The sequence below is a fragment of the Phycicoccus elongatus Lp2 genome, assembly GCF_000367525.1.
GTDB lineage: Bacteria > Actinomycetota > Actinomycetes > Actinomycetales > Dermatophilaceae > Phycicoccus_A > Phycicoccus_A elongatus.
In genome coordinates, this window is the sequence record NZ_HF570956.1 from 724,854 (window position 1) to 782,524 (window position 57,671).

General features: G+C 69.9%; 48 protein-coding genes, 1 tRNA gene and 1 pseudogene (1 of these 50 only partly in view). 41 read left to right on the forward strand and 9 right to left on the reverse strand.

Annotated elements, in window-relative coordinates; genetic code table 11:
- The 9 genes from BN10_RS03480 to BN10_RS03520 all read left to right on the forward strand — a co-directional run.
- Positions 1-735, forward strand: a 735-nt coding sequence (locus BN10_RS03480; RefSeq protein ID WP_040750893.1) for a molybdopterin-dependent oxidoreductase, incomplete at its 5' end; no start/stop codon positions are given.
- Positions 732-2,120, forward strand: coding sequence for an NADH-quinone oxidoreductase subunit NuoH (nuoH, locus tag BN10_RS03485; protein WP_010849777.1), 1,389 nt, complete (start codon positions 732-734; stop codon positions 2,118-2,120). The genes BN10_RS03480 and nuoH, both read left to right, overlap by 4 nt.
- Complete coding sequence (gene nuoI / locus BN10_RS03490) at positions 2,113-2,808, forward strand: NADH-quinone oxidoreductase subunit NuoI (RefSeq protein WP_010849778.1); 696 nt, start codon at positions 2,113-2,115, stop codon at positions 2,806-2,808. The genes nuoH and nuoI overlap by 8 nt, the downstream gene beginning before the upstream one ends.
- Entirely contained in the window at positions 2,805-3,584 is a 780-nt protein-coding gene (locus BN10_RS03495; protein ID WP_010849779.1) for an NADH-quinone oxidoreductase subunit J, read from the forward strand. The genes nuoI and BN10_RS03495 overlap by 4 nt, the downstream gene beginning before the upstream one ends.
- A complete protein-coding gene (nuoK, locus tag BN10_RS03500; RefSeq protein WP_010849780.1) occupies positions 3,581-3,880 on the forward strand; it encodes an NADH-quinone oxidoreductase subunit NuoK in 300 nt (99 codons plus the stop codon). Before BN10_RS03495 ends, nuoK (BN10_RS03500) begins: the two co-directional genes overlap by 4 nt.
- Before the next feature lie 11 nt (positions 3,881-3,891).
- Positions 3,892-5,820, forward strand: a complete 1,929-nt coding sequence (gene nuoL, locus BN10_RS03505; RefSeq protein ID WP_010849781.1) for an NADH-quinone oxidoreductase subunit L — start codon at positions 3,892-3,894, stop codon at positions 5,818-5,820.
- On the forward strand, positions 5,820-7,361 hold the full coding sequence (locus BN10_RS03510; RefSeq protein WP_010849782.1) for an NADH-quinone oxidoreductase subunit M: 1,542 nt from the start codon (positions 5,820-5,822) through the stop codon (positions 7,359-7,361). The genes nuoL and BN10_RS03510 overlap by 1 nt, the downstream gene beginning before the upstream one ends.
- Positions 7,361-8,926, forward strand: a complete 1,566-nt coding sequence (gene nuoN / locus BN10_RS03515; RefSeq protein ID WP_010849783.1) for an NADH-quinone oxidoreductase subunit NuoN — start codon at positions 7,361-7,363, stop codon at positions 8,924-8,926. Before BN10_RS03510 ends, nuoN begins: the two co-directional genes overlap by 1 nt.
- Complete coding sequence (locus BN10_RS03520; protein WP_010849784.1) at positions 8,923-9,966, forward strand: polyprenyl synthetase family protein; 1,044 nt, start codon at positions 8,923-8,925, stop codon at positions 9,964-9,966. The genes nuoN and BN10_RS03520 overlap by 4 nt, the downstream gene beginning before the upstream one ends.
- A gap of 18 nt (positions 9,967-9,984) precedes the next feature.
- Here the strand turns inward: BN10_RS03520 and BN10_RS03525 are convergent, their stop codons facing one another.
- The 6 genes from BN10_RS03525 to BN10_RS03555 form a co-directional block, all read right to left on the reverse strand.
- Entirely contained in the window at positions 9,985-10,332 is a 348-nt protein-coding gene (locus BN10_RS03525) for a type II toxin-antitoxin system PemK/MazF family toxin (RefSeq protein ID WP_010849785.1), read from the reverse strand.
- Positions 10,333-10,483: 151 nt separating this feature from the next.
- Positions 10,484-11,770, reverse strand: coding sequence for an MFS transporter (locus BN10_RS03535; RefSeq protein ID WP_010849787.1), 1,287 nt, complete (start codon positions 11,768-11,770; stop codon positions 10,484-10,486).
- Positions 11,771-11,868: 98 nt separating this feature from the next.
- Positions 11,869-12,426 (reverse strand): hemerythrin domain-containing protein, encoded by a 558-nt coding sequence (locus tag BN10_RS03540; protein ID WP_198013998.1) that lies wholly within the window; start codon positions 12,424-12,426, stop codon positions 11,869-11,871.
- 175 nt (positions 12,427-12,601) lie between these two features.
- Entirely contained in the window at positions 12,602-13,558 is a 957-nt protein-coding gene (gene rarD / locus BN10_RS03545; RefSeq protein WP_010849789.1) for an EamA family transporter RarD, read from the reverse strand.
- Positions 13,559-13,700: 142 nt separating this feature from the next.
- On the reverse strand, positions 13,701-14,795 hold the full coding sequence (locus BN10_RS03550; protein ID WP_010849790.1) for a 2-oxoacid:ferredoxin oxidoreductase subunit beta: 1,095 nt from the start codon (positions 14,793-14,795) through the stop codon (positions 13,701-13,703).
- Positions 14,792-16,654, reverse strand: coding sequence for a 2-oxoacid:acceptor oxidoreductase subunit alpha (locus tag BN10_RS03555; RefSeq protein ID WP_010849791.1), 1,863 nt, complete (start codon positions 16,652-16,654; stop codon positions 14,792-14,794). The genes BN10_RS03550 and BN10_RS03555 overlap by 4 nt, the downstream gene beginning before the upstream one ends.
- A gap of 123 nt (positions 16,655-16,777) precedes the next feature.
- Here BN10_RS03555 and BN10_RS03560 point away from each other — a divergent pair, with 123 nt between their 5' ends.
- From BN10_RS03560 to pepN, 15 genes are all read left to right on the forward strand, one after another.
- A complete protein-coding gene (locus BN10_RS03560; RefSeq protein WP_010849792.1) occupies positions 16,778-17,146 on the forward strand; it encodes an NADH-quinone oxidoreductase subunit A in 369 nt (122 codons plus the stop codon).
- Between the two features lie 240 nt (positions 17,147-17,386).
- Positions 17,387-21,292 carry a Pls/PosA family non-ribosomal peptide synthetase gene (locus BN10_RS03570; protein WP_040752422.1) on the forward strand — a complete coding sequence of 1,302 codons (3,906 nt, stop codon included), beginning with the start codon at positions 17,387-17,389 and terminating at the stop codon, positions 21,290-21,292.
- A complete protein-coding gene (locus BN10_RS03575; protein ID WP_010849794.1) occupies positions 21,282-22,595 on the forward strand; it encodes a M1 family metallopeptidase in 1,314 nt (437 codons plus the stop codon). Before BN10_RS03570 ends, BN10_RS03575 begins: the two co-directional genes overlap by 11 nt.
- Positions 22,596-22,821: 226 nt before the next feature.
- The gene (locus BN10_RS03580; RefSeq protein WP_051369792.1) at positions 22,822-23,412 is read left to right on the forward strand and encodes an NADH-quinone oxidoreductase subunit B; all 591 of its coding nucleotides are present in this window, start codon (positions 22,822-22,824) and stop codon (positions 23,410-23,412) included.
- Positions 23,409-23,846, forward strand: a complete 438-nt coding sequence (locus tag BN10_RS15525; RefSeq protein WP_010849796.1) for a DUF2568 domain-containing protein — start codon at positions 23,409-23,411, stop codon at positions 23,844-23,846. The genes BN10_RS03580 and BN10_RS15525 overlap by 4 nt, the downstream gene beginning before the upstream one ends.
- A complete protein-coding gene (locus BN10_RS03590) occupies positions 23,843-24,379 on the forward strand; it encodes an NADH-quinone oxidoreductase subunit C (protein WP_010849797.1) in 537 nt (178 codons plus the stop codon). Before BN10_RS15525 ends, BN10_RS03590 begins: the two co-directional genes overlap by 4 nt.
- Positions 24,376-25,332 (forward strand): complex I subunit 1/NuoH family protein, encoded by a 957-nt coding sequence (locus tag BN10_RS03595; RefSeq protein ID WP_010849798.1) that lies wholly within the window; start codon positions 24,376-24,378, stop codon positions 25,330-25,332. Before BN10_RS03590 ends, BN10_RS03595 begins: the two co-directional genes overlap by 4 nt.
- On the forward strand, positions 25,329-25,868 hold the full coding sequence (locus BN10_RS03600; RefSeq protein ID WP_010849799.1) for a NuoI/complex I 23 kDa subunit family protein: 540 nt from the start codon (positions 25,329-25,331) through the stop codon (positions 25,866-25,868). The genes BN10_RS03595 and BN10_RS03600 overlap by 4 nt, the downstream gene beginning before the upstream one ends.
- The gene (locus BN10_RS03605; protein WP_010849800.1) at positions 25,865-26,392 is read left to right on the forward strand and encodes an NADH-quinone oxidoreductase subunit J family protein; all 528 of its coding nucleotides are present in this window, start codon (positions 25,865-25,867) and stop codon (positions 26,390-26,392) included. The genes BN10_RS03600 and BN10_RS03605 overlap by 4 nt, the downstream gene beginning before the upstream one ends.
- Positions 26,389-26,691, forward strand: coding sequence for an NADH-quinone oxidoreductase subunit NuoK (nuoK, locus tag BN10_RS03610; protein WP_010849801.1), 303 nt, complete (start codon positions 26,389-26,391; stop codon positions 26,689-26,691). The genes BN10_RS03605 and nuoK (BN10_RS03610) overlap by 4 nt, the downstream gene beginning before the upstream one ends.
- A complete protein-coding gene (locus BN10_RS03615; RefSeq protein WP_010849802.1) occupies positions 26,688-28,640 on the forward strand; it encodes an NADH-quinone oxidoreductase subunit 5 family protein in 1,953 nt (650 codons plus the stop codon). The genes nuoK (BN10_RS03610) and BN10_RS03615 overlap by 4 nt, the downstream gene beginning before the upstream one ends.
- Positions 28,631-30,196 carry a complex I subunit 4 family protein gene (locus BN10_RS03620; protein WP_156917122.1) on the forward strand — a complete coding sequence of 522 codons (1,566 nt, stop codon included), beginning with the start codon at positions 28,631-28,633 and terminating at the stop codon, positions 30,194-30,196. Before BN10_RS03615 ends, BN10_RS03620 begins: the two co-directional genes overlap by 10 nt.
- Positions 30,193-31,749, forward strand: a complete 1,557-nt coding sequence (locus tag BN10_RS03625) for an NADH-quinone oxidoreductase subunit N (RefSeq protein ID WP_010849804.1) — start codon at positions 30,193-30,195, stop codon at positions 31,747-31,749. Before BN10_RS03620 ends, BN10_RS03625 begins: the two co-directional genes overlap by 4 nt.
- A gap of 55 nt (positions 31,750-31,804) precedes the next feature.
- A complete protein-coding gene (gene htpX, locus BN10_RS03630; RefSeq protein WP_010849805.1) occupies positions 31,805-32,698 on the forward strand; it encodes a zinc metalloprotease HtpX in 894 nt (297 codons plus the stop codon).
- Positions 32,699-32,724: 26 nt separating this feature from the next.
- Positions 32,725-35,190, forward strand: coding sequence for an aminopeptidase N (gene pepN / locus BN10_RS03635; RefSeq protein WP_010849806.1), 2,466 nt, complete (start codon positions 32,725-32,727; stop codon positions 35,188-35,190).
- A 150-nt stretch (positions 35,191-35,340) separates the two neighbouring features.
- Here pepN and BN10_RS03640 read toward each other — a convergent pair.
- Positions 35,341-35,556, reverse strand: a pseudogene (locus BN10_RS03640) (DUF520 family protein); the annotation flags it as partial.
- Here BN10_RS03640 and BN10_RS16665 point away from each other — a divergent pair.
- The 3 genes from BN10_RS16665 to BN10_RS17200 all read left to right on the forward strand — a co-directional run bounded on the left by BN10_RS16665 (position 35,541) and on the right by BN10_RS17200 (position 36,943).
- On the forward strand, positions 35,541-35,888 hold the full coding sequence (locus BN10_RS16665; protein WP_198013999.1) for a hypothetical protein: 348 nt from the start codon (positions 35,541-35,543) through the stop codon (positions 35,886-35,888). The pseudogene BN10_RS03640 and the gene BN10_RS16665 sit on opposite strands and share 16 nt — an antisense overlap.
- A complete protein-coding gene (locus BN10_RS03650) occupies positions 35,881-36,597 on the forward strand; it encodes an AMP-binding protein (RefSeq protein WP_010849809.1) in 717 nt (238 codons plus the stop codon). The genes BN10_RS16665 and BN10_RS03650 overlap by 8 nt, the downstream gene beginning before the upstream one ends.
- A gap of 61 nt (positions 36,598-36,658) precedes the next feature.
- The gene (locus BN10_RS17200; protein ID WP_267878881.1) at positions 36,659-36,943 is read left to right on the forward strand and encodes an AMP-binding enzyme; all 285 of its coding nucleotides are present in this window, start codon (positions 36,659-36,661) and stop codon (positions 36,941-36,943) included.
- On the opposite strand, the gene BN10_RS03655 is transcribed toward BN10_RS17200, so the two are convergent.
- Positions 36,924-39,299, reverse strand: a complete 2,376-nt coding sequence (locus BN10_RS03655; RefSeq protein WP_010849811.1) for a sensor histidine kinase — start codon at positions 39,297-39,299, stop codon at positions 36,924-36,926. The genes BN10_RS17200 and BN10_RS03655 overlap by 20 nt on opposite strands.
- Before the next feature lie 35 nt (positions 39,300-39,334).
- Here BN10_RS03655 and BN10_RS03660 point away from each other — a divergent pair, with 35 nt between their 5' ends.
- From BN10_RS03660 to BN10_RS03670, 3 genes are all read left to right on the forward strand, one after another.
- A complete protein-coding gene (locus tag BN10_RS03660; RefSeq protein ID WP_010849812.1) occupies positions 39,335-40,030 on the forward strand; it encodes a response regulator in 696 nt (231 codons plus the stop codon).
- Between the two features lie 166 nt (positions 40,031-40,196).
- The gene (locus BN10_RS03665; RefSeq protein WP_010849813.1) at positions 40,197-41,012 is read left to right on the forward strand and encodes an ABC transporter ATP-binding protein; all 816 of its coding nucleotides are present in this window, start codon (positions 40,197-40,199) and stop codon (positions 41,010-41,012) included.
- Positions 41,009-42,409, forward strand: a complete 1,401-nt coding sequence (locus tag BN10_RS03670) for an FtsX-like permease family protein (RefSeq protein WP_010849814.1) — start codon at positions 41,009-41,011, stop codon at positions 42,407-42,409. Before BN10_RS03665 ends, BN10_RS03670 begins: the two co-directional genes overlap by 4 nt.
- A 72-nt stretch (positions 42,410-42,481) precedes the next feature.
- Here the strand turns inward: BN10_RS03670 and BN10_RS03675 are convergent, their stop codons facing one another.
- Positions 42,482-42,979, reverse strand: coding sequence for a YajQ family cyclic di-GMP-binding protein (locus tag BN10_RS03675; protein ID WP_010849815.1), 498 nt, complete (start codon positions 42,977-42,979; stop codon positions 42,482-42,484).
- Positions 42,980-43,044: 65 nt separating this feature from the next.
- On the opposite strand from BN10_RS03675, the gene BN10_RS03680 reads away from it, so the two are divergent.
- The 11 genes from BN10_RS03680 to BN10_RS03730 all read left to right on the forward strand — a co-directional run.
- Positions 43,045-43,125 (forward strand) — tRNA-Tyr (locus BN10_RS03680).
- Between the two features lie 162 nt (positions 43,126-43,287).
- Positions 43,288-43,848, forward strand: a complete 561-nt coding sequence (locus BN10_RS03685; RefSeq protein ID WP_010849816.1) for a nucleoside/nucleotide kinase family protein — start codon at positions 43,288-43,290, stop codon at positions 43,846-43,848.
- 32 nt (positions 43,849-43,880) lie between these two features.
- Positions 43,881-44,540, forward strand: coding sequence for a DUF2461 domain-containing protein (locus BN10_RS03690; protein WP_040752439.1), 660 nt, complete (start codon positions 43,881-43,883; stop codon positions 44,538-44,540).
- 79 nt (positions 44,541-44,619) lie between these two features.
- On the forward strand, positions 44,620-46,275 hold the full coding sequence (locus tag BN10_RS03695) for a fatty acid--CoA ligase (protein ID WP_010849818.1): 1,656 nt from the start codon (positions 44,620-44,622) through the stop codon (positions 46,273-46,275).
- Between the two features lie 46 nt (positions 46,276-46,321).
- The gene (locus BN10_RS03700; RefSeq protein ID WP_010849819.1) at positions 46,322-47,305 is read left to right on the forward strand and encodes a YihY/virulence factor BrkB family protein; all 984 of its coding nucleotides are present in this window, start codon (positions 46,322-46,324) and stop codon (positions 47,303-47,305) included.
- A gap of 52 nt (positions 47,306-47,357) precedes the next feature.
- A complete protein-coding gene (locus tag BN10_RS03705; protein WP_010849820.1) occupies positions 47,358-52,970 on the forward strand; it encodes an ATP-binding protein in 5,613 nt (1,870 codons plus the stop codon).
- Positions 52,967-53,572: an MOSC domain-containing protein gene (locus BN10_RS03710; protein WP_010849821.1), complete on the forward strand. Its 606-nt coding sequence runs from the start codon at positions 52,967-52,969 to the stop codon at positions 53,570-53,572. The genes BN10_RS03705 and BN10_RS03710 overlap by 4 nt, the downstream gene beginning before the upstream one ends.
- A 16-nt stretch (positions 53,573-53,588) precedes the next feature.
- Positions 53,589-54,971, forward strand: coding sequence for a nucleotidyltransferase family protein (locus BN10_RS17675; protein ID WP_010849822.1), 1,383 nt, complete (start codon positions 53,589-53,591; stop codon positions 54,969-54,971).
- A 4-nt stretch (positions 54,972-54,975) separates the two neighbouring features.
- The gene (locus BN10_RS03720) at positions 54,976-55,866 is read left to right on the forward strand and encodes an AAA family ATPase (protein ID WP_010849823.1); all 891 of its coding nucleotides are present in this window, start codon (positions 54,976-54,978) and stop codon (positions 55,864-55,866) included.
- On the forward strand, positions 55,863-56,975 hold the full coding sequence (locus tag BN10_RS03725) for a vWA domain-containing protein (protein WP_010849824.1): 1,113 nt from the start codon (positions 55,863-55,865) through the stop codon (positions 56,973-56,975). Before BN10_RS03720 ends, BN10_RS03725 begins: the two co-directional genes overlap by 4 nt.
- Positions 56,968-57,671, forward strand: partial view of an XdhC family protein gene (locus BN10_RS03730; RefSeq protein ID WP_010849825.1) — the 5' portion only. The gene runs 427 nt beyond the window's last position; only the first 704 of its 1,131 coding nucleotides appear in the window; it begins with the start codon at positions 56,968-56,970; the stop codon falls past the right edge of the window. The genes BN10_RS03725 and BN10_RS03730 overlap by 8 nt, the downstream gene beginning before the upstream one ends.

Consider the following 57,671-nt stretch of genomic DNA (forward strand, 5'->3'; position numbering starts at 1 on the left):
GCTGCCCGCGCCGGCGCGATCGACGCCCTCGTCGTCGGCGGGGTCGACCCGCTCGACCTCGGCGTGGCCGACGCCGGCGCGGCGCTCGCGACCCCCTTCGTGGTGAGTCTGGAGATCCGGCCCTCCGCCGTGACCGCGCACGCCGATGTCGTGCTGCCGGTGGCTCCGATCGCGGAGAAGGCGGGGACGTTCGCCAACTGGGAGGGCCGGACCCGGTCCTTCGAGACGGCGACACCGACCAACGCGGTCTCGGACTATCGCGCGCTGGACATGCTGGCCGACGCGATGGGCGAGTTCTTCGGCGCACGCACGGCCGCAGAGGTTCGCGCCGAGATGGAGTCCCTGGGTGCCTGGAGCGGCGAACGCCCCGCGGCGCCGGCCGTCGACGCCGAGCCGGTGCGCGATGTCGCCGCTGGTCAATTGGCGCTGGCGACCTGGCGACACCTGCTTGACCGTGGGTCCCTGCAGGACGGCGAGCCCTATCTCGCAGGCACCGCGCCCCGGGCCACCGCCCGGATCAGCACGACCACTGCCGAGGAACTCGGACTGGTCGACGGTGAGGAGGTCGTCGTCGGCCTCGCGGACGGCACCGAGGTCACCGTCCCGCTGTCCGTCACCGAGATGGCCGACCGGGTGATCTGGTTGCCGACCAACTCGCGCGGTTGCGACCTACGCGCCGCTCTGGCGGCGCCTGCCGGCGACCGAGTGACCGTCACGAAGGGAGGGGTGGCATGAGCGCCCTGCTGACCGTCGCCCACGGCATACCGGCCCTCTTGGCCGAGGGCAAGGACAACCCGAGCGCCGACTTCAGTGACACTCCACTGTGGATCACTGTCATCAAGGCGCTGTTCATCTTCGTCTACCTGCTGGTGTCGACCCTGATCGTCATCTGGTTCGAGCGGCGCGTCATCGGTCGCATGCAGCAGCGTCCGGGCCCGAACCGCAATGGTCCCTTCGGCCTCCTGCAGTCGCTCGCGGACGGTATGAAGTCGATGCTCAAGGAGGACGTGCGCCCCAAGGCGGCCGACGCCCTCGTCTTCACCATCGCCCCGCTCATCACTGCGACGATGTGCTTCATCGCCTTCGCGATCATGCCGATGGGCGGTGAGGTCAACCTCTTCGGTCACCGCACTCCGCTCCAACTCACGGACACCCCGGTCGCGGTGCTGCTGGTGCTCGCCATCGCGGGCGTGGGGATCTACGGCATCGTGCTCGCCGGCTGGTCCTCCGGCTCGACCTACCCGCTGCTCGGTGGCCTGCGTGCGAGCGCTCAGATGATCTCCTATGAGATCGCCATGGGGCTCTCCTTGGTCGCCGTCTTCCTCTACTCCGGCTCGATGTCGACCTCGCAGATCATCGGCGCGCAGAAGAACCTGTGGTTCATCGTCCCGGCGTTCTTCAGCTTCTTCGTCTACGTCATCACGATGACCGGCGAGACCAACCGCCTGCCCTTCGACCTCGCCGAGGGCGAGGGTGAGATCGTCGGTGGCTACTTCACCGAGTACTCCGGTATGCGGTTCGCGATGTTCTTCCTCGGCGAGTACATCAACATGTTCACCGTCGCCGCCCTGGCCACCACGATGTTCCTCGGTGGGCCGCTGGCGCCTCCTGGCATCGCTGCGATCAACGACGGCATGTTCAACGAGGGCTGGTGGGGCCTGCTCTGGTTCACCATCAAGCTCTGGCTGTTTATGTTCATGTTCGTCTGGCTGCGCGGCTCGCTGCCTCGTGTCCGCTACGACCAGTTCATGAAGTTCGGGTGGAAGTTCCTCATCCCGGCCACCCTCGTCTGGGTGGTCCTCGTCGCCTTCTTCCGCGGCGCCCAGAACGGCTGGCTCGGCGAGGGCGGGGTCAACTTCTTCGGCCGGACCTTCCCGGTCGCCTCGCTCGCCCTGGTCGGCGTGGTCGCGGTCGGTGCCCTCATCGTCGGCTGGTGGTGGGACAGCCGGGCAGCCGCCAAGGAGGCCGCTGCGGCCGACGCCCCGCAGTCATCCATCGATCCGTTCGCCGGTGGTCATCCCGTGCCGCCGCTGCCCGGCCAGACGCTGGCCGAGCCGACCCGGACAGCGGCCGCGATCCGTTCCGAGGCCGTCACCGACAAGGAGGCCATCCGTGGCTGACGCCAAGCCGACCCCCGCCACCGGGGAGGGCAAGTCCGGAAGTTTCCTGGGTGATCTCTTCGCCCCCATCGCTGGCTTCGGAGTCACCTTCTCGACGATGTTCCGCAAGGTCGCCACCGAGGAGTATCCCGAGGTCAAGCGCCCGACCGCGCCCCGTTTCCACGGACGGCACCAACTCAACCGCCACCCCGACGGCCTCGAGAAGTGCGTCGGGTGTGAGTTGTGCGCGTGGGCCTGCCCGGCCGATGCCATCCTCGTCGAGGGTGCCTCCAACAACGACGCGACGGGGGAGCGGTACAGCCCCGGTGAACGCTATGGGCGCGTCTACCAGATCAACTACTTGCGGTGCATCTTCTGCGGCTTGTGCATCGAGGCCTGCCCGACACGCGCCCTGACGATGACCAACGAGTACGAACTGGCCGACAGCAGCCGCGCCGAGTTGATCTTCACCAAGGACCAACTGCTCGCCCCCCTCCAGAAGGGCATGCTCCAGCCGCCCCACCCGATGGCCGACGGCATGGAGGAGCGCGACTACTTCCTGGGCAAGGTCACCCAGGCCACGCCCGCCCAGCAGGAGTGGGTCGAGACCTACGGCGTCGACGACCCGGCCGCGGCGGGCGCCCCGGCGGCCAAGCACCGCACCGCGCCCGGCGCCGGTGTCACGCGCGGAAAGGGAGTCGACCGATGAGCAATGCTCCCGGCACCGGTGAAGCCGTCCTCTTCTGGATCCTCGGCCCGCTCGCCGTCCTCGGGTCCCTGGGCCTGATCTTCGCGAAGAAGGCAGTCCACGCCGCCCTCGGCATGGCGCTGACGATGATCATCCTCGGCATCTTCTACATCGCGCAGGATGCGCACTTCCTCGGCGTCATCCAGGTCTTCGTCTACACCGGCGCCGTGATGATGCTCTTCCTCTTCGTGCTCATGCTCGTCGGTGTGGACTCCTCCGACGGTCTGCTCGAGACCCTCAAGGGTCAGCGTCTGGCGACCGCGGTCCTCGTCCTGGGTCTGGGGGGTCTGTTGACCGCGGCGCTCGGCTCGGTCACCTACCCGGAGCCGGCCGGGGTCAAGTCGATCAACGAGGAGACCGGCAACGTCTCGGCGATGGCCGAACTGATCTTCGGTCGTTACGTCTGGGTCTTCGAGGTCACCTCAGCCCTGCTGATCACGGCCGCCCTCGGCGCCATGGTCCTGGCCCATCGCGAGCGACTGGGCAAGGGCCGCAACCAGCGCGACTGGAGCAAGCGTCGGGTGCTGCGCGGCGAGTATGTCGCCGGCCTGCCGGCCCCCGGTGTCTATGCCCGGCACAACGCGGTCGACACCCCGGCCCTGCTCCCCGACGGCACGCCCACCCCGCTGTCGGTGTCCCGCGTCCTCACGGCTCGTGACCAGGTCACGACGCCGGAGCGCTACGTCGAAGCAGAGGACCGAATCGCCGGCCAGATCGAGGAGGACTCGTCACGATGAGCCTGGTCAACTACATCTACCTGGCCACGATCCTGTTCTGCATCGGGGGAGCCGCGGTGCTGACCCGCCGCAACGCGATCATCGTGTTCATGGGCGTCGAGTTGATGCTCAATGCCGCCAACCTCGCCTTCGTCACCTTCGCGCGGATGCACGGCAACATCGACGGGCAGACCATCGCGCTCTTCGTCATGGTCGTGGCCGCCGCCGAAGTCGTCGTCGGGCTGGCCATCATCATGGCGATCTTCCGCGCCCGCCGCTCGGCCTCGGTCGACGACGCGAACCTGCTGAAGCTGTGAGGAGCAACGGCGTGCACACACTCATCCAGTCGCTGGCGACCGAGGGCGCCGCAGCCACCGAAGGTGGCCACGCGGCATACGCCTGGTTGCTCATCGCCCTGCCGGCGCTCGGCGCGGCGATCCTCCTGCTCGGAGGGAAGCGCACCAACAAGTTCGGCCCCGCCCTCGCGACCGGCCTGTCCTGGGCCAGCTTCGCCGTCGGCGCGGTCATCTTCGTCACCATGCTCGGCCTGGGCGCCGAGGAGCGGGCTGCGCACGCAGAGCTGTGGAACTGGATCCCGGCCGGGCAGTTCCAGCTCAGCGCCGGCCTGCTCGTCGACCAGTTGTCGATGAGCTTCGTCCTGCTCATCACCTTTGTCGGGTCGCTGATCCACGTCTACTCGCTGGGCTACATGGAGCACGACCCGGACAAGCGCCGGTTCTTCGCCTACCTCAATCTCTTCGTCGCCTCGATGCTCGTGCTCGTCCTGGCCGACTCCTACCTCCTCCTCTTCGTCGGTTGGGAGGGTGTCGGTCTGGCGTCCTACCTGCTCATCGGCTTCTGGAACCACAACCCGGCGTATGCGACCGCGGCCAACAAGGCCTTCTTCGTCAACCGGGTCGGTGACCTCGGGCTCTCGATCGCGATCATGATGATGTTCGCGACCTTCGGGAAGGTCGACTTCGCGTCGGTCAACGCGGGCGTCGACGGCGCCTCCACCACCCAGCTCACCGCGATCGGCCTGCTGCTGCTCGTCGGTGCCTGCGGCAAGTCGGCCCAGTTCCCGTTGCAGTCCTGGCTCGGTGACGCGATGGCCGGCCCGACCCCGGTGTCCGCGCTCATCCACGCGGCGACCATGGTCACCGCCGGCGTCTACCTCGTCGTCCGCTCGCACGCGATCTTCGAGGGCGCCCCGAACGCCCAACTCGCCGTCGCGATCGTCGGTGCGATCACCTTGCTCTACGGCGCGATCGTCGGCTGCGCCAAGGACGACATCAAGAAGGCGCTCGCCGCCTCGACGATGTCGCAGATCGGCTACATGATGCTCGCCGCCGGCCTGGGCCCGATCGGCTACGCCTTCGCGATCTTCCACCTGCTCACCCACGGCTTCTTCAAGGCCGGGATGTTCCTGGGGGCCGGGTCGGTCATGCACGGCATGAACGACCAGGTCGACATGCGCCGCTTCGGTCGCCTCTCCGGCGCCATGAAGGTCACCTGGGTGACCTTCGGGCTGGGCTGGCTCGCGATCCTGGGCATCCCGCCCTTCGCCGGCTTCTGGTCCAAGGACAAGATCATCGAGTCCGCCTTTGCCGTCGGCGGCACGCGCGGCTGGATCCTCGGCCTGGCCACCCTCATCGGCGCCGGCATCACCGCTTTCTACATGTCCCGCCTCTTCTTCATGACCTTCCATGGCAAGGAGAAGCGCTGGACCGACGGGCAGCACCCGCACGAGTCGCCGGCGACGATGACCGTCCCGATGATCGTGCTCTCGATCGGGTCCGGTCTGCTCGGCATGATCCTCGCCTTCGCCGGCTTCGCCCAGTGGCTGCACCCGGTCTTTGGTGGCGAGGAGCACGAGGAACACACGAACTGGCCGCTCATGGCGATCACCCTGCTCGTCGTCGCTGCCGGCCTGCTGTTGGCCTACTGGCGCTACTGGCGCGAGGAGGTGCCCAAGCGGGCACCTGAGGGGAACCTGCTCACCCAGGCCGCACGCGCGGACCTCTACCAGGACGCCATCAACGAGGGCCTCTTCATGCGGCCCGGCATCCACCTGACGCGGGCTCTGGTCTTCACCGACACCAAGGGGGTCGACGCCACCGCCGGTGGCCTGGCCGCCACGATCGGTGGTTTCTCCTCCCGCCTGCGGCGCCTCCAGAACGGCTATGTCCGCTCCTATGCCCTGACGATGCTCACCGGTGTCGTCGCCGTCCTCGGTGTCCTGTGGGTGATGAACTGATGACCACGCTGCCCCTGCTCACCTTGATGATGGTGGTGCCGCTCGTCGGTGCCGTCGTCATTGCCGCCCTCCCGGCGGCGAGCGCCGCGTTGGCCAAGCCGATCGCCCTCGGGGCCTCGCTGGTCACTCTCGTGCTCGCGTGCGTCGGCTGGGCGCAGTGGGACGCGGCCGGCCCGCAGTTCCAGCTGACCGAGACCCACTCGTGGATCCCGCAATTCGGGGTGTCGTATGCCGTGGGCGTCGACGGCGTGGCACTGGCCCTCATCGTCATGGCCTGCGTGCTGGCACCGGTCTGCATCCTGGCTGCCTGGAACGACCTGGGTGAAGGTGCGGGGGAGGACCCGAAGCGGACGAAGACTTATTTCGCCCTGATGCTCTCGCTCCTGCCCTTCATGGTGGGTGTCTTCGCGGCGACGGACGTCTTCCTCTTCTACGTCTTCTTCGAGGCCATGCTCATCCCGGTGTACTTCCTCATCGGCCTGTTCGGCGGCCCGCGCCGCCAGTACGCCGCGATGAAGTTCATCCTCTTCAGCCTCGCCGGTGGCCTGGTCATGCTCGTCGGCGTCATCGCCCTCTACGTCCACGGCCCCGGTGGCGCCGACGGCTTCCTCGTCGAGAAGCTCATCGGCAATGTCGGCGGTTCCGTGGAGGCGCAGCGCTGGATGTTCCTCGCCTTCTTCATCGCCTTTGCCATCAAGGCCCCGATGTGGCCGGTCCACACCTGGCTGCCGGACGCCTCGACCGAGGCTCGACCCGCGACGGCCGTGCTGCTCGTCGGTGTCCTGGACAAGGTCGGCACCTACGGGATGATCCGCTTCTGCCTCTCGCTCTTCCCGGAGGCGAGCGCGTGGGCGACGCCGGTCATCACCGTGCTGGCGGTCATCTCCGTGCTCTACGGTGCCCTGCTCGCCATTGGCCAGACGGACATGATGCGCCTGATCGCCTACACCTCGATCAGCCACTTCGGCTTCATCGTGCTGGGCATCTTCGCGCTCACCTCGACCGCTGGTGCCGGTTCGGCGCTCTACATGGTCAACCACGGCTTCTCCACGGCCGGGCTCTTCCTGCTCGCGGGCTTCCTCATCGCCCGGCGCGGGTCGAAGCGGATTCCGGACTACGGCGGCTGGCAGCGCGTGACGCCCGTCCTGGCGGGCACCTTCCTGGTCGCCGGCCTGTCGTCGCTGGCACTGCCCGGCCTGTCCAGCTTCGTCTCGGAGTTCCTCGTGCTCGCCGGCACCTTCCAGGTCAACAAGCCGGCCGCCGTGATCGCGACCCTGGGCATCGTTCTCGCGGCGCTCTACATCCTGCTCATGTACCAGCGCATCTTCACCGGTCCCAAGCCGAACTTCACCGACAGGACGGCGCCACTGGACCTGTCCTGGCGGGAGAAGGCCGTCGTCATCCCGATCATCGCGAGTTTCCTCGTCCTCGGGTTCTACCCGAAGCCGGTCCTGGACCTCGTCAACCCCGCGGTCAAGCAGACGATGGACATCGTCGGCGCCTCTGACCCGGCCCCGACCAACGCTGGGAGTGCCAAGTGATGTCCGCCGCGGTTCCGGCCGTCTTCGAGGCCGTCAAGGTCGACTACGCCGCCATCGCCCCCATGCTGGTCGTCGTCGGTGGCGCACTGATCGGGGTGCTCGTGGAGGCGGTCGCTCCGCGCTCGACCCGTTACGGCGCCCAACTGGTTCTCACCCTCGCCACGATCGCCGCGGCCCTCGTGGCGCTGTTCGTCTGGGCCGTCCCGCACAAGGCCGTCACGCTCGGGCAGTCGCTCGCCATCGACGGTCCGGCGCTCTTCCTGCAGGCCACCCTGCTCGTCTTCGGCCTGCTCGGGGTGCTCGCCATGTCGGAGCGCTTCGGCGGCAAGTCCGCCGACGCGTTCACCCCGATGGGCGCGTCCTCGCCCGGGTCCCCGCAGGAAGCAGCCGCGACACGGGCGGGATTCGCGACATCCGAGGTGTTCCCGCTGGCGCTCTTCTCGCTCTTCGGGATGCTCATCTTCGTCGCCGCGAACGACCTCATCACGATGTTCGTGGCCCTCGAAGTTCTCTCACTGCCGCTCTACATCCTCACCGGCCTGGCTCGCCGTCGTCGCCTGTTGTCGCAGGAGGCGTCGCTGAAGTACTTCCTGCTCGGCGCCTTCAGCTCGGCCTTCTTCCTCTTCGGCGCCGCGCTGCTCTACGGCTTCTCCGGGTCCTCGGACCTCAAGCTGATCGCCCGAGCCATCACCACGAACTCCTCGCAGATGAACGGTCTGCTGCTCCCCGGCGCGATCCTCGTGCTCATCGGTCTGCTCTTCAAAGTCGGCGCCGTGCCCTTCCACTCGTGGACGCCGGACGCCTACCAGGGTGCGCCCACACCGATCACCGGCTTCATGGCGGCGGCGACGAAGGCGGCTGCCTTCGGCGCGATCCTGCGGATCGCCTACGTCGGCCTCGAGGTCTCGCGTTGGGACTGGCGGGTCGGGGTGGGCCTCATCGCGGCCGCCACGATGATCGTCGGCGCTGTGTTGTCGGTGACCCAGACCGATGTCAAGCGGTTGCTCGCCTACTCCTCGGTCGCCCACGCAGGCTTCATCCTCGTCGGCCTGCTGTCCTTCGACGGCAACGGCATCGCAGGCGTGATGTTCTACCTCGTCGCCTACGGTCTGGCCACTCTGGCCGCGTTCGCGATCGTGGCGATGATCCGCCAGGGCGGGTCCGAGGCAACCCACCTCTCGCAGTGGGCCGGCCTCGGTCGCAAGCACCCCGTCGTCGCCGGCATCTTCGGCCTGCTCCTGCTCGCCTTCGCCGGCATCCCGCTGACCTCGGGCTTCACGTCGAAGTTCGCGGTCTTCGCACCGGCGATTCACAGCGGCGGCACCATGGGTGTGCTTCTCGTCGTCATCGGTGTGCTCGCCAGCGCGGTCACGGCATACGTCTACTTCCGCATCATCGTCCTCATGTACTTCACGCAGGCACCCGAGGACGATGTCGTGGCATTGACCCCGTCGGTCGCCACGACGATCGTCGTCACGGTGGGCGTGCTCGCCACCCTCCTGCTCGGCATCGTCCCGGGCCTGCTGCTCCAGCTGGCCCAGGACGCCTCCACCTTCCTCCTGTGAGTGTGAGCCAGGTCGTGGCGCCCGGCTCGCCCGAGCGAGTGTCCGGCACACCGTCGGTGTTGGCGCTGCCCGGAGCCTCCGAGGAACTGAGGGTCACCCTCACGCAGGGTCTGGCCGCAGTCAATGCGTTGCTGGAGAGGCGGATCGACCACGCTGACCCCTTCATTGCGCAGGCCTCTGGTCATTTGGCGGCCGCCGGCGGTAAGCGCTTCCGGCCGCTGCTGACGATTCTGGCGTCCGAGCTCGGCTCGGGCGTGAACGACCAGGTGGTCGCGGCCGCCACCGGCGTCGAACTGACCCACCTCGCCTCGCTCTACCACGACGACGTCATGGACGAGGCGGACGTGCGCCGTGGAGCGCCGAGCGCCAACGCGGCATACGACAACTCCACGGCGATCCTCGTCGGTGACCTCCTCTTCGGGACGGCCTCCGACATCGTCGCGGACCTCGGCCCGGAGGCGGTCAAGATCCAGGCCCAGACCTTCATCCGGCTCTGCGCGGGCCAGATCCGCGACGACCGGCCGGCGCCGGCCGATGCCGACCCGCTCGAGTACTACCGAGGCGTGCTCGCCGACAAGACGGGTGTGCTCATCGCGACGGCCGCGCGGTACGGCGCGATGTTCGGCGGGTGCCCGCCCGAGGTCGTCGAGACGATGCGCGTCTACGGCGAGCACCTGGGCATGGCCTTCCAGCTCGCCGACGACCTCATCGACATCGCCAGCGACGCCGAGGAGACCGGCAAGACTCCGGGCACCGACTTGCGCGAGGGCAAGCGCACCCTGCCGGTGATTCACGCCCTGGCCTCCACGGATCCGGCCGATGATCGCCTCAAGGCGCTACTGGTCGGTGACCTCTCGAACGATGCCGACCTGGCCGAGGCGCTCACCCTCCTGCGGGCGCACCGCGCGATGGACCTGGCCCGCGAGGAAACCTATGCCGTGGCTCGGCACGCGCAGGAGATCCTCGACCCGCTCCCCGACTCCGACGCCAAGGCCGCCCTGCAGGCCCTTGCCCTCGGCGTCGTCGACCGCGTCGGCTGAGCGGGTCACGAGACCCGCTCAGAGCGCGAGGTGAAGCCTCAGCGCATCGTCCAGTGACGCCATGAGCGCACCGCTCAGCCTGCTGATCGGTGGCCCCAACCGGGAAGAGTCGAGGGCGCGCACCTGCTCGGCCTGTGCCTTGCTGTCGTGCGGAAGACCGGTGTCCCCGGACGGCAGGAGGACCTGGAACGGGTGGACCTTCAGGGTCTGGCTCGTCAGCGGGACGACGGTGACGACCCCGCGGCCAAGGGTGCGAACCGCGCCATTGAGTCCGTCGTTACTGACGATCACGACCGGCCGTCGTTGGTTGGCCTCGGATCCACGATGCGGTTCGAGGTCGGCATACCGGATCTCACCTCGCCTCACGCGTTGAGCCCGTCCCCCGAGGTCTTGTCCCACGCAGCGGCATCAGGCGACGCCTCCCACTCCTCGATGGCCTCGAGATAGGCCGCCTCGAGCTGGGAGCCGCGCAAGTGGGTGATGGCGCGTTGGATGGCTTGGCTCCGCCCCGGTTCGGTCAGGTGGCGACAGTCATGGGGCGCTTGCGGATCGAGAGGGCCAGGCCCACCGAGATGAAGCACAGTGCCGCGGCGAGCAGCCACGCCGAGTGATAGCTGCCCGACGCCGTGCGGATCCAGCCGGCGATGCTCGCGCCGATGCCGGCGCCGACCATGTGGGCGCAGAACACCCAGCCGAAGACCATGCCCGAGTCCTTGATGCCGAAGTGCTGGCGGCACAGGGCGACCGTCGGCGGCACGGTGGCGACCCAGTCCAGGCCATAGAAGACGATGAACACCCACATCCCCGGCTCGACGTGCGGCGCCAGGACGGCGTCGATGGCGAGCAGCGACAGCCCGCGGCCGCCGTAGTAGATGGCGAGCAGCACCCGCGAGTCCATCCGGTCGGTGAGCCAGCCCGAGGCCACGGTGCCGAGGACGTCGAAGATGCCGACCAGGGCGAGCAGGCCGGCGGCCGTCGTCTGGGCCATGCCGTGGTCGTGGGCGGCGGGGATGAAGTGCGTCTGGATCAGGCCGTTGGTCGACCAACCGCACACCCAGAAGGTCAGGACGAGCGCCCAGAAGGCCCACGACCGCGAGGACTGGCGCAGGACGCGGATCGCGGCCCGCGCGGGGGACTCGGTGGTCGCGGGCGGCGCCTCCACGGCATACCCCTCGGCCACCCCGTAAGGGAGCATGCCGCGGTCGGCGGGCTGGTCACCGAGAAAGAGCCAGATGAGGAGGGACATGAGCAGGGCGAGACCGACGGTGACGTATGCCGCGGAGCGCCATCCGTGGTGTTCGGCGGCCCAGGCGATCGCGGGCAGGAAGATCAGCTGGCCGGTGGCGTTGGCCGCCGAGAAGACGCCCATGACCAGGCCCCGGTGGGTGTGGAACCACCGGTTGGCGACGATGGCGCCGAAGACGAGGGCCATGGCGCCGGTGCCGATGCCGATGACGAAGCCCCAGAGCAGCCAGAGCTGCCACGGGGCGGTCATGAAGGTGGTCGCCAGGCTGGCCAGCCCCACGAGGAGCAGGGACAGCGTGACGACGCGCCGCGGACCGAAGCGCTCCATCACCGCGGCAGCGAAGGGCGCTGCCAGGCCGTAGAGCACCAGGTTGAGCGAGACCGCGCCGGAGGTCGTGGCGCGGGTCCACCCGAACTCGGACTCGATCGGCTCGATGAGCACCCCGGTCGAGGAGCGGAAGGCGGCCGCGGCGACGAGGGCGCCGAGGGTGACGGCGGCGACGGTCCACGCCGGGTGCCAGCGCTGGCCGGTGCGTGGAGTGCGGGTGTCGATCGCCATGCGCAGAATGATCGGTCATCCGTGGCGGTCGGGGCGAGCCGTGTCGACGTCGTGAGACCTCAAGAACCCCCCAACCTCAGGCACGGGGGGAGCGGGTGTCACTCCTCCTCTGACTCGCCCTCCGGGGGCAGTAGCCCCCCGCGTTCGGCGCGAGCCACGATGCGCCGCAGCGAGGCCTCGGCGCCGATGTGGTCGGCCAACCCCTTGGAGCGCGCCGCGCAGAAGACCTTGCCGAGGTCGGCGCGGGCCTCGACTCCCAGGTCCTGGTCGGCGTCGCGCAGGATGCTCTGCTCCTCCTCGGCGATGTGGTGGCTCATCGCCTTGGTGACCTCCTCCACGGCGTCGTCGAACTTCTGGGTGTCCAGGCCCTTGCACTCCCAGAGGGCGAGGATCGCGGCGTTGAGCTCGGCGTGCTCCTCCTCGCCGTGCTCTGCCTCGTGGGCCGTGATCGTCCGGCGGCGCTGCAGGCTGGTGTAGACGTGCTGCTCCTCGGCCTCGCCGTGCGCGAGGACGACGTCGGCGAAGCAGGCACGCAGGACCTCGCGGTTGGCGACGTCGAGGCGGAGCTCACGCAGGAGCGCCTCGAAGAGGCGGTGGTCGTCGAGGATGAGCTGGACGATGTCGCCGGTGACCGGCTCGGGGACGTGGGGGATCATGGCTCCCATTCAAGGGCACGCGTGGGGTCGCGCGGGGGGATCGCTGCCGACTTCCCTTGCGTCCGGCAAAAGGGTTGGTGTGTGCTCGCCGCGCCGGACGTTGCGCACGGCCTTCTCGTTGTGTCCGGCGTTGTGGTTGAAATGCCGTCCACTTGCCGGACGTTGCGAGTCGCCCTCAGGGCTCGGGGTCCTCGAGGTCGGTCCGGGCGACCTGGGCCCGACCAGCGCGAGCGGAGCGCAGTGAGTCGAGGGTGAGCAGCGCGAGCGCCACCCAGACGATGCCGAACCCGACCCACAGGGCAGGCGCGACATGTTCACCGAGGAGCAGCACGCCACAGAGGAGCTGCAGCACCGGCGTCATGAACTGCAGCAGGCCGATGGTCACCAGCGGCACCCGGCGGGCGGCGGCGGCGAAGAAGAGCAGCGGTATGGCGGTGACGATCCCGGCCGAGAGGACAAGCCCCGTGTGCACGCCGCCGTGCCGTCCCAGGGTCGGGGTGCTCGCGACCTCCAGCCACGCGAGGATGCCGACCGCGACCGGTGCCAGGACGATCGTCTCGGTGGCCAGTGATTGCATCGCCGCCAGTGAGGCGCCCACGCGCTTCTTGACCAGCCCATAGGTCGCGAAGGATGCCGCGAGCACGACCGGGATCCACGGCACCACGCCACCGGCGACGGTCAGGTAGATGGCGGCGAGGGCGCCAACGCCGACGGCGGCCCACTGCAGCCGGCGCAGTCGTTCGCCGAGGACGAGCACCCCGAGCCCGACCGTGACGATCGGATTGAGGAAGTAGCCGAGCGCCGCCTCATAGGTGCGTCCTGACACGACCGCGAGGATGTAGACGACCCAGTTGACCGCGATGACGAGGGCGGCGACCGTGAGGCCGCCCAGGAGTCGCGGGTTGCGCAGGGTGGTCCGCATCCACCCCCAGTCGCGCCGGATGGTCAGGATGAGCCCACAGAACGCCAAGGTCCAGACGATCCGGTGGGCGAGGATCTCCCACGGGCCGCTGGGCTTGAGGGCGTGGAAGTAGAGCGGGAAGGTCCCCCAGATGGCGTAGGCCGCGGCGCCGTAGAGCGTCCCCTTGCGCAGCTCCGCGTCGGCCGAGGCGGCGGCAGGCGGCTGGGTCACCGGCCGAGCGTACGCCTGAGGTGCGGCACACGCGCGAGGCGTCCGCGCGGCATACGGACCTGGGGTCACAAATGGGGCGGCAGGCGGCGGGAAGCGGCCGCATCCGACGTACCTGGTGTCACAAATGGGGCAGGGCGCAGCGTCAGGCGACGGTCCAGGAGTCGTTCCCGCGCAGCAGCGCGTCGAGGTCGGCATCGCCCGCCGGTCCGCCCGCGACATCCTGGGCCCCGTCGACCTGGGCCCGCACGAGGTCGTCGTAGGACGGTCGCTCGACCTGCCGGAAGATCCCCATCGGCACGTGCGTCATGTCGGCCGTGTCCAGCCGCGAGAGGGCGAAGGCCTGGCTCGGGTCGGCGGCGCCCGGCTCATGGATGACGTATGCCGCGGGGTCGGCTTCCGCTTCCGGCACGAAGACGAGGCCGCCGTCCGTGCCCCGGACCAGGACCTTGCGCTCCTCCTCGGTGCCGACCGTCACCGGCTCACCGGCACGCAGCCGCACGAGACGGGCCTCCTGCTGGGTGCGGTCCTTGATCAGGTCGAAGGCGCCATCATTGAAGATCGGGCAGTTCTGGTAGATCTCGACGAGCGCGGTGCCGCGGTGCTGGGCCGCCGCCTTGAGGATGGTCGTCAGCTCGGCGCGGTCGGACTCCATGGCGCGCGCGACGAAGGTCGCCTCCGCACCCAGGGCCAGCGACACCGGGTTGAAGGGTTGGTCCACCGACCCCATCGGCGTCGACTTGGTGACCTGCCCGACCTTGGAGGTGGGGGAGTACTGGCCCTTGGTCAGCCCGTAGATCTGGTTGTTGAAGAGCAGGATCGTCAGGTTGACGTTGCGCCGCATGGCGTGGATGAGGTGGTTGCCGCCGATCGAGAGGGCGTCGCCGTCACCGGTGACGACCCACACGGACAGGTCGGGGCGGGCGGTGACCAGGCCGGTCGCGATCGCCGGCGCGCGTCCGTGGATCGAGTGCATGCCATAGGTCTCGACGTAGTACGGGAACCGCGAGGAGCACCCGATGCCGGAGACGAAGACGACGTTCTCGCGCTTGAGCCCGAGCTCGGGCAGGAAGCCCTGGACGGTGGCGAGGATGACGTAGTCGCCGCAGCCCGGGCACCAGCGCACCTCCTGGTCGGAGGTGAAGTCCTTCTTGGTCTGCTTGGCGGCGTCGGCCGCCAGTGCCGGCACCCCGGCCAGGCCGTTGGCCAGCAGCTGGGGCATCCCGAGGTCGATGGTCATGCGAGCTCCTCGATCGCCGCGGTGATGACGTCGGCGAGTTCGGTTGTCGTGAAGGGGAGTCCGCGCACAGCGGTGTGCGACCGGACGTCCACGAGGTATTTCGCGCGCAGCAGCAGCGCGAGCTGGCCGAGGTTCATCTCCGGGACGATGACCCGGTCGTATGCCGCGAGCACCTCACCGAGGTTGGCCGGGAACGGGTTGAGGTGGCGCAGGTGGGTGCGGGCAACAGCGTGTCCGGCCTTGCGCGCGGCCCGGACGGCGGCCGCGATCGGGCCGTAGGTCGAGCCCCACCCGAGCATGAGCACCCGCGCGGACCCCGACGGGTCGTCGACCTCGAGGTCGGGCACGGTCACTCCGTCGACCTTGGCCTGGCGCAGCCGCGTCATCCGGTCGTGGTTGTCGGGGTCGTAGGAGATGTTGCCGGTGACGTCGGCCTTCTCGATGCCGCCGATCCGGTGCTCCAGCCCCGCCGTGCCGGGGACCGCCCACGGACGGGCCAGCGTCTCGGCGTCGCGCTGGTAGGGGTGGAAAACCCGGTTCCCCTGTGCGTCAACCCCATTGGGCTCGGTGGCGAACTCCACCTCGAGCGCGGGCAGCGAGGAGACCTCGGGCACCAGCCACGGCTCCGAGCCATTGGCGAGGTAGCCGTCGGAGAGCACGAAGACGGGCGTCCGATAAGTCGTCGCGATCCGCACCGCCTCCATCGCCGCGTCGAAGCAGTCGCTCGGGGTCTGCGGCGCGACGATCGGCACCGGCGACTCGCCGTTGCGCCCGAACATCGCCTGCAGCAGGTCGGCCTGCTCGGTCTTGGTGGGCAACCCGGTCGAGGGCCCGCCGCGCTGCACGTCGACGATGACGAGCGGCAGCTCCAAGGAGACTGCCAGCCCGATCGTCTCGGACTTGAGCGCGACACCGGGACCAGAAGTCGTCGTGACCCCAAGTGCCCCACCGAAACTCGCGCCCAGCGCCATGCCGATGCCGGCGATCTCGTCCTCGGCCTGCATCGTCGTCACGCCGTGGCGCTTGAGGGACGAGAGCGTGTGCAGGATGTCGGAGGCCGGGGTGATCGGATACGACCCGAGCACCAGCGGCAGGCCGGACCGGTGAGAGGCGGCGACCAGCCCGAGCGCCAGCGCGGCATTGCCGGTGATGTTGCGGTAGGTGCCCGCCGGCATCGGAGCCGGCCCCACGGCATACGCGGAAACGAACTCCTCGGTGGTCTCGCCGTAGGCCACGCCGGCGGCGAGCGCCTTGAGGTTGGCGGCGAGGATCTCCGGCTTGGAGCCGAACTTCTTGGCGAGGAAGTTCTCGGTCGCGTCGGTGGGGCGGGAGTACATCCAGGAGAGCAGACCGAGCGCGAACATGTTCTTCGCGCGCTCCTTCTCCTTACGGGTGAGGTCGAAGTCGGCCAACGCCTCGACGGTCATCGACGTCAGCGGCAGGCCGTGGACGTGCCACGACTCCAGCGACCCGTCCTCGAGGGGGTTGGCGGCATACCCGACCTTGGCAAGGTTGCGGGTCCCGAACTCGTCGGTGTTGGCGATGATCGTCGCCCCCCGGGGCACGTCGGCGAGGTTGGCCTTGAGCGCGGCAGGGTTCATCGCGACGAGCACGTCGGGGGCATCCCCGGGGGTGAGCACGTCGTGATCGGCGAAGTGCAGTTGGAAACTCGAGACGCCGGGGAGGGTGCCCTGGGGGGCGCGGATCTCGGCCGGGAAGTTGGGCAGGGTCGACAGGTCGTTGCCCATCGCGGCGGTGTCGCTGGTGAAGCGGTCGCCGGTCAACTGCATGCCGTCGCCGGAGTCCCCGGCGAAACGGATGACGACTCGGTCGATCGACTCGACGGTCTTGCTGCTCAACGGATCACCTGGACCTGCGGGGGGTGCTGCCCCCGGGGCCGGAGGCGTTCAATCCATCCTACGACCGCGCTTAGGCCACCCTTGGTAGGCGTTCCGAGGACTGACCATCGCTAGGCTTCGCCCATGACCGGCACCTCGGGCTATGTCGTCGTCACGGCGGTGATCCTCGCGGGGATCCTCCTCGTGACCGCGGGCATGACCGCGCGTCGGCTGATCGCCCCCCGGGCCGCGACCCCGGCCAAGCTCACCACCTACGAGTCCGGCGTCGACCCGGTCGGCGTGGGCTGGGCGCAGAGCCAGATCCGCTACGTCGGCTTCGCCTTTCTCTACGTCGTCTTCGCCGTCGACGCCGTCTACCTCTTCCCGTGGGCGCTCGTCGTCCGCCATCCGAACCTTGGCCTGCGCTCCCTTGTCGAGATCGGCGTCTTCATCGCGATCCTTGTTGTCGGCCTGGTCCACGCCGCTCGCCGCGGCCTGCTGCGCTGGGACTGAGCCCCGCGGCATACCGGCTGGGCACGGGGGTCGCCACCACACGGGTCGGGGCCGGACGTGTGGTGGCCACACCTGCCACGACCGCGTGTCGGACGCGCGGCCTGGGCGACCTCCCGACGACGTTCTCGAGGTGCCGGAGCGGGTCGCGCAGGAGATCGCCACGCACTTCGGCTGAGGTGGGCGAGCCGGTCGGTGCCGGGACGACACCTGCCGTTCACCCATCTGCGGGAGAATGCCCGCGTGCCGATCTCCCCGTTGCTCCTGCGCGCCGATGAGGCCCCCGAGCCGCGCACACTCGTCGACATCTTTCGGGCGACCGTTGCCGCCCATCCGGACACTCTGGCGCTCGACAACGGCCGCGAGACCCTCACGTATGCCGCGCTCGCCGACGCCGCCGATGACATCGCGGATGCCCTCGTCGCCGTCGGGGTCGAGCGTGGCGATCGGGTCGGCGTGCGGATCCCCAGCGGCACGACCGATCTCTACATCGCAATTCTCGGCATCCTGGCCGCCGGTTGCGCCTATGTGCCGGTCGACCACGACGACCCTGACGAGCGGGCCAGGGTCGTCTTCGGGGAGGCCGGCGTCGCCGCGGTCGTGACGGCGGACCTCGTCGTGCGGGCCACCGCCGGCACCATCCCGGATTCCGGAGTGCGGGAGGACCCCGACCTGACCGACGACGCCTGGATCATCTTCACCTCCGGCTCGACCGGCACGCCCAAGGGCGTGGCCGTCACGCACCGCAACGCCGCAGCCTTCGTCGACGCCGAGTCGCTGATGTTCCTCCAAGCGGCGCCGATCCGACCCGGCGACCGGGTCATGGCCGGCCTCTCGGTCGCCTTCGACGCCAGTTGCGAGGAGATGTGGCTCGCCTGGCGCTACGGCGCCTGCCTCGTGCCCGCCCCCCGCTCACTGGTGCGCTCCGGTGTCGACCTCGGTCCGTGGCTCATCGCCAACGGCATCACCATCGTGTCGACCGTGCCGACCCTCGTGCAGCTCTGGCCGCCCGATGCCCTCACCCGCGTGCGCCTGCTCATCCTCGGCGGCGAGGCCTGCCCGCCTGAGATCGGTGCCCGCCTGGCGACCCCCGAGCGCGAGGTCTGGAACACCTACGGACCCACGGAGGCCACCGTGGTCGCCTGCGGCGCCATGCTCACCGGCGAGCCGCCGGTGCGGATCGGCCTGCCCCTGGCCGGCTGGGACCTGGCCGTCGTGGACGAGTCCGGGGAGCCGGTGCCCGATGGTGAGGAAGGCGAGTTGATCATCGGAGGTGTCGGCCTCGCCCGCTACCTGGACCCCGACAAGGACGCCGTGGCGTATGCCGCGATGCCCACCCTGGGCTGGGACCGCGCCTATCGCTCGGGAGACCGGGTGCGCTTCGACGGGGTCGGGATCGTCTTCGCGGGCCGACGCGACGAGCAGGTCAAGGTCGGTGGCCGACGGATCGAGCTCGGCGAACTCGACTCCGCCCTCCTCGGCCTGCCCGGGGTCACCGGTGGGGGAGCCGCGGTCCGCCGCAGCGCCGCCGGCAACCCGCTGCTCATCGGTTATGTCACGGTCGACCCGAGCAGCTTCGATGCCAAGGCATCGGTCGAGTTGCTCCGCCGCGACCTGCCCGCGCCACTGGTCCCCAAACTGGCCGTCGTCGACGACATCCCCGTGCGGACGAGCGGCAAGATCGACCGCGACGCCCTGCCCTGGCCGCTGCCGAGCGGTGCCCTGGGGGCGGGCGCAGGCGGTGTCGCCGCGGCCTACGAAGGGACGGCGGGGTTCATCGCCGAACATTGGGAGGTGGTGCTGGGCACCGCGCCGACCTCGAGCGACGAGGACTTCTTCGACGTCGGCGGCGACAGCCTGGCCGCCGCCGAGATCATCTCGCGGCTGCGCGCGCGGTTCCCCGAAGTGACCGTCGCCGACATCTACGAGACGCCGACCCTGGCCACGCTCGCCCCGGTGCTCGATGCCATGTCCACCCCGCAGGGTCGCCTCAACCGCGATGTCGGCATCGTGCCCCGCAAGACCCAGCTCGCCCAGGTGGCCGCCACGATCGTCAACCGCTCGGTCGGTGCGCTGCGCTGGCTGGTGTGGATCGGGCTGGGCAACGCTCTCGCCCACGAGGTGATCGGTCTCCAGTGGCTGCCCCGGGCTCCGTGGTGGCTGCTCACCCTCGGGGTGCTCCTCCTGCTCACTCCACCCGGGCGGATGGCGCTGGCGGCGCTCAGCGCCCGCCTTCTCCTGCGCGGTGTCGAGCCCGGCGCGCACCCGCGCGGCGGCAAGGTCCACCTCAAGGTCTGGCTCGCCGAGCGGATCGCCGACGAGCTCGGCGCGACGAATCTCTCCGGCGCCGGCCTGATCAAGGCCTACGCCCGCGGACTCGGGGCGCGGATCGGCGCGGACGTGGACCTGCACTCGCTCCCGCCTGTGACCGGCATGCTCGATCTCGGGCCCGGCGCCTCGATCGAGCCGGAAGTCGACCTGCGTGGCCACTGGATCGACGGTGCCCACTTCATCCTCGGCCCGATCCGGGTGCGCGCCGGGGCCCGCGTCGGATCGCGCTCGACGCTCCTGCCGGGGGCCGACGTCGGCAAGCGTGCCGAGATCGCCCCCGGTTCAGCGGTTTTCGGCAATGTTCCTGCCGACGAGGCTTGGTCGGGAGCGCCGGCCGCCGCAAGTGGGACGGCCCGCGGGCCGTGGGCGGACGAGGCGCCACCGAGCCGTCCCGCCTGGGTGATCGGGTATGCCGTGACCGCCCTCGCGCTCGCCGGTCTCCCCCTTGTCGCGGCGCTCGCGGGCATCGCCTCCGTTGCGGGGCCGCTCGCCGACGCGCCATCCCTGGGTGTTCTCCTCGGCCGCGCCCTGCTCTGGCTGCCCGTCGCGGCGACAGTGGGTTTCCTCGTGCTCGCGGCCCTCGTGTTCCTCATCGTCCGACTCCTCGGACTCGGGCTGACCGAGGGCGCGCACCCCGTGCACTCGCGTCAGGCGTGGCAGGCCTGGACGACGTTGCGGGTCCTCGACGAGGCCCGCACGTGGCTCTTCCCGATCTACTCCTCGACGGTGACCCCGGTGTGGCTGCGTGCGCTGGGCGCGCGGATCGGCCCGGACGTCGAGGCCTCCACGGTGCTCCTCATCCCGCGGTTCACCGATGTCCGCGAGGGCGCCTTCCTGGCCGATGACACCCTCGTCGCGTCCTACGAGCTGGGCGGTGGGTGGCTGCGCGTCGCCGATGCCCGGGTCGGTCGGGGTGCCTTCGTCGGCAATTCGGGCATGGCCTCTCCGGGTCGCAAGGTGCCCAAGCAGGGCCTGGTCGCCGTGCTGTCCGCCGCTCCCAAGCGCACCAAGGCCAAGGCCGGCACGAGCTGGTTGGGATCGCCCCCGCAGCGTTTGCGTCGTGAGTCCGCGGACACCGACGCCACGCGCACGACCGCGCCCCCGGTGCGGCTGCGTGTGGCGCGCGCCCTCGTCGAGCTGGCGCGGGCAGTGCCGGTCTGGCTGCACCTGGCCCTCGTCGTCCTCGCCGCCGCGACCCTCGAGTGGCTCTGGCTGCGATCCGGCTGGCTTGCTGTGCTCCTCGGCGGGGTCGTGCTGGTGGCGGTCGGCGGGGTCGGGGCAGCCGTGGCGACGGTGGCCAAGTGGACCCTCATCGGCAAGGTGCGCCCGGGTAACCATCCGCTGTGGAGTTCCTTCATCTGGCGCAACGAGCTCGCCGACACCTTCACCGAGGTCATCGCCGCTCCGTGGTTCGCGCGATCCCTCACGGGCACGCATGTCCTCAATGCGTGGTTCCGCACCCTCGGAGCCAAGGTCGGGCACGGCGTCTGGTGCGACACCTACTGGCTGCCCGAGCCCGACCTCATCGACCTGCGGGACGGCGCCACCGTCAACGCCGGGTGCGTCGTGCAGACCCACCTCTTCCATGACCGCGTCCTGTCGATGGACACCGTGACGATCGCCGAGGGTGGCACCCTCGGACCGAACTCGGTCGTCCTGCCGGCAGCCCGGATCGGTCGGTCGGCCACCGTCGGCCCGGTCTCACTCGTCATGCGCGGCGAGTCCGTGCCCGATCGCACCCGCTGGATGGGAAACCCGGTCGGACCGTGGCTCGACGAGCCGGCCCCGCGGCATACCCTCGACCCTGATGCGGACTGAACCGAGCGCCGACCCCTACGTTCCGGGCCACGGCGACCTGCGCTACGCGGTCGAGGAGTACGACCTCGACCTCGACTACACGATCGCCGGCAACCACCTCGCCGGGCGCACCGTCGCGCACTGTCGCACCCTCGAGGCAACCGAGGAGATCGCCTTTGACCTGTCCTCGGCGCTGCGGGTCATGTCGGTCGAGGTCACTGGCGCCACCGTCAAACGGCACGCCCACCGGGGCTCACGGCTTGTCCTGCGGTTCGACCGCCCGGTGCCGGCCGGGCACCGGCTGACCGTGACCATCGCGACCAAGGGCCACCCGCGGCCGATGCGCGGCCCGGACGGCCTCGCCGGGTGGGAGGAACTCGCCGACGGCGTCATCGTCGCCAGCCAACCGCATGGCGCCCCGAGTTGGTTCGCCTGCAACGACCGGCCGAGCGACAAGGCGGCCTATCGGGTGACAATCGCCTGTGACGCGGCCTACACGGTCTGGGGCAACGGGCGCCTGGCTGCGCGGCGCAAGGCGGGCCGCAAGACCGCGTGGACGTGGGTCCAGTCCGAGCCGATGGCCCCCTACCTCGCCACCCTCCAGATCGGTCGGTATGCCGTGCGCGAGCTCCCCGACGCGCCGATCCCGGTGCACGTGGTCGGGCCGGCACGGTTGCGCGCCGCGATGGACAGTGCCTTCGCCGACCAGGTACGGATGATCGAGGCGATGCAGGAGTGGTTCGGGCCGTATCCCTTCGCGGCGGGCTACACCGCGGTCGTCACGGACGACGACCTCGAGATCCCCCTGGAGAGCCAGACCCTGTCGACCTTCGGCGCCAACCTGATGAATCGGACCTGGGAGGCCCAGCGCCTGATCGCCCATGAACTCGCCCACCAGTGGTGGGGCAACTCGATGACGGCGCGGCAGTGGCGTGACATCTGGCTGCACGAGGGCTTCGCCTGCTATGCGGAGTGGCTGTGGTCACCGGTGGCGGGGTCGGAGTCGACGGACGCGCGGGCCCGGCACAACTGGTCGCGGCTGGCTGCCCTGCCGCAGGACCTCGTGCTCGCGGCGCCGGGGCCCAAGGACATGTTCGACGATCGGGTCTACAAGCGGGGTGCGCTGACCTTGCACGCCCTGCGGGGCGAGGTGGGTGATGACACCTTCTTCGCGATCCTCAAGGGCTTCGCTGGGCGCCATCAGCACGGCTCGGTGACGACGGCGGACTTCGAGGGCCTGGCGGCGCGGGTGACCGGACGGCGGCTGACCGACCTCTTCGACGCCTGGTTGCGCTCGCCGGCCCTGCCCCAGCTGGGTGCCTGACCCCCTCCCGCCGGGTTCGGGGCGGATGCTCAGCATCATGATGCCTGCATCCCTGAGGCGAGCCTTCGGCCGATTCCCCGGGATCCGGTGGGTCAACCCCCTGGCCTGACCGGCGTGGACGGGGTCGCCGACCCGGGTCGACCACGGAGGTGGGCTCGGGAGTTCCGCGCCGGGCGACACCGGGCCGACTAGGGTGACCAGCGTGAGCTTGCCGGTCCCCCTGCCGATGCCCACGGTCGGCCCCTTGGGTGCTCACGCACCCAAGCCGATGCGTGTCGTGCTCAACTGGGGCCGTCGCTACTCCCTCTGGGTCTTCAACTTCGGCCTGGCCTGCTGCGCCATCGAGTTCATCGCGGCCTCGATGGGGCGCCACGACTTCATGCGTTTGGGTGTCATCCCCTTCGCGCCGGGGCCTCGTCAGGCCGACCTGATGGTCGTGTCCGGCACCGTCACCGACAAGATGGCCCCGGCGATCCGGCGGCTGTATGACCAGATGCCGGAGCCGAAGTACGTCATCTCCTTCGGCGCCTGCTCGAATTCGGGTGGCCCCTACTGGGATTCCTACTCGGTGACCAAGGGGGTCGACCAGATCATCCCGGTCGATGTGTATGTTCCCGGCTGCCCACCGCGCCCCGAGGCGCTCCTCCAGGGCATCGTCAAGCTCCAGGAGAAGATCGCCGGCGAGAAGGTCACCGGCTCACTCGTCGCCGATCGCCAGCCGGGGCGCACCCCGGGTGTCGGGTATGCCGCGCACCGCACCGTGAGCGCGGCGGAGGTCGGGCGACCACTCCTCTCTCGGCCGGAGGAGGGCTCGTGACCGAGGATCGACGTTCCTCCGGGCGCCCCGCGCCGGTCATGCTCAGCGGCTCTGCGCTGGCCCTCGGGCTGGTCGCGCTCGTGGCCGAGATCGTGCTCTTCGCGGCCATTGGGCAACTGGCGCACCACCACGCCGGCGGTGGCGTCACCGGCATTGTCGTCGCCGTTGTCGTGCTGGCGCTCGCGGCCGTGCTCTGGGGAGTCTTCATGGCCCCGAACAGCCCCCGGCGGATCAGCCTCCGGCCGCGGGTGGGCGTCTGTGGCGTGCTGGGACTGGTGCTCGGTGGCCTCCTGGTCGCGGCTGGCTGGACCGTGTGGGGTGTCGTCGTCGGTGTGTGCGGCCTCGGCCTGGCGGCTGTCCAGTGGGTGATGGGTCGCGCGCAGGAGCGGGCCGAAGCGGCCCGGACCGACTGCTTCCCCGGTGACCCGTCATGATTGCGGTCCCCGACGAGCTGGAGACCGTTGACGTCGGCGAGTGGCACGCGCGCGTCGAACGAGCCCACTGCGACGGGTTCGCGATGTTCGACTGGCTGACCGCGGTGGACCGGATGGATTCCGGCACACCGGGATTCGACGTCGTGGTCCGGCTGATCGCCCTCCCGGAGGTCAACAGCGCGACCGGGCTCCGCGGCATACGACTGACGGCGCGGGTGGCCGACGGTCAGTCGCTCGCCAGCATCACCGACCTCTACGCCGGGGCGGCCTGGCACGAGCGCGAGACCTTCGAGATGTTCGGTGTCTTCTTCGACGGCTTCGCCGACCACACGGACCTCGGTCTGCGACCCCTGCTGCTGCCGGACGGCTTCGAGGGCACCCCGCTGCGCAAGTCCTTCCAGTTGGCCGCGCGCGCATCCAAGACGTGGCCCGGCGGCAAGGAACCGGGTGAGGGCCACGACACCGCCAAGTCACCCTCGCGCCGACGGGTGCAGGCCCCGGGCGTCCCGCCGCCCGAGTGGGGCCCGAGATGACGCTGGTGGAGGTTGCCCTGCGGGCGGTGAGCGTGCTTGCCGCCTTCCTCGTGCTGCCCCTGCTCGTCGGTCAGACCGAGCACAAACTCATGGCGCACATGCAGGGCCGCCTCGGGCCGATGTATGCCGGGGGCTTCCACGGCTGGGCCCAACTGGTCGCCGACGGGGCCAAGTTCGTGCAGAAGGAGGACATCGTCCCCGCGGCCGCGGACAAGCGGCTCTTCCGGCTCGCCCCGGCGATCGCGCTCATCCCCTACCTGGTGGCGCTGGCCGTCGTGCCGATCGCGCCGGGTGTGGCCGGCCTCGACGTACCCGCGAGCGCGATCCTCGTGCTCGTCGCGACCGGGGTGGGCGCGCTCGGCACGCTCATTGCCGGGTGGGCGAGCGCCAACAAGTACGCCCTGATCGGGGCCCTGCGGGCGGCCGCGCAACTCATCTCCTACGAGCTGCCGATCGTGCTCGCCGTCGCGTCCGTCTGCCTGGCTGGCGGCTCCCTGTCGCTGCCCACGATCACCGAGCGGTGGCAGCCGCACTGGCTGCTCTGGCAGTTGCCCGGTGCGATCGTCTTTCTCGTCGCCGCGGTCGCCGAGCTCCAGCGCCCCCCCTTCGACACCCCGGTCGCCGATGCCGAACTCGTCATGGGGCCGTGGACGGAGTACACCGGGCTCCGCTTCGCCTTCTTCCTGCTCGCCGAGTATGCCGGGATCGTCGTGCTGTCCCTCCTCTTCGCCGCGCTGTGGCTGGGTGGGTGGCACGGACCCTTCAGTGAGCACCTCGGCTGGGTGTGGACCCTGCTCAAGGGCTTCGCCGTCGCGATCCTCGTCATCTGGATGCGGGTCGCCTGGCCGCGGGTCCGCGCCGACCAACTGCAGCGCCTGGCCTGGCTCTGGCTGGTGCCCCTGGCGCTGCTCCAACTCGCCCTCACCGGCGTCGGGGTGGTGATGGGCTGGTGAGCGCGCCCAAGGACAAGCGCGGGCGCGACGGCATACTCCCCGGGCTGCTCAAGGGGATGGCGACGACCGCCAAGTCGGTCATGCGACCCACCCACACCGCGGAGTACCCGCACGCCGAGCCGACCCTCCCGCCCCGTAGTCGCGGCGTCATCGCTCTGCTCGAGGAGAACTGCACGAGTTGCATGCTCTGTGCGCGCGAGTGCCCCGACTGGTGCATCTACATCGACTCGCACAAGGAGACGATCCCGGCGACCACCGAGGGTGGCCGGGACCGGCAGCGCAACGTCCTCGACCGCTTCGCCATCGACTTCAGCCTGTGCATGTACTGCGGGATCTGCGTCGAGGTGTGCCCCTTCGACGCCCTCTTCTGGAGCCCACAGTTCGAATACGCCGAATACGACCTGCGCGACCTGCTCCACGAGAAGGACCGGTTGGGGGAGTGGATGGCGACGGTGCCTCCGCCACCGGCCCTCAATGAGTCCGCGGCCGACCCGGCCGAGGTGACCGCCGCCAACCGCCCGGAGCGGGGCCGATGACCTCGCTCGACCTTGCGTTCGGCGCCACCGGCCTGCTCGCGCTCGTCGGTGGGCTGCTCGCCGTCACCACTCGCCACGTCGTCCATGCCGCCCTCTGGCTCGTCGTCGCGCTGCTCGGCGTCGCGGGGTCACTGCTCGTCCTGGGGTCCGAACTGGTGTCGCTCGTGCTCGTGCTCGTCTATGTCGGCGCGATCGTCGTGCTCGTCCTCTTCGCCCTCATGGTCACCCGCGCCCCGATCGGGCCGGACACCGCCCACACCGTCGGTTGGCCGCGCCGGATCGGTGGCGCCCTCAGTGGCGCCGCCGTCGCGGTGCTCCTCGGGGCGGTCCTCGTCCCCCTCGTGGGGGGCGCATCGGGTGGGGCCATCAAACGGGCCGCGGTCGACTCGACGACGGTGGCACAGGACCTCTTCGGCGTGTGGGTCTGGCCCTTCGAGATCCTCTCGCTGCTCCTGCTCGCCGCGCTCGTCGCGGCACTCGCCGTCTCCCGGATTCGACGGGACGAGACGGAGGTGCCCTCGTGATCCACCTCGTCGGCCCGGTCGTCCTGGCGGTCGCGCTCATCGGTCTGGGCATCATGGGCGTGCTCACCCGACGCCATCCCGTCATGGTCCTGATCGCGATCGAACTCATCCTCGCCGGAGGGCTGGTCCTGCTCGTCACCAGCGGATTGGTCGGGGGGAGCCGCTGGTCCGGGGCCTCGGTGCTCCCCCTCTTCGTCATCACGATCGCGGCGGCCGAGACCGTCGTCGCCCTCGCGATCGTCCTCACCCTCTTCCGGCATCGCCGACGCATCGACCTCGATGACGGGAGCGAGCCGTGAGCGCCCTACTGCTCATCGTGGTGAGCGCCGTCATCGGCGTGGTCGTCCTGCTCACGCGGCGCTGGGCCGTCGTTGTGCGCGCGCTTGCGCCGGCCGGCAGCGGCTTCCTCGCGCTCCTCGCCGGGGGCGCGATGCTGCGCACCCAAGCGCCCGAGACGATCTCGTGGCTTCCGTCGATCGACCTCGGGGGCCTGTTCCTGCCGCTGGACCTGGGGACGTCGAGGCCCCTCGCCGCGATCTCCTTTGTCGTCGCCCTGGTCTCGGCGGCCGTCCAGATCTACAGCACCTGGTACCTGCGCGACGACGAGCGCTACCCCGTCTTCGCCGCCACCGTTGCCCTCTTCACTGCGGCGATGTTCCTCGTCGTTCACTCCCGTGATCTCGCGCTCACCCTCGTCGGCTGGGAGGTCATGGGCTGGTGCTCCTACCTGCTCATCGGGCACTGGTCGCGCAAGGAGTCGGCCCGGCGCGCGGCCCACAAGGCCTTCCTCGTCACACGGCTCGCGGACGTCGGTTTCGTCCTGGGTGTGGTGGGCCTCGCCACGAGCGTCGGCTCCACCGGGTATGCCGTGGTGCTCCGCTTGTGGGCGGAGCCGACGGTCTGCGATGCCTACGGCTGTGTCGGCCCGAATCCGGTGCTGCGCAACACCTTTCTCGTCCTCATCATCGTCGGAGTGCTCGGCAAGTCGGCCCAGGTGCCCTTCCAGGACTGGTTGCCCGACGCGATGGAGGGCCCGACGCCGGCGTCGGCGCTCATCCACGCCGCGACGATGGTCGCCGCCGGCACCGTCGTGCTTGCCGGGCTCTACCCGGCCCTCGCCCAGGCCGAGGTCGCCCGCTGGGTGCTCGGCATCGCGACCTCGGTGACCATGGTGCTTGCGGCCCTGCTCGCCATGGGGCAGAGCGACCTCAAACGGCTGCTCGCGTGGTCGACGGTCAGCCAGGTCGCCATCATGCTGTCCGCGCTGGCTGCTGCTCCGGTGATCCTCGAGCAGCAGCCCGGTGAGCCCCCCGCTGTCGGCGTCCCACCCGGGCCGGCCCTGGCCATCGTGCCGGGCGCCGCGCTCTTCCACCTGTGGTCCCATGCCCTCTTCAAGTCGCTGCTCTTCCTGGCCATCGGCCTGCTCGGCGTCATTGCCGGCGGCACCACCGCCGCCCTGCTGCGCGGAGCGGGGATGCGGACCCGACTGGGGCGCTCAGCCTTCCTCATCGGCCTGCTGTCGCTCGCCGGCGTGCCGCTCGTCGTCGGCGGCTTCTCCAAGGAGTCCGTCATCGACACCGCCTACCAGGGCGCCAGCCAGGGCGGCCCCGGCCTGCTCGTGCTGCTGGCCCTGCTGGTGACCGTCGTGCTCACGGCGTCCTACAGCACCCGCGCGTACCTCGTCATCGCCGAACTCATCGACGTCACCGCACCAGTCGAGGCCGTGGGCGAGATGTCCGAGTCGCGGCGGCAGCGGCGATCGGAGAGCCTCGACCCCGACGGACGCGGCGCGGCCAACGCAGTGCTCGTCACCCTCGCCGTCCTCACCCTCATCGGCGGCCTGGCGCTCGCGCTCGACCTCTTCGACCTGCACGGCCTGTCCTGGGTCTGGACCCTGATCACCGTTCTGCTCATCGGCGTCGGTGCCGGATTGGCCTTCGCGCTCGGGCGCGCTGGTGACCCGGGCGTGCGTTTCGCCGGTCGGCGAGTGGCCCTCTTCGATGGCGGCTTCGGCGCCGACACGGCATACCGGGCTCTCGCGAAGCCCGTGGTGCACCTCGCGCGGATCGTCGCCTTCGTCGACACCGAGGTCATCGACGGTTACGTGCGGGGCGCGGCCGTCACCGCCCGGCTCGGTGGGGCGGTGACCGAGCGGGCGCACCGGGCAGAGCGGCTGCGCACCGGTGGGTGGCTCGTGGTGCTGGGGCTCGTGGCGGTGCTGGCCGTGGGGGTGTTCGCGTGGCGCTGACCTTCATGCTCCTGATCCCACTCCTCGTGGGAGTCGGCCTCATCGGAGCCGGCCGCATCGTGCCGACCCCGGTCGCGCACAACGTCGCCGGCATCGCCGCGCTCATCACCTTCGGCCTGGCGATCGGCGTCGCCATCGAGCGCCCGTCCGTTGACCGGGCCTGGCTCCCCGAGCTCGGCGTCCGCAGCAGTTTCGCGGTCGACGGCATCTCGATCCCGCTCGTGCTGCTCACGGCACTGATCGGGGTGCTCGTCGTCGCGCATGCCCGTGGCGAGGTGCCCGACGGCGGCTCTGCGGCAACCTTCCTGGGTTGTCTGCTGCTCGTGGTCGGTGGTGCGCTCACGACCTTCACCGCGCGGGACGCGATCCTCTTCTTCCTGGCGTTCGAGCTCGTGCTCATCCCGATGTGGGTGCTCATCACCCGGTTCGGCGATCCCCATCGGCCGCCTGCGCGGGCCGAGGCCGGGTGGCGCTTCGTCCTCTACACCGCCGTCGGCTCGACCCTCATGCTGGTCGGAATCCTGCTGCTCGTCGCCTCGGCGCACTCCAGCGACCTTGGCCGACTGCTCGAGGTCGCGCCGTCCCTGCCGCGCGGACGTCAACTCACGATCGCGCTGCTCCTCACGGTCGGGCTCGCCGTCAAGGTGCCCCTCTTCCCACTGCACACCTGGCTGCCGTCTGCGCACACGATCGCCCCCACCGCCGGCTCGGTGCTGCTGGCCGCCGTGCTGCTCAAGATGGGCACCTATGGCCTCGTCCGCTTCCCGGTCGCGCTCGTGCCCGAAGGCTTCGGGATCATCGCGCCGGCCGTTGCCATCGCCGCCGTCATCTCGATCCTCTGGGGTGGACTGATCTGCCTCGTCGAGCGTGACCTCAAGCGCCTGATCGCCTACTCGTCGGTGGCGCACATGGGCTTCGTGGTCCTCGGACTGGCCACCGGCAGCGAGGTCGGTCTCCAGGCTGCGCTCTACGGCAACCTCGCCCACGGCGTCATCTCGGCCCTGCTCTTCGTCGTCGTCGGCGGCCTCAAGCGGCGCTGGGGGAGCGTCGACCTGGGCCGGGCCTGGCCGGCCCTTCGTGAGGTCGCCCCGCACCGTGGCTTCCTGCTCATCCTCGGTCTCGCAGCTGCCCTTGGGCTGCCCGGACTGGCCGGGTTCTGGGGCGAGTTCCTGGTCATCATGTCGGCCTGGGCGCCGCGCCGACCCGGCCTCGAGGATCTCTTCCACGTGTGCGCCGTCCTGGCGGCGATCGGCGGACTGTTGGCCGCGGCATACTCCCTGCGCGTCGCGCGACTGATCTGGGTCGGCGACGAGCCTGACACCCCCGCCCCCGGACAGTCGAGTGAGGAGAACACGCCGCTCGCACCTGACTCGACACCGCATGTTCTCCTCACTCGACCGTCCGGCGATGCGGCTGTCGACGTCGAGACGCGCGGGGTCGAGCGGGTCGTCCTCCTCGTGCTCGCGCTGGGCGTGATCGGTCTGGGCCTGCTGCCGTGGCTCGCCATCGACATCGCGCGACCCGCGGTTCAGCTCGTCCTGGGAGGTGCACCGTGACCGCCCTGACCGGGTTGAGCACACTGAGCGCACTGACCGCGCAAAGCGGCGCCGTCTCGATCGACGCGCTGCGCCTGCTACCCGCCCTCGCACCGGCCCTGGGCGCGCTGTTGGTGTTGCTAGTCGACGCCCTCGCGCCCCGACGCACCCTGCCGCACCTGGTCGTCGGCGCCTTGGCCCTCCTCATGGGCGCGGCCGGCGCCATGCCGGGAGCCCTGAGCCCCGCCCGCGAACCGGTGCTCACGCTCTGCCTTCCCGGCGGCCCGGACGGCGCCTGCCTCTGGAGCGCCGGTCCGCTGGACAGCACCCTCCAGATCGGCCTCCTCGCGGCCAGCCTGGCCGCGCTGCTGCTGCTCTCGGACCAGTGGCGGGACCTGCCCGGGGACCGCGCCGTCGACGTCGCCTTGATCCTCGCATCCGCTGCCGGAGGCGCCGCCGTCGTTGCAGCGCGTGAGCTCGGCACCTGGCTGGTCGCCCTCGAACTCGCCACCCTGCCGGTCATCGCTCTCGTCGTCCTGCGTGGCACCCGCCGCGCCGCCCATGGGGGCCTGACCCTGATGATGACCTCGCTGCTGTCCTTCGCGGTCCTCGTCGTCGGCACCGGCCTGTGGGTGATGGCGACCGGCGACGCCTCCCTCTCCGGCACCGCCATCCGCACGGCCTGGGCCCAGCCGGATCAGCGCGCCGTGCTCGTCGTCGCGATCCTGACCCTGTTCGTCGGGCTCGGCTTCAAGCTGTCGCTCGTGCCGTTCCACGCCTGGACCCCACCCACCTTCGTCAGCGGGCCCCTGCCCATCTCGGCGCTGCTCGCCACCGCGTCCAAGTTGGCTGCGGTCGGCGCCCTGCTCGCCCTCATCGCCCCCTTCGCCGGCCTCGCCGACCCCCACCCGCACGCCCTCGCCTTCGTCGTCGGCGCCCTCGCGATCGGGTCGATGCTCGTCGGCACGGTCGTCGCCTTCCGCGCGACCGACCTCGTCCGCCTTCTCGCGTGGTCGACGATCGCCCAGGCCGGCTGGGTGGTGCTCCCGCTCGCTGCCCTCACGACGGTCGGCCACCGAGCCTCCGTCGCCTACGCCCTGACGTATGCCGCGGCCGGCCTCGTCGCCTTCGCCGTCGCGACCGCCGTGCGCACGGCGGGAGGGGAGCCGGGATCGGAGCGTGGCCTCGCGGCATACCGAGGGCTGGCGCGGTCCCACCCCCATGTTGGTGGGCCGCTGATCCTTGCGTTGCTCACCCTCGCCGGACTGCCGCCGGCGATCCTGGGCCTGGTCGCCAAGGTGGTGGCCATTCGTCCCTTGCTGGCGGCCGGGCTGTGGCCACTCGCGGTGCTGGCCGTGATCGCGGTCGTGCTCGGCATCGCGGTGTATGTCCGCTGGATTGCGGTGCTGCTGGCCGCACCGGAGCACCGAACAACCGCGGCATCCGGGAACAACGCCGGCACGGGGGTGGAGGTGCAGGTGGGGCCCGGGGCGCTGGCGGTGCTGTCCCTCGGCACGGCGCTGCTCGTGGTCGCCAGCGTCGTGCCTCAGGTGCTCTACGGTCTGCTGTCATAGGTCTGTTGTCCCGGACCGGGGAACGCCCCTGCTCCGTCCCGACGTTGGAGGAGACATGCACAGTCATCACAACGGCCTCAAGACCGCCGGCCTCTTCGGGCTGATCTGGGTCGTGCTGCTCGGGATGGGCGCCATCGTCGCGTCCTACACGCGCAGCAATGCGTTCATCCTCCTCTTCGCGGCGATCGGCCTGGTCACGACCTTCTGGTCGTACTGGAACTCCGACAAGATCGCGATCCGCGCCATGCACGCCCGCCCGGTCACCGAGGCCGAGGCACCCGAGATGTATCGCATCGTGCGCGAGCTCTCGGAGAAGGCCAATCAGCCGATGCCCAAGCTCTTCATCTCGCCCACCGATGCGCCGAATGCCTTTGCGACAGGACGCAATCCGCAACATGCCGCGGTGTGCTGCACCGAGGGGATCCTCCGCCTGCTCGATGAGCGCGAACTGCGGGGGGTGCTGGGGCACGAGCTCATGCACGTCTACAACCGCGACATCCTCACCGGCTCGGTCGCGGCCGCGATCGCCGGCGTCATTTCCACGGTCGGGCAGATGCTGTCCTTCGGGATGATGTTCGGCGGCGGCAGCAACAACCGTGAGGGCGGCGGTGGCAACCCGATTGCGTTGCTCGCGATGGCGATCCTGGCGCCTTTCGCGGCGATGGTCATCCAACTGGCCATCAGCCGCACCCGCGAGTACGACGCGGACGAGGACGGCGCCAAGCTCACCGGTGACCCACTCGCCCTGGCCTCGGCGCTACGCAAGCTCGAGGTCGGCACGGCGCGTGCCCCCCTCGCGCCCACCCGCCAGGTCAGTGGCGTCAGCCACATGATGATCGCCAACCCCTTCCGGGCACAGGACATCTCGCGGCTGATGTCGACCCACCCGCCGATGAGCGAGCGGATCGCGCGCCTCGAGGGCATGGCGACCGGCTACCGCCCCTACTGACGGGCCCGCGTGCGAGGATCGGCGCCATGGCGTCCCTGACTCGTGACGAGGCGATCACCCGGGCCGGTCTCCTCGAGGTCACCTCGATGGAGGTTGTCCTCGACCTGACGACCGGAGCTGAGCATTTCGGATCTGTCACGACGATTCGATTCGGTTGTCGCGAACCGGGATCGGCGACCTTCGTCGAGGTCAACCCGGTCTCGCTGGCGGCGATCCGCCTCAACGGCCGTGATCTCGATCCCGGCCAACTCGACGACCGACGCTTCCCGCTGACCGACCTCGCGGCCGACAACGTCCTCGTGGTGGAGGCGACCATGGCCTACTCGCGCGACGGCCAGGGGCTTCATCGCAGTGTCGATCCGGCCGACGAGCGGGCGTATGTCTACGGGCACCTCTTCCTCGACGCCGCGCCCTCGGTCTTCGCTTGCTTCGACCAGCCCGACCTCAAGGCCCCGTATGCCGTGACCGTCACCGCGCCCGAGGACTGGGTGGTCATCGGCAACGGCGCCGAGACCCGCGAAGGCGCTGTCTGGACGCTGGCGAGCACCAAGCCGCTCGCGACCTACTTCGTCACGGTGTGCGCGGGTCCCTACGTGGTCGAGCGCGAAGAGCACGACGGCATACCGCTGGCGATCTACGGCCGGGCCTCGCTCGAGCCCCAGCTGCGCGAGCAGGCGGCGCAGATGTTCGAGATCACCAAGGCGAGTTTCGACTACTACCACGGGCTTTTCGGGATCCGCTATCCCTTCGGGAAGTACGACCAGGTCTTCGTCCCGGAGTTCAACGCGGGGGCGATGGAGAACCCCGGGTGCGTCACCTTCCGGGATACCTACCTCTTTCGCGGTGCCTACACGCGCGAGCAGCTCACCGCGCGCAGCAACACGATCGCGCACGAGATGGCGCACATGTGGTTCGGCGACCTGGTGACGATGACCTGGTGGGACGACCTCTGGCTCAACGAGTCCTTCGCCGAGTACATGGCCTATCGAACCCTCATTGCCGCAACCGAATTCACCGATGCGTGGGTTGAGTTCTCCATGGAGAGCAAGCTCTGGGGGTATGCCGCGGAGCGCGCCCCGTCGACCCATCCGGTCGCGGGGTCCCCGGCGCCCGACGCCATGTCGGCCCTGCAGAACTTCGACGGGATCTCCTATGCCAAGGGCGCGTCGGTCCTGCGCCAACTCATCGCCCACATCGGTGACGACACCTTCGTCGCCGGCGTCACGGCATACCTGAAGGGCCACGAGTTCGGCAACGGCGAGCTCCGCGAGTTCCTGGCCGCGATGTCGGCTGCGGCGGGGCGGGACCTCAGCGCGTGGAGCCGGGCCTGGCTCGAGACGGCGGGCGCCGACGTCATCTCCACCGAACTCGGCGGCGTGGTGCTGCGCCGCACACCGGAGCAGTTCCCGGCGAACCGGCCACACACCTTCGACATCGCCGGGTGGAGCGATGGCGCCGAGGTCTTCCGGGTGCCGCTGACGATCACCTTGGACCGAACCATCGACGACACCTTGGCCGCCGCACCGGCGGCCGACATCGTCATCCCGAACGCCGGCGACCTCACGTGGGCCACCGTCGACCTCGCGCCGGCCACGATGTCGGCACTCGTGCGCGGGCTCGCCACGGTGCCCGACGACCAGGCCCGGGCCGTGGCCTGGGGGGCTGTGCTCAGCGGCGTCTACCGGGGCACCGTGGATCCCCGACTTGCGCTCGACATCTTCACGGCGGGCGGTACGCAGGAGCCCAATGACGTCGTGCTCGCCCGGGTCTCCCAGCAACTCGTGGACAGGGTGATCCCGTCCTTCCTGCCGCACGCCGCGGGAGAGACGGCCATGAGCCGGGTGGCCGGGGTCGCACTCCGGGTCCTGCGGGAGGCCGAGGCCGGATCGGGCCGATCGGTCACGGCGGCGCGACTGCTTGCGCGGACGTCCACAGAACAGGACCGGCTCTGGGCCTGGCTCGACCGCCGTCACCTGCCGGCCGGGCTGGAGGAGGATCGAGACTTCCGGTGGATCGTCGCGCGCAACCTCGCCGCGCAGGGGTTGCTCGACGAGGATCGGATCGAGGAGATCCGTCGTTCGGATGACACCCTCTCGGGTCGCATGGCCGCCCTGAGTGCGCGGGCGGCCATCCCTGACGTCGCGAGCAAGGGGTGGGCCTGGACCGAGCTCACCCACAACCGCGCCCTCAGCAACTACGAGGCGGGGTCGCTGGCCGAGTCCTTCTGGGCCGCGCCGGATCCCACCCTCGTCGGTGGGTACGTCGACCGGGTCCCGGATGCCGTCGCGCGGATGTCGACCTGGATGGGTGATGACGCCCTCGAGCAGGTGGTCAGGGTCTTGTTCCCGCGCAACCTTGTCAGCCGGGAGACCGCGGCCATGGGGGAGCGTGCGCTGGCGCGCGAGGACCTCACCCCGGGGGTGCGCCGAGCACTCAGCGACCAGGCGCACGAACTCGCCGAGGCGCTGCGCAGCCGCGCCACCTTCGGCTGACCACTCTCCCCGTCGAGAGGGAGCACTCTCCCCGTCAACCGGACCACTCTCCCCGTCGAGAGGGAGCAAATCGCAGGCCCGACAACGCGTTGCCCGCGATTTGCTCCCTCTCGACCGGTCGCCTGGTGCGGCGGGCTGGACGGTGAGCCGTCAGCGGTAGTTGGTGAAGTTGACCGCGACGTCGAGATCCGAGTCCTTGAGCAGCTTCTGGACGGCCTGGAGGTCGTCGCGCGACTTGCTCGTGGCGCGGATGGCGTCGCCCTGGATCTGGGTCTTGACCCCCCTGGGGCCCTCGTCGCGGATGATCTTGTTGATCTTCTTCGCGTTCTCCTGGTTGATGCCCTCCTTGAGTGCCACGTCCAGCCTGGACCGAGCTGACGACCAAACAGGACCTCAGCAACTATGCCGCTCTGGCGCTGGGCGGGTCCTTCTGGGCGGCTCCTGATCCGACGCTCGTCGGCGGCTACGTCGACCGCTTCCCGGACGCCCTCGTGAGAATGTCGGGCTGGATGGGCGACGACGCGCTCGACCGGGTCGTCAAGGCGGCCTTCCCCCGGGCGCTGGTCAGTCGCGAGACCGCGGCGATGGCCAAGCGAGCCCTCGACCGCTACGACCTCACACCCGGCGTGCGCCGCGCGCTGACCGACCAGGCCCACGAACTCGGTGAGGCCCTGACGAGCCGGGCGACCTTTGGCTGAGACGACGTTGCTGCGCTCCCTCGTCGGCGGTGCGCATCCCGGGGCCCGGGTCGTGCTGCCCGACGGCACGCTCACCCATGCCGACCTCCTCGCAGCGGCGCGTGCCCTGGCTCCGGCGTTCGCCGGTCAGGGTCGGGTCGCCGCGCTCGCCCAGCCGACCCGCGACTTCGTCACGACCTTGGTGTCCGCGACGCTGGACGAGGTGACGCTGGTCCCCGTGCCGGACGACCTCGGTGACCGCGAGCTCGACCACATCCTCGGGGACAGCGGGGCCGTCGCCGTCGGGGCGTTGGCGGACCGCGTCCGCTCGACCGGTGCGCCACTGGAGTCGGCCGGTGCGCTCATGCTCTACACCTCCGGCACGACCGGTGCTCCCAAGGGCGTGCCGATCTCTGCGGCCGGGATCGTGTCCTGCCTCGACGGTCTGGCCGACGCCTGGTCGTGGACCGCCGATGACGTCCTCGTCCACGGGCTGCCGCTCAATCACGTCCACGGGCTCGTCCTGGGCCTGCTCGGTGCGCTCCATCACGGCTGCGACCCCATCCACACCGGTCGCCCCACACCCGCTGCGTATGCCGCGAGTGCGGCCGCCGGGGGCACGCTCTTCTTCGGCGTCCCGACCGTCTGGGGGCGCGTGGCCGCCGACGAGGAGTCGGCCCGAGGCCAATGCGGCGTCCTTCACCGACGACGGATGGTTCGTCACCGGTGACATCGCCGCGATCGCGCCGGACGGCTGCCACCGGATCGTCGGGAGGGAGTCCGTCGACCTGATCAAGACCGGCGGCTATCGCGTCGGGGCCGGGGAGGTCGAGACCGAACTCCTGGCCCACCCGGACGTGGTCGAGGTGGCGGTCGTGGGGGAGCCGGACGAGGACCTGGGGCAGCGGATCGTGGCCTATGTCGTGGCCCGTGAGGGCGCCGTCATCGACGGGCCGGCGCTGTCGGACTGGATCGCCGGCCGGCGGTCGGTGCACAAGCGGCCGCGGTGGGTGCATGTGCGGGCATCGTTGCCGCGCAACCACATGGGCAAGGTCATCAAGCCTGATTTGCGGTAGGGCGGACGGGGAGGTCGGCGCGCACCATGAATCCGGGAGTGTGCTCGACAGTGAAGGTGCCGCCCTCCAGGAGGACGCGCTCGCGCAGGGCCAGCAGCGACAGGCCAAGGCCACGACTGTGCCGGCGAGCCGAGATCCGGTCGCCTTCGGCAAGCTCGGGCAACTCGTTGCGGACCTCGATCCGGACCATGCCGTCAACGGGTTCGACCACCAGCGCGCAGACGGCCTCACGTGCGCCGTGGCGGATGACATTGGTGGCTGCCTCCCGCAGCACCCGATCGGCTGTGCGCACGGTGCTGGCCGGCAGGTCGGTCTCCTGCTCGACCGGGAGGGAGACCTCGGTGCGGACGGCGACGTCATGGCTGTCCAGGAGCGCCGTGACCTCCTGCACCGTCCTGGTCAGGTCCCGGCCGGGGTCACCATGCGGAAGGGCCAACGCATCGTCCGAAGTCCGCAGGACGCCGACGAGAAGGCGCAACTCGCTGAGAGCGGTGCCGGCGGCGCCCTGGACTCGGGTCAGGACGCGACGCAGGACGACCGGGTCCGCACTGGCGCCATGACCCATGATCTGGACCCGGATCAAGGACACCTGGTGGACGACGATGTCCGTGACCTCACCCGCGAGGAGGCGACGTTCGTCATCGCGGATCGTGCGGGTCTCTGCGGTCAGGTCCGCCAGTCGACGGCTGCGGTCCCGCGCGCGGCGGAGGGCCCGCCGGACGGCCAGACCGATGCCGCCGGGCAGCACGACGAACACCACCAGCATGGTCAGGTAGGCCTCGAGAAGCGTCCTCTCAGGAGCCGCCGACAAGGACCTCAGCAGCAGCGGATAGAGCAACGTACCGACCGCGAGCGCGTGCAGTGCGGCGGTGCGGGCTCCGAGACTCGCAGTGACGGTCACGATGGCGACGGCGGGGAGGACCTGCAAGGGGGCGCCACTCGCCCCGCCGACGGCGGCGAGCAGGGCGACGGTGCCGACCAGGACCGGCGGCAGGACCAGCCGGAGTCGCCCGGGTTGGACCGACCATACGATCATGGCTGAGACACCGACCCACAGCAGCGACTCCATCGGGTGGGGCAAGGAGTACAGGTTGCCGGCGAGGAGGCGACAGGCCACGAGCAGAGCCGCGGTGAGCGCTCGGGCCAGCCAGAGCCGCGACGGGTGCGCACGGTCCTGCGGCGCGACCGGCGCCGGCGTGGGACGAGGGCGGAGCGGCACGTTCGCGGCGAGCGACCACTGGCTGTCGGTGAGGTGCCGGTGGACCGCCCCGCCGATCAACTCGACCTGATGGCGCATCGCCGAGAGACCCAGATGCAGTGACGGGGCGTCCGAACGCCCGCCGGCGACGACCTGGTTCCGGGTGTGCACGTGCAGCCAGTCCTCGTCGACCCAAAGGGTCAACTCGACGGGGGCAGAGCGATCGGCATACCTGAGTGCATTCGTCGAGATCTCGTCGATCAGACGAGCCACCATGCGCTCGGTGGTGGGCTCGAGGGCGAGAGAGGTGGGGCGGGGGGCGAAATCGACTCCGAAGCCGTTGTCCGCCAAGGTGGCCCGTGACTGCTCGAAGGCTTCGTCCACGGTCAGGGGTCCGACCAGGCCGCGTCCTTCCGGGTCACCATCGCTGCGCAGCACCCCCACGACGTGCCGCAGGGCGGTGAGAGCCCTCGCACATGCCTCGTCGATCGCCCGCAGCGAGTCACGCAGTCTGTCCGTGTCCGTGCTCCCGCTGACGGCAAGCACCTGCAGCGAGATCAGGGACAGTTCGCGAGCGACCGCATCGTGCAGATCATGGGCCAGACGAGCGCGCTCGGTGTCCCGCACCAGAGCGCGGGTGCTCGTGAGGGTGGTGAGTCGATCGAGCGAGGACTCCCGCAGGCGGACCTGCCACCGGGCCAGCCACCCGAGTCCGGCGCTGAGCGAGGTCAGCACCGCAATGACCACGGCCGATGCAGGGGTGAAGCCGCCCGGATCCAAGATGAAGACGGGCACCCACAGCAGGGCCTGCACGATAAGGACGAAGGCCACCCGCCGCCACGATTCAAAGGTCACCATGAGGGCAAGAGTGAGGCTGGCGACCATGAACGAACTCGCGTTGGTGGGCCACCAGATCTCCGCAGCGATGACCAGCAGGCCGAGGAGCGCCCCTCGCCACGGGTTCCAGAGGGCGATCACGGCGATCGCCGTCGCCACCGCCTCCAGGGCGAGCCCGAGCAGGCCTCCGGGCCCAGCGGCTCCTTGGGCAGCATCGACCAGGAGGGCCAGGATGACGGCTGTCGCGAGCCCCAGCCGGAGCACCTCCAAGGACGTTGCTCCGAGCCACCACCGACGGACCTCCCCGATCACGCGGCGCATCGCGGCAACCTCCGAGCAGGTCCTAGGGTGGGTCCATGGCCGAGTTGACCGACGCACTGGCGCCTGCGCACACGGTGCTCGTCGTCGACGACGACTTCCTCGTCCGTGAGGCCTTCAGGTCCTTCTTCGGGTCGCGCACCGATCTGGTCCTGGTCGGCGAGGCGGTCAACGGCAAGGAGGCGCTCACGGCCTACGAGGAATGTCGTCCGGACGTGGTCCTGATGGACCTCCAGATGCCGGTCATGAGCGGCATCGATGCCATCCGCGAACTGACCAGTCGCCGTCCGGAGGCCTGCGTCGTGGCGTTGACGACGTTCGGGGGTCTGGACTACATCCTCCCCGCGTTGCGCGCCGGCGCCGCCGGCTACCTCCTCAAGGACGTGGGTGCTGAAGGACTCGTCGAGGGCATCGCCCAGGCGCTCGCCGGGGAGATGCCACTGTCGCCGTCGGTGCGACGCGCTCTGGTGGGGTCGGTTGCGGCAGAGGGCATCCCGTCGAGCGATGGGGGATTGACTCCCCGCGAGGTCGAGGTGGTGCGCTGGCTGGCGCATGGGCTCGGCAATGGCGCGATCGCGGCGCGAATGTTCGTGTCCGAGGGCTCGGTCAAGCAATATCTCTCGCACATCGGCGCCAAGCTCGGGGTCACGTCGCGGACCCAGATCCTCGTGCGGTCGATCCAGCTCGGTGTCGTCGATGTCCATGACCTCCCTCCGGTTGCCGAGGACGAATGAGTCGCTGATCCGCTCGGTCGTGACGTTCACTTTCGGCCAGAATTCCCCGTTCTGGGCCGCTGCACCATTAACGATCGGCCAGTGATCATCGCAACCACTTCCTCGGGTCGCATCGGTTGGGCTCGGATGGGTGGTGTCCGATCCACCCGATGCAAGGGGAACCGTCATGACGATCACCATCGACCAAGCCGCACCCGTCGGCACCACGTCGACCCGACTCACCCGTCCCGCCCCGGGGCCCACCCTCCTGTCGGCCCGTGAGGTCACCAAGTCGTATGCCGTGGGGCGCCGTCGCGCCGAGATCCTCCACGGCGTCTCCCTCGGTGTCGCAGCCGGGGAGATGTGCGCCGTCATGGGCCCCTCCGGCTCCGGCAAGTCGACCCTGCTCTATTGCCTGGCCGGTCTGGAGCAGCCGACGACCGGGTCGATCGACCTGCTCGGTCGCAACCTGGCCACCGTCTCCCGTGGCGAGTTGGCGCGCCTTCGGCGCTCGGAGGTCGGTTTCGTCTTCCAGTCCTACAACCTCGTGCCCACACTCAGCGTCGGCGAGAATGTCGCGTTGCCCTGGCGTCTGCGCCGTCTCCTGCCGCCTCGCGACGCGATCCGGGAGGCGATGGCGACCCTCGGGATCGAGAGCCTGGCCAGGTCGCTGCCCATCTCGCTGTCCGGTGGTGAACAGCAGCGGGTGGCCCTCGCCCGAGTCCTGGCGCAGTCACCGCGCGTCGTCTTCGCCGACGAACCCACCGGCGCTCTCGACACGACCACCGGCCACGTCGTGCTCGACCAACTCGCGGCCATCGCGGCGGACCCGCAACGGGCCGTCCTGATCGTCACCCACGACCCGAATGTCGCCGCCCGGTGTGATCGCGTGATGTTCATGCGTGACGGTCGCCTCGAGCGACAACTGAGCACCCCGTCCGCCGCCGATGTTGCGCTCGTCATGGCTGAGCTCAGCGACGGCTCGACCTCCTCACGGTCATGAACCCGCTCCATCTCGCCGAGATCAGGGGAGCGCGCCTGGCGTGGGCCGCTGTCTCCCTGACGTTCATCGTGACGAACGCTGCCGCCGCTCTGGCGCTCCTCGTCTCCGGCAGTGCCGCGGCGGCGCACCCGGTCGGTCCCGACCAGGCGAGCGAGGTCGACTCCCTCGTGGCGCTCGGTGGCTTCAATGCAGTCCTGGTGGCTCTGGTCGCGCTGGCGGTCATCGGCTCGGCGACCCAACTCGTCGTGTCTTCGCGCCGCGGCGCCATTGCGCGGCTGGCCCTGGCGGGAGCCACGCCACGACAGGTCGTCGGCACCGTGATGACCCAGCTCGCGGTCGTCTCCCTCGCCTCGGCGATCGTGGGTGACGTGGTGGCCATCCTCAGCCTGGACCGGGCGTTGGAGTATGTGCAGTCCGACCCCGCCACCCCCATCATCATCGAGCCCCACGTGTCGGTGTCGATGCTGCTGCTCGCCAACGGCGGCTGCCTGCTCGTCGCCCTCCTCGGCGGGCTGCGCCAGTCCCTGCTCGCCTCGCGCATCCCACCGGTCGAGGCGCTGCGGGAGGCCTCGAGGCCGGCTCGGACCCGTGTGTGGGTGGTGGCTGTCAAGGTGCTCCTGTGCGCTGCTGGCATCGCCGGGAGTCTTGCGTTGGTCGCCGACCCCACCCTGATCGACGAAAGGGACCGGATGCAGGTCGTCCTCCAGGTCAGCCTGCTCCACCTCGTCCTGGCCGGCGCTCTGCTGTCCTCCGCGGCGCCGTTCACCGTGGCCTGGCTCGCCCGGGCCTGGACCGCGATGGTCCCGGTCCGCAGCGGCACGTGGCACCTGGCCCGCAACACGGTCGTTGCCAAGGGAGACCGGCTCGCCAAGTCGGTCGTCCCCGTCACGTTCACCGTCGGGCTCCTCATCGGCATGCTCATCATGGGCGAAACCCTCGTGGCCTCCTTGGCCGCGGGTGGCGCTCCGGTCGACGACTTCTCCTCCGAAGGCCTCGGCTCGTTGCTCGTCCTGTTGGGCCTACCCCTAGCCGTGTCGATCTCCGGTGCGGTCGGATCGCTCGTCATGATGACCCGGCAGCGGTCGGCCGAGTTGGCCCTCGACGGTGTGCTCGGCGCGACTCCCGCGCAACGGGCGGCCATCCCCGTGCTCGAGGCCCTCATCGTCACCATCACTGCGACCATGCTCGCCGCGGTCATGGTCGCGATGATGCTCGTGGTCCCCGTCCTGCACTTCGAGACCGTCCTGGGCGGTTTCGCCGTCGGCGTGCCGTGGCTCGTCGTGGTGCAGGTCGTCGGGGCCCTGGCCGCGGTCGTGGTCGCGGCGACCGCGCTACCGGCGACGCCCTCGCTGCGCCAGCCGGCGCCCAAGGTCATCGCCCGCCTCGTCGCCGACTGAGTGCGAAAGGCAGAGCAAAGGCGAGGTATGCCGGGAGGTGATCTCCCGGCATACCTCGCCTTTGTCTTGGGCTCAGCGGTAGTTGGTGAAGTTCACCGCGACGTCGAGGTCGGACTCCTTGAGGAGCTTCTGCACGGCCTGGAGGTCATCGCGGGACTTGCTCGTCGCGCGGATCGCGTCACCCTGGATCTGGGTCTTGACCCCCCTGGGGCCCTCGTCGCGGATGATCTTGTTGATCTTCTTCGCGTTCTCCTGGTTGATGCCCTCCTTGAGGGGCACGTCCAGCTTGTACTCCTTGCCGGAGAGGCGCGGTGCCCAGCCGTCGGGCAGGTCGAGATGCTTGAGGCTGACCCCGCGCTTGACCAGCCAGGTCTGGACCACGTCGAGGACGGCCTTGCAGCGGTCCTCGGAGTTGGCCTCCATCTTGATGACCTCGCCGGTCAGCTCGACGCTCGCGCCGACGCCCTTGAAGTCGTAGCGGTTGTGGATCTCCTTGGCGGCAGCGTTGACCGCGTTGGCGACCTCCTGCTTGTCGAAGGTGCTGACGATGTCCATGCTGGCGTCGGCCATGAGGGCTCCTTGCGGGTCGATTTATCGGTGCGGGGTCCGGCTTGCTATCCTTCCATGCGCACCAAGGCGGGTTGCCCGAGCGGCCAATGGGAGTGGACTGTAAATCCATCGCGAAAGCTACGAAGGTTCGAATCCTTCACCCGCCACCCAGTGCTCGAAAGGCCCGTGACCAGCAGGTATGCCGGTCACGGGCCTTTCGCACGCATGGGCGCACCTCAGGGGTGCGGCCTCCCGCCCCGATTGCACAATGTGGCCATGGACCTTGAGAGCCTGGTGGACCGCCTGGTCTCGAGACCGGGACGGATCGGGTGATCGTCGGCATCGCCGGTGCGCCGGGCGCCGGCAAGAGCACAGTCGCCGCGGCGATCGTGCAGGCCGCCCGGGAGCGAGGCGTGGCCGCCGCTCTGGTGCCGATGGACGGCTTCCATCTCGCCGACGCGAGCCTGCAGCGCCTTGGTCTGTCGGATCGCAAGGGGGCGCCCGAGACCTTTGATGGCCACGGCTACCTGGCCCTCTTGCGCCGCGTGCGAGTCGACCGCACGACGGTCTGGGCGCCGGGCTTCGAACGCGACCTCGAGCAGCCGATCGCCGGCGCCATCGCCGTCGATCCCGACGTTCGGCTGGTCGTCACCGAGGGCAACTACCTCCTCATCGATGCCGACCCCTGGCGAGAGGCGAGATCACTGCTCGATCAGGCGTGGTTCGTCGAGGTCGACGACGCCGTCCGTCGGGACCGCCTCGTGGCGCGCCATGTGGAGTTCGGCAAGGCCCGACAGGACGCCATCGACTGGGTCCAGCGGGTCGACGAACCCAACGCCCGGCTCGTCGCTGTGTCCCGATCACGCGCCGATCTCCTCGTCACCGGGTGACCCGAGTCGCGGCCCCTGCCAAGATCGGCACCATGACCTTCACCGGCTTCCCCGATGCGGCCTTCGAGTTCTATGAGGGACTGGAGGCCGACAACTCCAAGGCCTACTGGCAGGACCACAAGGCCATCTACGAGACCGCCGTCAAAGGTCCTCTCACGGCACTGCTCGACGAACTCGAGCCGGAGTTCGGCCAGGCCAAGGTCTTCCGCCCCCATCGCGACGTGCGGTTCAGCGCGGACAAGAGTCCCTACAAGACCCAGCAAGGTGCCTTCCTCGGAACCGTCGTCGGGGTGGCCGGCCACTACCTCGCAGTCGATGCCAACGGACTGCTCGCCGGCGGCGGCTTCCGAGCCCACGGCACGGACCAGACCAAGCGGATGCGCGCGGCGGTCGACTCCCCGGCCGGTGCCGAGCTCGAGCGCTTGGTCATCGACCTCCGCGCGGCGGGCTTCGAGATCGCCGGCGAGCAGGTGGCCACCACGCCGCGTGGATTCGCCAAGGACCATCCCCGGATCGAGCTGCTGCGTCACAAGGAGTTGATGGCGCTCAAGCGCTTCGGGGCGCCGGCCTGGGTCTCGACCACACGAGCCCGCTCCGAAGTGGAGAAGGCATGGCGCGCGCTGGGGCCGATCAACGCCTGGTTCGCCGAGCACGTCGGTCCCAGCACGCAGATCGGCCGGCCGCGGCGCTGATCCCTACCGTGAGCCGATCGTGAGGGGCAGGATGAGGCGACGGCGAGCCACGGCATACCGATGACGAAGGAGTCACCCGATGCGCAGCACGATGCAGGACGTCCCCCTGTCGATCACCTCGATCCTCCTCCACGGGACGACTGTCCACCACGACTCCGAGGTCGTGACGGCGACCGCCGACGGCACCCGCAGCCAGACGTATGCCGCGCTCGGCGAGCGCGCCGCCCGCCTCGCCAATGCGCTGCGCGCCCTGGGCATCGACGGCGATCAGCGGGTGGCGACCTTCATGTGGAACAACGCCGAGCACCTCGAGGCCTACCTCGCGATCCCGTCCATGGGTGCCGTCCTGCACACCCTCAACATCCGGCTCTTCCCCGAGCAACTGACCTACATCGCCGAGCACGCCGACGACAAGGTCGTCCTCGTCGACGACTCCCTCGTGCCGCTGCTGGCCAAGCTGCTCCCAACGTTCACGACCGTCGAGCACGTCCTCGTGGCAGGACCCGAAGCTGGTGCAGCAGACCTTGATTCGCTCCGCACGAGCGGCAAGCAGGTGCACCTCTACGACGATCTGCTCGCCGCCGCCGACCCGACCTTCGACTGGGTGGTTGCCGACGAGAACGATGCCGCCGCCATGTGCTACACCAGCGGGACCACGGGCCAACCCAAGGGCGTGGTCTACTCCCACCGCTCGGCACACCTGCACTCGATGGCCGTGTGCGCGGGCAACGTCGGCGGGCTCACCTGGCACGACCGGGTGCTGCCGATCGTCCCGATGTTCCACGCCAACGCCTGGGGCCTGCCGTATGCCGCGTTGCTGGCGGGCTCGTCGCTCCTCATGCCCGACCGTTGGCTCCAGGCCGAGCCGATCACGCGCTTCATGGTCGCCTCGCGCCCGACCGTCTCCGGAGCCGTGCCGACGGTCTGGAACGACGTGCTGGGCCACCTCGACCAGCTCGTCTCGGCCGGCACACCGGCGGACCTCTCGTCGCTCCGGCTCGTCCTTTGTGGTGGATCGGCCGTCCCGGTGAGCCTGCAGAAGGCACTGAGCGAGCGCCACGGCATCGAGATGCGTCAGGCCTGGGGGATGACGGAGACCTCGCCCGTGGCGTCGGTCGCGGCGGCACCGGCCGGCGTCGACGGGGACAGGATCTGGCGCTATCGCGGTGGCCAAGGTCGCCCCCTGCCAGGTGTCGAGGCCCGCATCATCGGTCCCGACGGGACGGCGCTGCCGCACGACCGTGAGTCGGTCGGCGAGCTCGAGGTCCGGGGTCCGTGGGTCACCGGTGGCTACTACAAGGACGCTGACCCGGAGAAGTTCCACGACGGTTGGCTGCGCACCGGTGATGTCGGGCACCTGGACGAGTTGGCCTACATCACCTTGACCGACCGCGCCAAGGACGTCATCAAGTCCGGGGGTGAATGGATCAGTTCGGTGGACCTGGAGTCCGCCCTGATGGGCCACCCGGATGTGGTCGAGGCTGCGGTCGTCGCCATTCCCGACGATAAGTGGCAGGAGCGCCCACTCGCCTCTGTCGTGGTGCGGGAGGGGGCCAGGGTGACGCCAGAAGCGTTGCGAGAGTTCCTCGGTGAGCACTTCGCCAAGTGGCAACTCCCCGACGCGTGGGCCTTCATCGAGGCCGTGCCCCGCACCAGTGTCGGCAAGTTCGACAAGAAGGTGCTGCGCAAGCAGTACGCCGACGGCGAACTCGAGGTCGTCGTGGCCAAGGCCTGACTCACAACGCAGCATCGGCGATGGCCGTGCGTGATGAGATGCTCCCATGAGCCTCGTGGACCGGTTCGACGCCTTTCAGCGGCGGCACCCGGTGATCGGCTTCCCCCTGGGCGTGATCTACAAGTTCTTCGATGACTCCGGTGGCTACCTCGCGGCCCTCATCACCTATTACGCCTTCGTCTCGCTGTTTCCGCTCCTCCTGCTCCTGGCGACGGTGCTGTCCTGGGTCCTGAGCAGCAGACCGGATCTCCAGGAGGAGATCATCGAGTCGGCACTCTCGCAGTTCCCGGTTGTCGGCGACCAACTGGGGAACCCGACCGCACTCAGCGGCGGCACGGCCGGCGTCATCGTCGGCGTTCTCGTGTCCGTCTACGGGGGACTGGGAGTCGGCAACGCCGTGCAGCACGCCCTCAACACGGTGTGGGCGATTCCACGCAACAGTCGACCCAATCCGATCACGGTGCGGCTGCGCAGCCTGGTGATCGTCCTGACCGCCGGACTGGCAATCGTCGGCACGACCACCCTGTCGACCCTCGCCGCGTTGCGTGTCGGGTGGTTCGGTCCTGCGGTGTCGATCACCATCACCCTGCTCGCCAACACCCTCGTGTTGCTGGGCGTCCAACGGTGGGCGGTCGCGCGCCGCATGCCGCCCACGGCGCACATCGCGGGCGCGCTCTTCGCCGCTGCCCTCTGGCAACTGATCCAGACCTACGGTGTCGTCTACATCGGGCGCATCGTCAAGGAGTCCTCGGTGACCAATGGCGTCGTGGGCTTCGTGCTCGGTCTGCTCGCCTTCGTCTATCTCGTCGCGGTCGCCTTCGTCCTGAGCGCCGAACTCAATGTCGTGCGCGCGCGTCGGCTCTACCCGCGCGCGCTGCTCACGCCGTTCACCGATGACGTGGATCTCACCGACGCCGACCGGCAGACGTATGCCGCGCAGGCCCGCTCGATGCGTACCAAGGGTTACGAGGAGATCGAGGTGACCTTCCGCCGCGACGGCGGCGGCCACGAAGACAGCGACGCCGTCTGACTTCTAGCGTCCGGCAAGTGGACGGCACACCAACCATCGTGCCGGACGCAGGATGCCAGGCCATCTCTTGCGTCCGGTGAGTGGACGCCAGAGCAACCACTTTGCCGGACGCAGGGTGATTACTCGCGAGTTACCCGGATCACATGACAGTCTGACGCGGGTGACCACGTTCTCGCGGATTGCCGTCGTCAACCGAGGTGAGGCCGCGATGCGCCTCATCCACGCCGTGCGTGACCTCAACGCCGCAACTCGACAAACCGGTGGTCACCAGATCGAGGTCATCGCCCTCCACACCGAGGGCGAGAAGCGGGCGATGTTCGTCCGCGAAGCCGATGTCGCCTACGACCTCGGACCCGCGGCCAACCGCCCGTATCTCGACCACGCCCTCCTCGAGCGCGCCCTCACGCAGACCCGCGCCGATGCCGCCTGGGTCGGCTGGGGGTTCGTCGCCGAGGACGCCGCCTTCGCCGATCTCTGCGCCCGGATCGGGGTGGCGTTCATCGGTCCGAGCGGTGAGGCGATGCGCAAACTCGGCGACAAGATCGGCTCCAAGCTGATCGCCGAGGAGGTCGGCGTTCCCGTCGCCCCGTGGAGCAAGGGCGGCGTCGAGACCCTCGGCGACGCCCTCGCCGTCGCGAACGACCTCGGCTACCCGCTCATGCTCAAGGCGACCGCGGGCGGTGGGGGCCGAGGCATCCGCAAGGTGTCGAGCGACGACGAGCTCACCGCGGCATACCAATTGACGAGGGAGGAGGCGCAGCGCGCCTTCGGCTCCGGCGTGGTCTTCCTCGAGAGCCTGGTGACCGGGGCCCGTCACGTCGAGGTGCAGGTCATCGCCGACGGGCAGGGCACCGCCTGGGCGGTCGGCGTCCGCGACTGCTCGGTGCAGCGCCGCAACCAGAAGGTCATCGAGGAGTCCGCGTCCCCGGTCATGACGCGCGATCAGGCGCAGCTGCTCAAGGACAGCGCCGAGCGCCTCGCCATCGCCGTCGGGTATGCCGGTGCCGGCACCGTCGAGTTCCTCTTCCAACCCCAGGACGGCACCTTCGCCTTCCTCGAGGTCAACACGCGTCTCCAGGTCGAGCACCCGATCACCGAGGAGGTGACCGGCCTGGACCTGGTCAAGCTGCAGATCCACGTCGCGCAGGGAGGGCGGCTGGAGGGCGAACGCCCGGCCGAGAACGGCCACGCCGTCGAGGCCCGCCTCAATGCCGAGGACCCGGATCGCGATTTCGCGCCGAGCCCGGGCCACATCAGCCTGCTCGAACTCCCGGCCGGCCCGGGCATCCGCGTCGACACCGGTGTCGGAGAGGGAGATTCGATCCCGGCCGACTTCGACTCGATGATCGCCAAGATCATCGCGTGGGGACGCGACCGGGACGAGGCTCTCGCCCGGCTGCGCCGCGCCATGGATGAGACGACCGTCGTCATCGAGGGCGGCTCGACCAACAAGTCCTTCATCCTCGACCTGCTGGCCCAGCCCGAGGTCATCGACGGCAGCGCCGACACCGGCTGGATCGACCGCGTGCGCGGCGAGGGCAGGCTGATCGCGCATCAGCACAGCGGCGTCGCTCTCGTCGCCGCTGGCATCGAGGCCTACCTCGATGAGGAGGCCGTCGAGCGCGCTCGCCTCCTGGAGACCGCACGGGGTGGCCGCCCGCAGGCCCAGCACCGCGTCGGCCAGTCGGTCGACCTCAAGTTGCGCGGTGCGGCCTACAAGGTCACCGTCCTGCGTATCGGGCCCCACCGCTTCCGCGTCGCCATCACCGGCGCCGGCACGGCCACGGTCGATGCCGATCTCGACGTGATCAACGACTATGCCAGCCGGATCCGCATCGGCGATCGCACTCACCGCCTCGTCACGGCCACCCACGGCCCGACCCAGCTCGTCGAGGTCGACGGGGTCACCCATCGCGTGAGTCGTGACGAGGGTGGCGTGTTGCGTTCTCCGGCGCCGGCACTCGTCGTCGCGACCCCCGCATCGACCGGCGACGAACTGGCAGAGGGCGCCCCGGCCATCGTCCTCGAGTCGATGAAGATGGAGACCGTCCTGCCCGCCCCCTTCGCCGGTGTCGTGCGGGAGGTGCTCGTGGCCGCCGGCCACCAGGTGGAGACGGGCGCGCCTCTCCTGCGGATCGACCCGGTGGTCGACGACGAGGGAGCGGAGGCCGCCCCGGCTGCCGCGGAGGAGTCGGTCGACCTCGACCTGGCCTACGAAGCGGCCGACGGCAGCGATGCGCTGGCGCAGGGTCGTGCCGACATCGAGGCGATGCTGCTCGGCTATGACGTGGACCCGCAGGACGACGGTGGCACCCTGCAGCGCTACCTCGCCGAGCGCGAGCGCCGCCAGGGCGACTCGGGACTGACGAGCGAGGAGCTCGACCTGCTCGAGGTCTTTGCCGATTTCGCCGAGTTGTCCCGCAATCGCCCGGTCGGTGACGACGAACACTCCGAGAACCAGGTGCACTCGCCCCGCGAGCACTTCCACACCTACCTGCAGAGCCTCGACGCCGAACGCGGCGGCCTGCCCGAGGCCTTCCGGTCCAAGTTGGCGCGGGTGGCCCGCCACTACGACGTCAGTTCGCTCGACCGGTCACCCGAGCTCGAGGCCGCGGTCTTCCGGATCTTCTTGGCCCAGCAACGCTCCACCCCCGATGTCCTCATCGCGACGGCTCTGCTGCAGGAGTGGATCGACGAGCCGCCGCCCTCCGGTGACCTCGGCGACCGCGCGCGCGACGTGCTCGATCGCCTGGTCGTGGCGACCCAGTTGCGGTTCCCGGTCGTCGGCGACCTCGCGCGAAGCGTGCGTTTCCGCTGGTTCGACCAGCCGGGCGTCGATGAGGACCGCTCGAGCGTCCTGGCCAGGGTCGGCCCCGAGATCGAGGCGATCGCTGGCCTGCCGACCGGGGACGAGCGCAGTGCGCGCCTCGATGCTCTGGCCGGCATTCCCGAGCGCATCGTGTCCTTCCTCGGGCGACGATTCGAGAACGGGCTGCCCGAGACCGAGCCGATGCTTGCTGTCCTCATCAAGCGGCACTACCACGAGCACGCCATCTCCGAGGTGGGCGAGACCCAGATCCACGGGCGACCCTTTGCCACCGCCGACTACACCCTCGACGGCCGCTACTCGCACCTGGTGAGCACCATCGCAAATCACGACGAGTTGACTCCCGACAGCGAGTTCACCGCCGACCTCACGGCGCAGGTCGAGTCGCGGGAGGAAGGGGTCGAGGGCGTCGTCGACCTCTACCTGCACTGGCCAGAGGCGCCCGCCTCCGATGACGAGGCGTCGGCTCAATTGGCCGCCACCCTGGCTGCCCTGCCGGTCACCCACACCGTGCGCCGCATCGCCGTCGGGGTGGCCCCGGGCGATGCCCGCGAGGTGGGCTACTTCACCTTCCGCCCCGCCGGGGATGGCGCGCTCACCGAGGACCTCCTCGTCCGCAACGTCCACCCGATGGTTGGGCGTCGCCTCAACCTCTGGCGGCTGCGCGACTTCGACCTGACCCGCCTCGAGGGGCCGACCGATGTCCTGCTGCTCAAGGGCCAGGCCAAGGGCAACGCCGCCGACCAGCGGCTCTTCGCGTTGGCCCAGGTGCGCCAGTTCAGCGTCGCCCGCGACGAGGCCGGCAACGTTGTCGCCCTCCCGCATCTCGAGCGCGCCATCGCGAACTGTCTCGAGGGGATCCGTCGCGCCCGGGCTGCGGCGGGGTCCGGCGGCGCCCGACTGGACATGAACCACGTGTGGTTGCACGTCTGGCCGCCGGTGTCGGCCGATCTCGACCAACTCACCGCCCTCGAGAGCCGGATCGCACCGATGACGGCCGGGGCCGGCATCGAGGAACTCCGGATCGAGGGGCGTCTGGCCGGAGCCGGCGGCTCGATCACCCCGATCGTCGTCAAGTTCCGCGCCCTGCCGGGCAGCGGCATCGTCACGACCTTCGAGGAGCCCGCCACCGAGCGCCTCGCACCTCTCGACGGGTATGCCGAGAAGGTCGTCCGCGCCCGGCGGCGCGGCTTGGTCTATCCCTACGAATTGGTGTCGATGGTGGCCGGCGGTGGAGGCACGGCCGTCGAGCACGACCTCGACGCGTCCGGGCGCCTCGTCCCCGTGGACCGGCCCTACGGCCAGAACACGGCAGGCATCATCTGCGGCGTCGTCACCACCCCGACCGGCTTGCACCCCGAAGGCGTGACCCGCGTGCTGCTCTGCGGCGACCCGCTGCGCAGCCTGGGATCGGTCGCCGAGGCCGAGTGCGCCCGGATCATGGCAGCGATCGACCTCGCCGAGGAGATGGGTGTGCCGGTCGAGTGGTTCGCGCTGTCGGCCGGTGCCCGGATCGCGATGGACTCGGGCACGGAGAACATGGACTGGATCGCCAAAGCGCTCCGGCGGATCGTCGACTTCACCCAGGCCGGTGGCGAGATCAACGTCGTCGTCGCCGGGATCAATGTCGGCGCCCAGCCCTATTGGAACGCGGAAGCGACGATGCTCATGCACTGCAAGGGCGTGCTCATCATGACGCCCGACTCGGCCATGGTCCTCACCGGCAAGCAGTCGCTCGACTTCTCCGGTGGCGTCTCGGCCGAGGACAACTTCGGCATCGGTGGCTACGACCGCGTCATGGGGCCCAATGGGCAGGCGCAGTACTGGGCGAAGGACCTCGCCGAGGCCTACGGCATCCTGCTCGAGCACTACGACCACACCTGGGTGGCGCCGGGGGAGGCCACGCCTCGCCGCGCCCAGACGAGCGATCCCACGGATCGTGACGTCACGGCATACCCCCACGACCCGAAGGACAGCGGATTCACCACGGTCGGCGACATCTTCAGCAAGCAGACCAACCCCGACCGCAAGAAGGCCTTCGACATCCGCACCCTCATGCGGTCGGTCACCGACCAGGACCACCCGATGCTCGAGCGCTGGGCAGGGATGGCCGATGCCGAGACCTCGGTGGTCACCGACGCCCACATCGGTGGAATTCCGGTGTGCCTCATCGGGATCGAGAGCAAGTCGGTCGCGCGCCGTGGCTTCCCGCCCACGGACGGCCCGGACAGTTACACCGCCGGCACGCTCTTCCCGAAGTCGAGCAAGAAGACCGCCCGCGGTATCAACGCCGCGTCCGGCAACCGGCCGCTCGTCGTGCTGGCCAACCTGTCGGGCTTCGACGGATCTCCGGAGTCGATGCGCAAACTGCAGTTGGAGTACGGCGCGGAGATCGGTCGCGCGATCGTCAACTTCAAGGGCCGGATCGTCTTCGTCGTCGTCTCGCGCTACCACGGCGGAGCCTTCGTGGTCTTCTCCAAAGCGCTGAACGACGACATGACCGTGCTCGCGGTCGAGGGGTCCTTCGCGTCGGTGATCGGCGGGGCACCGGCCGCCGCCGTCGTCTTCGCCCGGGACGTCGATGCGCGGACCGCCAAGGACCCGCGGGTCGCCGATCTGGAGGATCAGGTGCGCAATGCCGCCGGCTCGCAGCGCGCCGGTCTCGTCGCCCAACTCGACGAGACGAGGCAGGCGGTCCGCGCCGAAGTCCTCGGCCAGGTCGCCTCAGAATTCGACGGCGTGCACTCGATCCACCGCGCCGTCGAGGTCGGCTCGGTCGACGAGGTCATCGCTGCCCGGGACCTGCGACCACGGATCATCGCGGCGCTCGAGTCGTGACCACGCAGCGGCCGCGTGTCGTCGCCGTCAGCCGGGACGACCAGCATCGCTTCAGCAAGGTGCCGGTCGACATGATCGTGCTGGTCGAAGGGCTCGGGGTCGACGGCGATGCGCACTCGGGGACCACGGTCCAACACCTGTCCCGGGTCCGGCGTGATCCGACGACCCCGAACCTGCGTCAGGTCCACCTGATCCACGACGAGTTGCTCGACGAGGCCCGGGCGGCGGGGCACGAGATCGGGCCGGGATCGTTGGGGGAGAACATCCTCACCGCCGGAATCGACCTGCTCGGGCTCCCGACCGACACCAGACTCCACCTCGGTGAGGCAGTGCTGCGTGTCACCGGCCTGCGCAATCCGTGCCGTCAGATCAACGACCTCTCGCCGGACCTGCTCAAGATCTGCGTCGAGCGGGCCGATGGCGTCGCGACCGACAGCGATGTCGACCTCGGCCCCACGGGTGGAACGGTTTCGCGGGACGGACAGCCGATCCGACGCAAGGCCGGGATCATGGCCGTCGTCGAGCGCGGTGGCCAGGTGGTGCCGGGTGACGTGATCACCGTCGAGCTGCCGGATGGCCACGTGCCGCTGGAGCCGGTCTGATGGAGGACGACCGCTGATGACTGGCCCCCTGCGCGTCGAGGGTTCGACGGGTGACTGGATCCGCCCGCGACTGCTGCCCTGGGGCCGACACGGATGTCCCGCCGGGGCCGTGGTGCCAACCCGTTTCGACCGCATCGTGCGGGTGCTGCACCCGGCGGGCGACGGTCGCACCTGGGCGGAGGTGGCCGCGACCATCGACAGGGTCATGCATGGCCTGGTGCAGTGGGCGTGCATTTCGGAGACCTTCGACGGACGTGGTCGCTCGAGAGACGTGGATCCCGAGGAGGGCTCGATCCCAGCGGGGACCTTGGGCATGGTGCTCGACCACTGCCCCGCCAGCAGCGACGTCTTCCACGCCGTGTGGGACGGATTCGGCGCGTGGGAGGCGCCGGCTCGAGGCGAGCCCGATCAGCTGTCGCTGCCCCACCGCACCTATCGCGTGTTCACCGCACCCAAGGAGCCGGTGACGGCCTGGCCGGGTTTCAGCCCGCACTGGCCCCAGTCGGCAAACCTCATCTGGCCGGCGGACCACTCCTGGTGCATCGCCACCGAGATCGACTGGGACTTCACGCTCATCGCCTGCGCCGAGGAGGTGGCCGCAGTCCTCCTGGCCGATCCCCGGCTCGAAGCCTTCGCGGTGGCCGCCGAGGACGACCTGAGCTGGCTCGGCGACACGGTCAACCCCCGTCCCGCCTGGCTGGAGTCCATGGCGACGGCGCAACGCCCGGCCGAGCCACCCGCGACCGCCGTCACCCACGTCGCCGGCCTGGTCCTCGCGGCGGGGGCGGGCAGTCGCTACGGAGGGCCCAAGGCCCTCGTGCGGGACCCGGACGACGACCTCACCTGGGTGGAGCGGTCGGTATGCCGTCTCGCGGCATCCGGGGTGAGAGTCATCGCCGTCGTGGTCGGGGCCGAGGCAGACGACGTGAGTGAGATTTTGCTCTCCGGTGCGTGGGCGCGGGTCTGGTCGCCCCCGGAACCGGTCTCGGTCGTCATCGTCGACGCGGACGACTGGGCGGAGGGGATGGGGGCATCGCTGCGCGCCGGGCTCGACGCGATCGCCGACGCCTTCCCTGCCGAGATCGAGGCCCTGCTCGTCACCCTCGTGGACCTGCCCGACGTGACGAGCGAGGTGCATCGCCGCGTGATCCATTCCGCAGCCCATCAAGCCCCACACCGAGGCGAGTTGGCTGCGGGACTGTGGCGCGCGGCCTACGCCGGAGTGCCGGGGCACCCGGTGCTCATCGGACGCGACCACTGGGCCGGCGTCGCCACGTCGGCGACCGGCGACCGGGGGGCGCGTGAGTATCTGGCGACCAACCAGCCCCTTCTGGTCGAGTGCGGCGACCTCGCCTCCGGTCGGGACGTGGACACCCCGGGGGGTCGTGCGCAAGGGTGACCCCATGGATCCAGCCACCGCCTTCCCCGATCCAGCATCCCTCGCGGCGGCGGTGGGCGAGACCGGATACCTCGCCGACGACGACCTCGCCACCGTGGCCTGGCTCGCGATGCGCCTCGGGCGGCCGCTCCTCATGGAGGGCGAGCCCGGCACGGGCAAGACTGCGCTCGCCGAAGCCCTCGCCGACGCCTTGGACGTGCCGCTGATCCGCTTGCAGTGCTATGAGGGCATCGACGCGACCCAGGCCCTCTACGACTGGGACTTCCCGCGCCAGATCCTGCACGTCCGCGCCCTCGAGGCGGTGGCCGGAGGACCGCGCGATGTCGGTGAAGTGGAGGAGAGCCTCTTCGACGACCGCTTCCTGCTCGCCCGCCCGGTGCTGCGCGCCCTGCGCGAGTCGCCCTGCGTGCTGCTCGTCGACGAGATCGACCGGGCCGACGACGAGTTCGAGGCCTTCCTCCTCGAGGTGCTCTCGACCTGGTCGGTGACCATCCCCGAGCTCGGCACCGTGGTCGCCGCGACGCCACCCGTGGTCGTGCTCACGAGCAATCGCACCCGTGAGCTCCACGACGCCCTCAAACGGCGGTGTCTCTATCACTGGGTGGAGCATCCTGGGCTCGAACGCGAGTTGGCGATCGTCCGCGCGCGCACACCCGAGGTGCCGGAGGCCCTTGCGGCACAGGTGGTCCGGGCCGTGCACGCCATGCGCTCCGACACCGAGTTGCTCAAGCCGCCGGGGGTCGCCGAGACCCTGGACTGGGCCAGGGCACTGCAGACCCTTGGCACCCGGGAGCTCGACACCGGGTCCGCTGCCCGCACCCTCGGAGTCGCCCTGAAGTATCGCGAGGATGCCCAGCGGATCTCGGCGGCGCTCGACCGGATCCTCACCCCATGACCACGCCAGCGGGGTGGTTCGCGTCGCCGGAGGAGATCCTCCTCGGTTTCGCGCGAGCACTGCGTGCGGCGGGCGTCGACGTGACGGCCGACCGCGAGCGCTCCTTCGTCGAGGCGGTCGCCGCCCTCGGGATGGAGGACGTCGCCCACGTGTGGCGGGCCGGGCTCGCCACCCTCTGCGGCTCGCCGACGGACCATGAGAGGTATGCCGCGGTCTTCGCCGCGTGGTTCTCCGGCCAGGTCGGAGGGCGCAAGGGTGGGGCGCCGCAGGTGCGCCCGATGACGCGGGCACCGCTGGACAACGGCGCCGGCGAGGGCGAGGCCAGTGACGACGACACCCTCATTGCGCAGGCCTCGGCCTCCGAGATCCTGCGTCATCGCGACGTGGCGACCCTCGATGCGGCCGAGAAGGAAGCCCTCCACCAGCTCTTCGCTCGCGTGCACCCGCGCGCCCCACGGCGTCGTGGCCATCGGCGGACGCCGACCGCTCGGGGCGAACTCGACGCTCGACGCACCCTGCGTGAGTCCCTGACCCGGCTCGGGGAGCCCGGGAGGATCCACCATCGCCGTCGCCGTCCGAGACCCCGTCGGGTCGTCCTGCTCGTTGACGTCTCCGGCTCGATGGGTGCCTATGCCGACACCCTGCTCCGTCTGGCCCACCGCTTCGTCATGAGCGGAGCCCCGGTCGAGGTGTTCACCCTCGGCACCCGACTGACCCACGTGACGCGAGCACTCCGCCACCGCGATGCCGACCGCGCGATTGTCGCTGCGGGAGAGGCGATCCCGGACTGGTCCGGCGGGACCAGACTCGCCGAGGGCGTCGACGTCTTCCTCCGACGCTGGGGCCGCAAGGGCATGGCACGCGGTGCAGTCGTCGTCATCTTCAGCGACGGCTGGGAGCGGGATGCGCCGGAGGCCCTCGGCGAGCAGGTCCGCCGCCTCCAGACCCTGGCCCACCGCGTCGTCTGGGCGAACCCGCATCGGGGGAGCGCGGCCTACCAACCGATCCAGGCAGGGATCGTCGCCTGCCTGCCCCACATCGACGACTTCGTCGCCGGCCACTCGCTGGCCGCCTTCGAGGAGCTGACGGAGGTGGTGGCCCGTGCGTGAGGTCCTCGACGAACTCCTTGCCCGCTGGGAGGCGGGCCAGACCATCGGCATGGGCACCGTGGTCGCGACCTTCCAGTCGGCGCCGCGCCCACCGGGGGCCTCGATGCTCGTCACCGAGGCCGGCGAGGCCATCGGCTCGGTGTCCGGTGGGTGTGTCGAGGGCGCGGTGTATGAGTTGGCCCAGGAGGTCATGGCCTCCGGAAGCCCTGTGCTGCAGCGCTATGGCATCTCCGACGAGACCGCGCTCGGGGTCGGCCTGACGTGCGGCGGCATCCTCGACGTCCACGTCGAGCCGGTGTCACAAGACACCTTCCCCGAGTTGGGGGAGGTCGCGGCCGACATCCGTGCGGAGCGACCGGTCGCCGTCGCGACAGTTGTCACCCACCCGGATCCGGCCCGGGTGGGACGACGCGTCATCGTGCGACCCGAAGGGGCGCCGACCCAGGGCAGCATCGGCAGCGAGCGCGCCGATGCTGCCGTCCTCGACGACGCCCGCGGCCTGCTCGCCCTCGGCGAGTCCAAGACGCTCACCTACGGTCCGGACGGCGAGCGTCGGGGCGAGGGCATGCAGGTCTTCGTGTCGGCCCACGCCCCCCGCCCGCGGATGCTCGTCTTCGGGGCGATCGACTTCGCGGCGGCGGTTGCCGCGCAGGGGTCCTTCCTCGGGTATGCCGTGACCGTCTGCGACGCACGCCC

Bases quoted from the DNA above. Each gene is read 5' to 3' on its own strand.
- BN10_RS03495 (WP_010849779.1), top strand. From the start codon at position 2,805: ATGAGCAATGCTCCCGGCACCGGTGAAGCCGTCCTCTTCTGGATCCTC.
- BN10_RS03690 (WP_040752439.1), top strand. From the start codon at position 43,881: ATGACCTTCACCGGCTTCCCCGATGCGGCCTTCGAGTTCTATGAGGGA.
- BN10_RS03700 (WP_010849819.1), top strand. From the start codon at position 46,322: ATGAGCCTCGTGGACCGGTTCGACGCCTTTCAGCGGCGGCACCCGGTG.
- BN10_RS03575 (WP_010849794.1), top strand. From the start codon at position 21,282: ATGCGGACTGAACCGAGCGCCGACCCCTACGTTCCGGGCCACGGCGAC.
- BN10_RS03595 (WP_010849798.1), top strand. From the start codon at position 24,376: ATGACGCTGGTGGAGGTTGCCCTGCGGGCGGTGAGCGTGCTTGCCGCC.
- nuoK (WP_010849780.1), top strand. From the start codon at position 3,581: ATGAGCCTGGTCAACTACATCTACCTGGCCACGATCCTGTTCTGCATC.
- BN10_RS03695 (WP_010849818.1), top strand. From the start codon at position 44,620: ATGCGCAGCACGATGCAGGACGTCCCCCTGTCGATCACCTCGATCCTC.
- nuoH (WP_010849777.1), top strand. From the start codon at position 732: ATGAGCGCCCTGCTGACCGTCGCCCACGGCATACCGGCCCTCTTGGCC.
- BN10_RS03675 (WP_010849815.1), bottom strand. From the start codon at position 42,979: ATGGCCGACGCCAGCATGGACATCGTCAGCACCTTCGACAAGCAGGAG.
- htpX (WP_010849805.1), top strand. From the start codon at position 31,805: ATGCACAGTCATCACAACGGCCTCAAGACCGCCGGCCTCTTCGGGCTG.
- BN10_RS03580 (WP_051369792.1), top strand. From the start codon at position 22,822: ATGCCCACGGTCGGCCCCTTGGGTGCTCACGCACCCAAGCCGATGCGT.
- BN10_RS03660 (WP_010849812.1), top strand. From the start codon at position 39,335: ATGGCCGAGTTGACCGACGCACTGGCGCCTGCGCACACGGTGCTCGTC.
- nuoN (WP_010849783.1), top strand. From the start codon at position 7,361: ATGTCCGCCGCGGTTCCGGCCGTCTTCGAGGCCGTCAAGGTCGACTAC.
- BN10_RS03535 (WP_010849787.1), bottom strand. From the start codon at position 11,770: ATGGCGATCGACACCCGCACTCCACGCACCGGCCAGCGCTGGCACCCG.
- BN10_RS17675 (WP_010849822.1), top strand. From the start codon at position 53,589: ATGACTGGCCCCCTGCGCGTCGAGGGTTCGACGGGTGACTGGATCCGC.
- BN10_RS03670 (WP_010849814.1), top strand. From the start codon at position 41,009: ATGAACCCGCTCCATCTCGCCGAGATCAGGGGAGCGCGCCTGGCGTGG.
- BN10_RS03560 (WP_010849792.1), top strand. From the start codon at position 16,778: ATGACCGGCACCTCGGGCTATGTCGTCGTCACGGCGGTGATCCTCGCG.
- BN10_RS03550 (WP_010849790.1), bottom strand. From the start codon at position 14,795: ATGACCATCGACCTCGGGATGCCCCAGCTGCTGGCCAACGGCCTGGCC.
- BN10_RS03540 (WP_198013998.1), bottom strand. From the start codon at position 12,426: ATGATCCCCCACGTCCCCGAGCCGGTCACCGGCGACATCGTCCAGCTC.
- BN10_RS03725 (WP_010849824.1), top strand. From the start codon at position 55,863: ATGACCACGCCAGCGGGGTGGTTCGCGTCGCCGGAGGAGATCCTCCTC.
- BN10_RS03655 (WP_010849811.1), bottom strand. From the start codon at position 39,299: ATGCGCCGCGTGATCGGGGAGGTCCGTCGGTGGTGGCTCGGAGCAACG.
- BN10_RS03665 (WP_010849813.1), top strand. From the start codon at position 40,197: ATGACGATCACCATCGACCAAGCCGCACCCGTCGGCACCACGTCGACC.
- BN10_RS03605 (WP_010849800.1), top strand. From the start codon at position 25,865: ATGACCTCGCTCGACCTTGCGTTCGGCGCCACCGGCCTGCTCGCGCTC.
- BN10_RS03705 (WP_010849820.1), top strand. From the start codon at position 47,358: ATGCCAGGCCATCTCTTGCGTCCGGTGAGTGGACGCCAGAGCAACCAC.
- BN10_RS03720 (WP_010849823.1), top strand. From the start codon at position 54,976: ATGGATCCAGCCACCGCCTTCCCCGATCCAGCATCCCTCGCGGCGGCG.
- BN10_RS03590 (WP_010849797.1), top strand. From the start codon at position 23,843: ATGATTGCGGTCCCCGACGAGCTGGAGACCGTTGACGTCGGCGAGTGG.
- pepN (WP_010849806.1), top strand. From the start codon at position 32,725: ATGGCGTCCCTGACTCGTGACGAGGCGATCACCCGGGCCGGTCTCCTC.
- BN10_RS03510 (WP_010849782.1), top strand. From the start codon at position 5,820: ATGACCACGCTGCCCCTGCTCACCTTGATGATGGTGGTGCCGCTCGTC.